The organism is Staphylococcus sp. FSL K6-0223 (assembly GCF_038008285.1).
In genome coordinates this window covers 865072-922742 of record NZ_JBBOYX010000002.1, presented here as the reverse complement: position 1 = coordinate 922742, position 57671 = coordinate 865072, and the positions used below count along the sequence as shown (strand labels likewise).

Here is a 57671-nt window from a genome sequence, read left to right as displayed (position 1 = left end):
TTCAGTAACATGTTCTAAATAATATTGATCCCAAGCATAATTATGATAGCCGTTTGACATTAATTCTTTATAAGATTCTAAATCATCAGTATTTAATACACGGATATTTTTCATGTTGACCTCCAGGTTCAAAGAAAATAAAAACATATTTAATATCTTTAGACTAAGATACTTATCAAATACATAATAAAAGAATTATTAAAAATACGCAATAATCGTTTTATATTAACAAAAAGCATTTGTGATAATTTAATTATGTGGAAATTCAAATTATAAAAATATTATTTTGAAATTTCATCTATATCCATATCTTAAAAGGGTTTAACTACATACTATTTTATCAGATATTGTAATCATACAATTATGTTTACTAAATCTTAATAAAAAATTTTAATAAACTTAAGTTTGAAAATTTCTGTTAGAAATGTACTGTTTAGAAAGAAAAAAGCTACCAACACTTCTTTTACAAAGGTTGGTAGCTATAAGTAACACTTAGATATTTAATTGAAATGACTAAAATGATTAATCAATAACTTCTACGTTTAGATTTACATCAATGTTACCGCGAGTTGCTTTTGAATATGGACAGAACTCATGTGCATCTTGTAAATATTTTTCAGCATCTTCTTGAGATAAAACATTTTTAACTTTTGCATCAATATCTACACTCAATTTAGGACTCTCAGCGTTTGGATCGTCCTCTAAACGTACTGTTAGAGTAACTTCTGGTTCAGCATCACGTACTTTGTTTTGTTTTAAAATAAGATCAAAAGCACCATTAAAGCATGAAGCGTAACCTGCTGCAAATAATTGTTCAGGATTTGTAGCATTTCCATCAGCTTGTTGTGGTGGTAATACATCAACATTTATTGCGTTATCGTCAGTGTGTACATGTCCTTTACGTCCACCAACGTTTGTAGCTTTAGTTTCATATTGAACTGCCATTATTATTACCTCCTAAATCTTTATATATTTTTACCATACCCAGTGCTAGATTTTTTAAATCATGATTAAATTCTTGAAATAAAAATCAATCTCCCAATCATCATTTGTAAGTTATGAATAAATTAATATAAAATAATCTTATTATTATTCTTATGAATAGAGGGATATCATGACGCAAGTAGATGTTGCAGTAACCATTTCGCCAGAAGAAACAATAACGCAATTGTGCTTAGATGAATTAATAAAATATAAAGACTATATAGATATCGTAGAACTACGAATAGATCAGTGGGAGAACTTTGTTATTAAAAATGTTGATACTGTGATTCAACAATTAAAAGGATTGAATTTAGATTTTAAGATTTTAGTGACTTATCGTACCTCTAGTCAAGGCGGTAAAGGAAATGTTGAAGAAACAACTTATATAGATATTCTTAAGCTATTGATTGAATATGCCCAATTTGAATTACTTGATATTGAATGGAGTGGAGCTATTAATACAGACCAATATGCTCGATTAATCACTGATGCTCAAGAAAAGAATTTAAACGTAGTGTTATCGCATCATAATTTTGAAGAAACACCATCATTAGAAGAGATTAAATTTATATATTACAAAATGCAAAAATTAGCACCACAATATTTAAAACTTGCAGTAATGCCAAACAATAAAGAAGATGTACTACATTTATTAGAGGCGATGAGTGTGACTTCTGATAATACACCTTATAAAGTTATCGGAATATCTATGTCTCATCTTGGATTAGTAAGTCGTGTTGCACAAGGGGTGTTTGGGGGATCAATTTCATACGGTTGCTTGGGTGAGCCACAAGCTCCTGGTCAAATTCATGTTAAAGCTCTGAAACAACAGCTTGAATTTTATCAATGATAAACGAATAAGTTGAATTTAACGGTTTTGTGACTTATAATTGATAATTGTTATCAACGAACGTAGAAGGAGCGAATTAAAGTGGAATTACAAGAAGCTATATCTAATAGAAGAAGTATTAAAAAATTTAAACATGATATGGTGATTGACGATAAGGCATTATATGATGCTATCGAAAAAGCTACCGACGCTCCAAATCATGGAATGCGTGAACCTTGGAGTGTCGTTCATGTTTCAAAAGACAAATTAGGTGATTTTAGTCATGACATTACTCGATTTGCATTTCCAGATCATCCCGAAAAAAGAGAAGATCATTATAATGCTGTAACAAATTTAGGTGGTTTATTATTACTCATTTTGAAAAATGATCCTAGACAAAGACAAAACAGAGAAAATTACTTTGCATTTGGAGCATTTGCTCAAAATTTAATGTTGTTACTTTACGAAGCGGGAATTGGCACATGTTGGAAAACACCTCACTATATTTTTGAACCTAAAGTACGTAGAGCTTTAGATATTCAAGATGATGAAATTTTAGCTGGGTTCATGTATCTAACGGATTTAGAAGTTGAACCAACTAAAGCTAAACGTAAAAATAAAAATTTAATCACTAAGTTTGAGTAATTATTTTAATTTTTCAAAGTACCTAAAAAAGAGCTTTCTCTACTTTAAATTTGTAGAGAAAGCTCTAATTTTATTTTTATTGATTCAAGTTTTCATCTAGGAAAGATTCGACTTGTTCTGGTGATTTCGCATTAGCCGAATGTAAATGCGCTAATTTTTCGCCATTTTGGAAAATTAAGATGCTTGGTATACCCATAACATCATTTTCAGTAGTAACATCTTCTAACTCATCACGATCTACTACATACCAATGATAGTTATTATATTTTTCTGTAATAGGGTCAATCCACATATCCATTGCTTTACAATCTGGACACCAATCTGCTTCAAATTTGATAATAACTGGTTCTTTACTATTGATTGTAGAATTAAAGTCTTCTGTTTTATGAATACCTTGCATAGTTATATGCTCCTTTTCACTATTAGTAAATTTATTATAACCAATGATATCTTTTTTATAAAAATATTAGCTTAAAAAGTAGAGCGTTTTCCTAAAGAAAATGATATATTTGTCTTAATAAAGAGAAGGAGGTAACAAACGAATGATTAAATTTTATCAATATTCAAATTGTACGACTTGTAAGAAAGCCGCTAAATATTTAAATGAATATGGTGTGAGCTATGAACCTATTGATATCGTACAACACACACCTACTAAGAAAGAATTTGAAGATATCATTGAAAAAACAGGTGTTGAAGTAAATAAATTATTTAACACTCATGGCGCTAAATATCGTGAACTTAATTTGAAAGATAAACTTAAAGACATGTCAGATGATGAAAAATTAGATTTATTAGCATCTGATGGAATGTTGGTAAAACGTCCATTAGCTATCTCTGGAGAAAAAATCACTTTAGGATTTAAAGAAGATCAGTATAAAGATACTTGGTTATAGTATTTAAATATTTATTTTAAAAGTGAACATTAAAAACTGAAATGATGCGAATATGTTATTTTACATAAATAAACACGAATTTTATCATATTAAATCTTTTAGATATTAGTTGATTGAACAATATCAGTGTGGCATCATTAAAATGTAATTAATAATTAGGAGGGGATTCTCGTGGCAGTACCGAGCGAATTTAAATATTCTAAAGAACATGAATGGGTTAAAGTAGAAGATAATGTAGCTACTATTGGTATCACAGAATATGCTCAAAATGAATTAGGTGATATCGTATTTGTTGAATTACCTGAAACAGATGAAGATTTAAATGAAGGCGATACTTTTGGTAGTGTTGAATCAGTTAAAACTGTATCAGAATTATATGCGCCTATCTCAGGTAAAATCGTCGAAGTTAACGACGAATTAGAAGATAGTCCTGAATTTGTTAACGAATCACCATATGAAAAAGCATGGATGGTAAAAGTAGAGATTAGTGATCAAAGTCAATTAGATCAATTATTATCAGCAGAGCAATATTCTGAGATGATTGGTGAATAGTATGTTTAAACTCCTCGATTAATATAATCAAGGAGTTTTTTTAGATTATCTTAGAAACACTTAGCACTAAAATTCTAAGTGGAAAAGAGGAACGCCTGAGCTAAAGCTCATGCATAAGAAACACTAAGCACTAAAGTGCTAAGTGTTTCTAAAAATGTTTAGTTTTTGAGGATTCTGTGAATGATGTAAGTGACAGTTAACTATCGACTCTTAGAAGGTGGATTGACATGACTATTGTGAATAAAGTTATCATTGTTGAAGGTAAGTCGGATAAAAAACGCGTGCAACAAGTTATTGCAGAACCAGTAAGTATTATTTGTACCCATGGGACCATGAGTATAGATAAAATCGATGATATGATAGAATCACTTTATGGCAAACAAGTTTATGTTCTTGCAGATTCTGATGATGAAGGAGAAAAAATTAGAAAATGGTTTAAGCGATATTTAAGCGAAAGTGAACATATATATGTTGATAAAACATATTGTGAAGTAGCTAAATGTCCTAAAAACTATTTAGCTAATGTTTTAAATAGATACGGATTCGCAGTGCGAAAAGAGAAGAATCTAATGCCTAATTTAAACACTGAAAGGTTAGTTTTAGTTAATGAGTAGTACAATCGATCTCGAAGATATAACAGAAAACTATAATGAAGATAAACATCTTATATTTGGATATACACCTATGTGTGGGACATGTAAAGTCTCAGAAAGAATGTTAGATATTGCTAATGATATATTACAGCTGCCTATTAAGAAGGTAGATTTAAATTTTCATCCGGATTTTAGTAAAGAAAAAGAAATAATGTCAGTTCCTGTTCTATTGGTAATGAATAAGGACAAAGAAGAAAATAGAATCTATGCATTTCAATCAGTTCCTTATTTGTTAGAAAATTTAAAATAATTATTGACGAAACTCTAGTACGATGGTAGGATTAATACAAATTAAATGATGCGACAACTCTTATCGAGAGAGGTGGAGGGATGTGCCCTATGAAGCCCGGCAACCGTCTGATATAGAAATGGTGCCAATTCACATAAAGTTCAACTTTAGAAGATGAGAGAAAGAAGATTTTTAGAATGCTTTCTCAACTCTCTATAAGTTGAGAAAGCATTTTTTAATTTATATATGCAATTTAAGGAGGCTATTAACGTGATTGAGTTAAATCAAATAGTTAAACGATATCATACTAAGAACAAAGATGTTCTTGCAGTTGATCACGTTGATTTAAATATTGAATCAGGCTCAATTTTTGGCGTTATTGGTTTCTCTGGTGCTGGTAAAAGTACACTAATTAAAATGTTCAACAACTTGGAATCTCCAACTTCAGGAGATGTAATAATTGACGGGGACAATATTAGTAAATTATCTAAATCAGAGCTACGAAAAAAACGACAAAAAGTAAGTATGATTTTCCAACATTTCAACTTATTATGGTCAAGAACCGTTTTAAAAAATATCACATTTCCGCTTGAAATCGCAGGAGTCCCAAGTGGTAAAGCGAAGCAAAAAGCACTCGAATTAGTAGAATTGGTAGGTTTGAAAGGACGAGAAAGTGCTTATCCATCAGAGTTATCTGGGGGACAAAAACAAAGAGTAGGTATTGCTAGAGCATTAGCAAATGATCCTGATGTTTTACTTTGTGATGAAGCTACGAGTGCTTTAGACCCTCAAACAACTGACGAAATTTTGGACCTATTACTTAAAGTAAGAGAACAGCAAAATCTTACTATCGTTTTAATTACTCATGAAATGCACGTAATTAGACGTATATGTGATGAAGTTGCTGTAATGGAAAGCGGTAAAGTAATAGAGCAAGGTAAAGTAAGTGAAGTGTTTGAGAATCCTCAACACGCGGTTACAAAACGCTTTGTTAAAGACGATTTAAATGATGATTTTGAAGATTCTTTAGATGAATTAGAACCATTAGCGAGTGATTCTTACATAGTGAGATTGAACTTTACTGGTGATAATGCAACTGAACCTATTGTTTCGTATATCACGAAAACACATAATATTGACGTTAATATTCTAGAAGCTGACATCAAGAATACTAGAAATGGGTCTATAGGATTCTTAGTGATTCATATTCCACACATTAATAATGATAGCTTTGAACATTTTAAAAATGATCTTCATGAGCAACATGTGAATGTGGAGGTGTTGAGACATGGGTAAGTCTTATGGCGAAATTTTTCATGAAATGTTTACAATGCCTAATGTTCAATGGCCAGATGTATGGCAAGCTATTTTAGAAACGCTGTATATGACAATTGTTTCTACTATTTTCGCCTTTATATTTGGTTTGATTTTAGGTGTGTTACTTTTCCTATCTGCGAAGAGTCATTCACCAGCAGCTCGAATATTCTATACAATTGTCTCATTTATAGTGAACTTATTTAGAGCCATTCCGTTCATTATTTTAATTTTATTACTCATACCATTTACGAGTGTCATCTTAGGTACTATTAGTGGACCGACAGGAGCATTACCTGCACTTATAATTGGTGCAGCTCCATTCTATGCTCGTTTAGTAGAAATTGCATTTAAAGAAATTGATAAAGGTGTAATTGAAGCGGCTTGGTCAATGGGAGCTAACACATGGACTGTTGTACGCAAAGTACTACTTCCTGAAGCGATGCCAGCTTTAGTCTCAGGTATTACTGTAACCGCTATTGCTTTAGTTGGTTCAACTGCCATAGCAGGTGTAATCGGGGCAGGTGGTTTAGGTAACTTAGCATACTTAACAGGATTTACTAGGAATCAAAATGATGTCATATTAGTTTCAACTGTATTCATTTTAATTATTGTATTTATAATTCAATTCCTTGGGGATTGGCTTACAAATAAAATTGATAAACGCTAAAGAAAAGGGGAAAACGTTCAATGAAAAAAATTTTAGGTATTATTTTAGTTTTGGCATTAACAGTTGCTTTAGCTGCTTGTGGTGGCGGTGGTGACAAAGAGAAAACAATCACAGTAGGTGCTTCTCCAGCCCCTCACGCTGAAATTTTAGAAAAAGCTAAACCATTACTTGAGAAAAAAGGTTATGACTTAAAGATTAAAACAATTAACGATTACACTACACCTAATAAATTATTAGATAAAGGTGAAATCGACGCAAACTTCTTCCAACATACACCATATTTGAAAACTGAAAGTAAAGAAAAAGGATACAAAATTGAATCTGCTGGAGATGTAGAATTAGAACCTATGGCAGTTTACTCTAAAAAATATAAAAGTTTGAAAGATTTACCTAAAGGTGCAACGGTCTACGTTTCAAATAATCCTGCTGAACAAGGACGTTTCTTAAAATTTTTCGTGGATGAAGGCTTAATTAAACTTAAAAAAGGCGTTAAGATTGAAGACGCTAAATTTAGTGATATCGAAGAGAATAAAAAAGATATCAAATTTAATAACAAACAATCAGCCGAATACTTACCAAAAATTTACCAAAATCAAAAAGCTGATGCAGTTATCATCAATTCTAACTACGCAATTGACCAAAAATTAAGTCCTAAAAAAGACTCAATCGCCTTAGAAAAAGCCAAAGATAATCCTTATGCTAACTTAATTGCAGTTAAAAAAGGACATAAAGATGATAAGAAAATTAAAGCTTTAATGGAAGTTCTTCAATCTAAAGAAATCAGAGATTATATCGATAAAAAATATGATGGTGCAGTCGTACCAGCTAAGTAAAACAAAAGATCACTTTCTTAACGCATATGTTAAGAGAGTGATCTTTTTATTTAAATTTTATACTACTCTATAAAGAATACCTACACCGAGACCACCGTATCCCATTTGATAATCAAATTTTAAGACTTCTATATTTGGATTTTGTTCTAAAAAACGATTAACTTTCTTATTAAGTCCACCTTCAGTCATAGATGTAATATTGACGAATTTCATAACTACACTCCTTAAAAAGCTTTTGGTAATTTTAGTATATGAAAATCACTGTATAAAGCAATCTTTTAAAATAAAAAATTAAGCGATTATCATTATATTGATGTTTATTCTAGATTTTAGAGGGTATAAATTATAAAGATAAAGTCATAAGGAGGAAATTACAATGGCTGAAGATAATAAATTTGAACAAGCTAAAGGTAATATTAAAGAAACAGTAGGTAACGCTACAGATAATAAAAATTTAGAACAAGAAGGCAAAGAAGATAAAACTTCAGGTAAAGCTAAAGAAGTTGTTGATAACGCTAAAGAAAAAGCTAACGATGTAATTGATAAATTTAAAGGCGACAAATAAATTTGTCTCGTTACTTTTAAAAAGCCCTCAGGTACAGAATCGTACGTGCGGGCTTTATTGTGTTAAAAATATTAAAATTTATTGATTATCTGATTTTGCTGTAATTAGTCCTAAGGTAAAACTAACAATAAAGCCTATAATTATTGTTAAAAATGAGATTATCCAAACTAGGCCATTTTCAGGAAAGCCTGGGAAAACTGCATAAATTGAACCAATTACAAATCCAATAATCAATGCGAACGTCATCGTTGTGTGATGGTGTAGGAAGTACTGAATCATACGACTAGACAGCATGAATCCTGTCAAAATACCTAATCCAATGATGATTAAAATAGGTAATGCTGTGAAATTTAAGTTCACTAGCTCAGAGATTGAAAACATTACCGTCCCATAGGCACCAAATACTAATAACATAAAAGATCCAGAGATTCCGGGTAATAACATTGCACTTGAGGCGAACATACCAGCTATAAAATATTTAATAATAAGACCGAAAGATAAAGTTAATGTTTCGCCAGAATGTTTATCACCATTATTAAGAAGTGTAATGATGACCAAAATAATAATTCCAATTAAAATCATTAGATAGTGTTTGGTTTTAAACATTTGCTTAAAGTTAGAAGTTTTTAGTAAATATGGAATGATTCCAATAATCAATCCTGTGAAAAAGAACATAGTTGGAATTTCGTGATAGCTTAATAAATAGTTGAATAAGTTGCTTAATAAAGCGATGGCTAAACCCATTCCTAATAAAATAGGAAGTAAAAATTTAAAACTCGGCCAAAAACGTTTCGAGAACAGTCCGCTTACAGAACTAATAAAATCATCATAGATACCTAGCAGTAAAGCTATTGTTCCACCACTTACACCAGGAATTAAATCACTTGTACCCATGCCAAAACCTTTAAGAATATTCGTCCATTTAAAGTTGTTCATGAATGGCTCCTTTCATTTAAGATTTAAAGGTTAAACTGCATAATATCACAAAATTCAAATTTTAGGGAAACAAACCTTTTATTTTGTCTAAAAATTGGCTATTGAGAAATTGAGCTTATCTTTATCATTTAATGAAATTTTACGAGTTAAATAAAAATAATTTTATTTAAAGAATTAATCTAAATAAACGGTTTAAAAAGTTTATATTAGTGCTTAAGTGCGTTATAATAAAGAGAATTGAAATTCACTAAGTCTTTTTGACTACAGATTAAAATTATTATAAACTAGTTAAGAAAACTTTATATTTTACGGAGGGAATATAAATGTCATCAACATTAGAAATCAAAGACCTACATGTGTCTATTGAGGATAAAGAAATTTTAAAAGGTGTAAACTTAACTGTAAATACAGGAGAAATACACGCAATTATGGGTCCTAACGGCACTGGTAAATCAACATTATCATCTGCAATCATGGGACACCCAAGTTATGAAGTGACACAAGGGGAAGTATTATTAGACGGCGTTAATATTTTAGAATTAGAAGTTGATGAAAGAGCTAAAGCAGGTTTATTCCTAGCAATGCAATATCCTTCAGAAATCACTGGTGTTACAAATGCTGATTTCATGCGTTCTGCTATTAATGCTAAACGTGAAGAAGGACAAGAAATTAATTTAATGCAATTTATCAAGAAATTGGATAAAGAGATGGATTTCTTAGATATTGATCAAGATATGGCTCAACGTTACTTAAACGAAGGTTTCTCTGGTGGGGAGAAAAAACGTAACGAAATTCTACAATTAATGATGTTAGAACCGAAATTCGCTATTCTAGATGAAATTGATTCTGGTTTAGATATCGATGCTTTAAAAGTTGTATCTAAAGGAATTAATCAAATGCGTGGTGAAGACTTTGGTGCATTAATGATTACGCACTATCAACGTTTATTAAACTACATCACACCTGATAAAGTGCATGTTATGTATGGTGGTAAAGTAGTAAAATCTGGTGGCCCAGAGCTAGCTAAACGCCTTGAAGAAGAAGGTTATGAATGGGTTAAAGAAGAATTTGGTGCAGCTGAATAGTCGTCAATAGGACTTTTTACAATGAGATGTTCACTTTTAAAGATGAAAATGAACATACTAAGCAAATTATATTTCATCAAGTAGGAGGCAAAGAAAGTTATGACAACTGAAACTTTGAACATTTCTGAAGAACAACTTGTTGATTATTCAAAAGCGCACAATGAACCTTCTTGGATGACAGAATTACGTAAAAAAGCGTTGAAATTAACAGAAACTTTAGAAATGCCAAAACCTGATAAAACAAAATTACGAAAATGGAATTTTGATACATTTAAACAACATGAAACAAAAGGCAGTGCATATGAAAACCTCAGCGAATTACCAGAATCAGTAAAACAAATTATCGATGTTGAAAACTCTGAAAATTTAGTAATTCAACACAATAACGATTTAGCTTATAGTCAAGTGTCAGACCAAGCTAAAAAAGATGGTGTCATTATTGAAGGTTTATCAGAAGCATTGGTGAATCACAGTGAATTAGTTCAAAAATACTTCATGACTAAAGCTGTAGATATTGATGAACATCGTTTAACAGCGCTACACACTGCATTAATGAATGGTGGTATATTTGTATATGTACCTAAGAATGTTGTAGTTGAACATCCAATTCAATACGTTGTACTTCATGACGACGATAATGCAAGTTTCTATAATCACGTTATTCTTGTTACTGAAGAAAGTGCAGAAGTAACTTATGTAGAGAATTATTTATCTAATGCAAATGGTGAAGATAATCAAATTAATATTGTTTCAGAAGTGATTGCAGGAGCTAATTCTAATGTCACTTATGGCTCTGTAGATTACTTGGATAAAGGTTTTACCGGTCACATTATTCGTCGCGGTACAACTGAAGCAGATGCCTCTATTAATTGGGCATTAGGTTTAATGAATGAAGGTAGTCAAATTATTGATAATACTACTAACTTAATTGGTGATCGTTCAACTAGTGAATTGAAATCAGTTGTAGTTGGTACAGGTGACCAAAAAATTAATTTAACATCTAAAATTGTTCAGTATGGTAAAGAAACTGACGGTTATATCTTAAAACATGGCGTAATGACAGAAAATGCATCTTCAGTATTTAATGGTATTGGTTATATTAAACACGGCGGTACTAAATCTATCGCTAATCAAGAATCTCGTGTACTAATGCTATCTGAAAATGCACGTGGTGACGCTAACCCTATCTTATTAATTGATGAAGACGATGTTGAAGCAGGTCACGCTGCGTCAGTAGGTCGAGTTGATCCTGAGCAACTTTATTACTTAATGAGCCGCGGTATTTCAAGAACTGAAGCTGAACGTTTAGTTATACATGGTTTCTTAGACCCAGTAGTTCGTGAATTACCAATTGAAGACGTTAAACGTCAATTAAGAGAAGTTATTGAACGTAAAGTTTCTAAATAAATCTTTAATTTAAATTTTCAAAAATTATTAACCCAATAAAACGAGATTTTTAATTATAGAAAGGTCGTGAATATAGTGGCCGAAAAAGCTTTTAATGTAAACAATGTCATTAAAGATTTCCCGATTCTTGAACAACAAGTTAACGGAAAGCGCTTAGCGTATCTTGATTCAACTGCTACAAGTCAAACGCCTGTTCAAGTGTTAAATGTATTAGATGATTATTATAGACGTTATAACTCTAACGTCCACCGTGGTGTTCACACTTTAGGATCACTAGCAACAGATGGCTATGAAAGTGCTCGTGAAACTGTTCGTCGATTTATTAATGCTAAATATTTTGAAGAAATTATTTTCACTAGAGGGACAACTGCATCAATCAATATTGTTGCACGTAGTTATGGTGACGCTAACGTCGAAGAAGGCGATGAAATAGTTGTGACTGAGATGGAACATCACGCGAATATTGTTCCATGGCAACAATTAGCCAAGCGTAAAAATGCATCACTAAAATTTATCCCAATGACTGATGAAGGCGAACTTAGAGTAGATGACATTAAAGAAACAATAAATGAAAAAACTAAGATTGTAGCTATTGCACATGTATCAAACGTCTTAGGTACAATTAATGATGTTAAAACGATTGCAGAGATCGCACATGAACATGGTGCTATTATTAGTGTTGATGGCGCTCAAGCTGCACCACATATGGCCTTGGATATGCAAGATATTGATGCTGATTTTTATAGTTTTAGTGGACATAAGATGTTAGGACCTACAGGTATTGGTGTTTTATATGGTAAACGTCAATTACTTAAAGATATGGAACCTGTAGAATTCGGTGGAGATATGATTGATTTTGTTAGTAAATACGATGCTACTTGGGCTGATTTACCAACGAAATTTGAAGCTGGAACACCTCTTATTGCACAAGCTATTGGTTTAGGTGAAGCGATTCGTTACATTGAAGATCTTGGCTTTGATGCTATACACAAGCATGAGAAAGAGCTGACTGAGTATGCATACGAGCAAATGTCTGCAATTGAAGGTTTAGAAATTTATGGACCACCTAAAGATCGTCGAGCAGGTGTGATTACTTTCAATCTTTCGGATATTCACCCTCATGATGTTGCGACAGCAGTTGATACTGAAGGTGTGGCTGTTCGAGCTGGACATCACTGTGCACAACCACTAATGAAATGGCTTAATGTATCCTCAACTGCACGAGCAAGTTTCTATGTTTACAACACTAAAGAGGATATTGATCAATTAGTTCAAGCATTGAAACAAACGAAGGAGTTTTTCTCTTATGAATTTTAATAATTTAGATCAACTATATCGATCTGTAATTATGGATCATTATAAGAACCCTAGAAATAAAGGTGTTTTAGATAACGGCTCAATGACAGTGGATATGAATAACCCTACATGTGGTGACCGTATTCGTCTAACATTTGATATTCAAGACGGTATAATTAATGATGCAAAGTTCGAAGGAGAAGGTTGCTCAATTTCTATGTCAAGTGCATCAATGATGACAGAAGCGGTAAAAGGTCATTCTCTTGCTGAAGCTATGCAAATGAGCCAAGAATTCACTAAGATGATGCTCGGTGAAGATTATGAAATTACGGAAGAGATGGGTGACATTGAAGCATTACAAGGTGTATCTCAATTCCCAGCACGTATCAAATGTGCAACTCTTGCTTGGAAAGCTTTAGAGAAAGGTACAGTTGAAAAAGAAGGTAAAGCAGAAGGCACAACTGAAGAAGAATAATTAATTATTAATATCTTCTTCAGTGTGTTTTAAAATGAATCGGGTAAACTTAAATTATAGCAACTATGTAGTCTTTAGATGACTACAGTATGTTGTTATAATATATATTACAACTTTAAAGAATAGTCATTTTTAAGTATTACACTTTTAACTATATAAATTAAAAATCTCATGCGCACGTTGTTTATTAATTATCAATTCAAGGAGTGATTAAAATGGCTAAAAAAGCACCTGATGTTGGAGATTATAAATATGGTTTCCACGATGAGGATGTGTCCATTTTTAGATCAGAGCGAGGTTTAACAGAAAATATCGTTACTGAAATTTCTAAGATGAAAGAAGAACCGCAATGGATGTTAGATTTCCGTCTTAAAGCATTGAAATTATTCTATAAAATGCCTATGCCACAATGGGGCGGAGACTTATCAGAATTAGACTTTGATGATATTACTTATTATGTTAAACCATCAGAGCATACAGAACGTTCTTGGGATGAAGTCCCTGAAGAAATTAAACGTACGTTTGACAAATTAGGTATTCCTGAAGCTGAACAAAAATATTTAGCTGGTGTATCTGCACAATATGAATCAGAAGTTGTTTATCACAACATGGAGAAAGAATTAGAAGAAAAAGGAATTATCTTCAAAGATACTGATAGTGCATTACGCGAAAATGAAGATTTATTCAGAGAATACTTTGCATCTGTTGTACCTGCTGCAGATAATAAATTCGCGGCATTAAATTCAGCAGTATGGTCAGGTGGATCATTTATCTATGTACCGAAAAACGTTAAATTAGATACACCTTTACAAGCATACTTCCGTATTAACTCAGAAAATATGGGTCAATTTGAGCGTACTTTAATTATTGCGGATGAAGGTGCATCAGTAAACTATGTTGAAGGTTGTACTGCACCAGTTTATTCAACAAGCTCATTACATTCGGCTGTTGTTGAGATTATAGTGCATAAAGATGCGCATGTTCGTTACACAACTATTCAAAACTGGGCAAACAATGTCTATAACTTAGTTACTAAACGTACTTTTGTTCATGAAAATGGTAACATGGAATGGGTAGACGGTAACTTAGGTTCTAAGTTAACAATGAAATACCCTAACTGTGTATTACTAGGTGAAGGTGCTAAAGGTAGTACATTATCAATTGCTTTCGCTGGTAAAGGTCAAGTTCAAGATGCCGGTGCTAAAATGATTCATAAAGCTCCTAATACATCTTCAACTATCGTTTCTAAATCCATCTCTAAAAATGGTGGTAAAGTTATTTATCGTGGTATCGTTCACTTCGGACGCAAAGCTAAAGGTGCACGTTCAAATATTGAATGTGATACGTTAATCTTAGATAATGAATCTACGTCTGATACAATTCCATATAATGAAGTATTTAATGACAATATTTCATTAGAACACGAAGCTAAAGTGTCTAAAGTGTCAGAAGAACAATTATTCTATCTTATGAGTCGTGGTATTTCTGAAGAAGAAGCCACTGAAATGATTGTTATGGGCTTCATTGAACCATTCACTAAAGAATTACCAATGGAATATGCAGTAGAAATGAACAGATTAATCAAATTCGAAATGGAAGGTTCAATCGGCTAATTATACACTAAAGTTACGAATTTAATAATTTAGAATATTAAACCTGTCATCAACCTTATATCAGAGTTGTTGGCAGGTTATTTATTTGATTCATTTATTGTCATAGTGGTTTATCGTTTCGAATGTTTATTTCTTGGGAAATAGTGTATAAAAGTTCACAATGATTATTTTATAAGGAGAATACATCATGATTGTCTCGATTATCATTTTATTTTTAGTTTCGTTTTTCTTCTCTGGAAGTGAAACGGCATTAACTGCTGCTAATCGTACTAAGTTTCAAACTGCTGCGAAGAATGGTGACAGAAAAGCTAAAGGACTTTCAAAATTATTAGATAAACCCAATGAATTTATTACGACTATTCTTATAGTAAATAACGTAGCAAATATTATTTTACCTATTCTAGTAGCTATTTTAGCTATTCGAAAGGGAGTCAATATTGTCGTTGCTTCTGTAATTATAATTATATTAATTATTTTAATTTCAGAGGTTATTCCGAAATCAATTGCTGCGACATTTCCAGATCAAATTTCACGTTTGGTTTATCCAATTATCAATATTTTAGTTATTATTTTAAAGCCTATCACATTCGTATTGAATAAAATGACAGAAGGTATTAATCATTTGTTTTCTCGAGGAAAACCTGTGGAAAAGCGTTTTTCAAAAGAAGAAATACGTACATTATTAAATATTGCAGGACGAGAAGGTGCATTTAATGAAGTTGAAAATGCACGTTTACAAAATGTGATGGACTTTGAAAAATTAAAGATAACTGATGTAGATACAACACCACGCGTGAAGGTAGTGGCATTTTCAAAAGAAGTCACTTATGATGAAGCATATGAAACAGTTATGAATGAACCTTATACAAGGTATCCGGTGTATGATGAAGATATTGATGATATTATCGGTGTATTTCATTCAAAATATTTATTAGCATGGAGTAAGCATAAAGACGATAAAATTACGAATTATGCATCGAGCCCACTATTTGTAAACGAGCACAATCGAGCGGAATGGGTGCTTCGTAAAATGACTGTGACGCGTAAGCATTTAGCGATTGTGTTGGATGAATATGGTGGTACCGATGCGATCGTGTCACATGAAGACTTAATTGAAGAATTACTGGGCATGGAAATTGAGGATGAAATGGATCAAGAAGAAGAAGAAAAATTAAAAAATCAAAGACTTCCTCAAAGTATGAAAGGCCGATAACTTTATTAAGAAGGGTGAAACATAATGTGGAATGAAAATGGAATGACGAAAGTATTGGGCATACAATATCCTATCATTCAAGCAGGAATGGCTGGTAGTACGACGCCTCACCTAGTCTCAACTATTAGTGAACGTGGTGGTTTAGGCACAATTGGTGCAGGTTATTTTAATGCTGAAAAGTTGGAAAATGAAATTTTAGAAGTGCAACGATTGACTGATAAACCTTTTGGCGTGAATCTCTTTGTTCCTAGTAAAAATCGTTATCTACCAGACCAAATTAATCATATGAATGCTTGGTTGAAACCATATAGACGTGCATTTAATTTAGAGGAACCTGTTGTCAACGTCACAGAGGATATACAGTTTAAACAAGCGATTGATTTAATTATTAAGTATCGTGTGCCTGTATGTTGTTTCACATTCGGTATTCCTGATGAAGAAACAATTCAAAAACTTAAAGAAGCAAATGTCACTTTAGTCGGTACAGCTACAAGTGTTGATGAAGCAATTGAAAATGAGCGTTCAGGAATGGATATCATTGTCGCACAAGGCAGTGAAGCAGGTGGACACAGGGGTTCATTTTTAAATCATGGCGATGATGAGCCTATGATAGGAACAATGTCGCTTGTACCTCAAGTGGTAGATAATGTGACGGTACCGGTTGTAGCTGCAGGCGGAATTATGGACGGTAGAGGATTGCTTGCGAGCATGATGCTTGGCGCACAAGGTGTGCAAATGGGTACAGCATTCCTGATTTCTGATGAAAGTGCTGCGAGTGATTTATTAAAAAATGCTATTCTAGGAAGCAAGGAAACAGACACTGTAGTTACTAAAGTATTTAGTGGTAAGTATGCACGAGGGATTCATAATGAGTTTATTGATGAAATGAAACAGTTTGATGGCGAAATTCCTGATTATCCAATTCAAAATCAACTGACTAATAGTATCAGAAAAGCTGCAGCTCAAGATGGTAATAGAGAACTTACACATATGTGGAGTGGACAATCTCCACGTCTTGCTGAGAAAATGCATGCTGCAATGATAATGGATAGAGTCATATCGCAAGTGAATAAGAAATTACAACTTATATAGATATAGTTCAATTAAGAGAGGGAAAGCATCCGTTGATAATAACGGAGTATCCTTCTCTTTTTATTTGGAAATCATCGATTTTTATAATAATAAAGAATATGTAAATTTTAGCTTGTTCGAGTGAACCACTCTATTATAGTGTGGTATCATGTTGATAGTGATAAAAATGATAGAAATAGGTCTTACTGGTTGGGGAGACCATGATACATTATATGAGGATTTAGACCGCAAAAGTGACAAGTTAAAGACTTACGCTAGTCATTTTCCCATAGTGGAATTAGATGCCTCATATTATGCAATTCAACCAGAACGAAACATAATGAAATGGATAAATGAAACGCCTAAACGTTTTCAATTTATTGTAAAAATACATCAAGCATTAACCCTTCATGCAGATTATAAAGAATATGCGGAAACACGTAGTGAATTATTTGAACAATTTAAAGAGATGCTTGAGCCTCTTAAAGAGCATAATAAACTTGCGATGGTCCTAGTTCAATTTCCACCATGGTTTGATTGCAACGCTCAAAATATTAACTACATTTTATATGTAAGAAAGCAATTAGAGGAAGTTCCTATGTGCGTGGAGTTCCGACATCAATCTTGGTTCGATGATCGTTTTAAAGAGCAAACTTTATCATTTTTAACAGATCATCAAATTATACATTCTGTTGTTGATGAACCTCAAGTAAAAGAAGGTAGTATTCCTCTCGTTAACAGAATTACAAACCAAGTAGCTTTTGTACGTTATCATGGCCGTAATCGTCATGGATGGACGAAAAAAGATATGACAGATCAAGAATGGCGAGATGTTAGATATTTGTATGATTATAATGAAGAAGAACTTGAAGATTTAGCACAAAAGGTTAAAATACTAAATCAAAAAGCTAAAAAAGTTTATGTAATTTTTAATAATAATTCAGGTGGACATGCAGCTCAAAATGCTAAAACATATCAAGGTATACTAGGCATTGATTATGAAGGTTTAGCTCCACAACAATTAAAATTATTTTAAGAGGCGAATATCATGTTATTAACTATTATTTTACTTGTTTTAATAGGTGGACTCTCAGCAATCTTAGGGTCAATTGTAGGTATAGGAGGCGGCATAATTATTGTGCCGACGCTTGTATATTTAGGAGTGAATCATCATATACTTCATGGCATCACTCCACAGATTGCTATTGGTACATCTTCAGTTATCCTTATCGTTACAGGATTATCATCTTCATTAGGTTATTTAAAAACGAAACAAGTTGATATAAAAAACGGTTCTATTTTTCTTTTTGGCTTATTACCAGGATCGCTCATAGGTTCATTTTTAAGTCAATTTTTAACTTTAGATTCATTTAACTTATACTTTGGTATTTTTATGATTTGTGTAGCAATATTGCTTATGGTGCGTCATAAAATTAAACCTTTCAAAATATTTGATAAACCACAATATGAACGTACATATGTTGATGCAGAGGGTAAAACCTATCATTACAGTGTGCCACCATTCTTTGCATTTGTCGCAACTTTATTTATAGGTATACTTACCGGTTTATTTGGTATAGGTGGAGGAGCTCTAATGACTCCATTAATGCTCATTGTATTTAGATTTCCACCACATGTTGCTGTAGGAACAAGTATGATGATGATTTTCTTTTCAAGTGTAATGAGTTCTATTGGACACATTGTACAAGGTCATGTCGCTTGGGGTTATTCAGTGGCATTGATTATTTCTAGTATTATTGGAGCGCAAATAGGAGTTAAAGTGAATCGTTCACTTAAATCAGATACAGTAGTCATGCTACTAAGAACGGTCATGTTATTATTAGGCGCTTATTTAATAATTAAATCTCTCTTGTAATACTCTAAGCACTTCTACTTTCAGATAGAGATGTTAAATGCTAAAGTAACTAATAAGTATAATTGATTGATTAATTTGAGAGGGGGACGTGTCATGGAATTAACAATTTATCATACAAACGATATTCACAGTCACTTAAATGAATATGCCCGTATTCAATCTTATATGGCTAGCCATCGACCACAACTTCAACATCCCTCCCTTTATTTAGATATTGGTGATCATGTCGATTTATCAGCCCCTGTCACAGAAGCAACGATTGGTAAAAAGAATATTGAATTACTTAATCAAGCACATTGTGATATTGCGACGATTGGTAATAACGAAGGTATGACGATTTCTCATGAAGCACTACAAAATTTATACACTGACGCGAATTTTAAAGTCATATGTGCAAATGTGTTTGATGAGAAAGGATATTTACCTAATCATATAACGTCTTCATATATTAAAGAAATTGAAGGTAGTCGTATATTATTTGTGGCTGCAACAGCACCATTCACGCCTTTTTACAGAGCACTGGATTGGGTTGTGACTGATCCATTAGCGGCAATTAAAGATGAAATTGAAGCTCATAAGGGTCAATTTGATATTTTAATTGTTATGAGCCATGTGGGCGTTTTCTTTGATGAGAAATTATGCCAAGAAATTCCTGAAATTGATGTCATTTTCGGGAGTCATACACACCATTACTTTGAAAATGGTGAATTTAACAATGGCGTACTTATGGCCGCAGCTGGGAAATATGGTCATTTCTTAGGAGAAGTCAACCTAACCATCGAACATGGTAAAGTCTCTGATAAAAAAGCGAAATTACATCCTCTCGATGCGTTACCACAAGTTGAAACGCACTTTGAAGAGGAAGGTAAAGCTTTATTAAGTGAGCCTGTCATTGACCATCATGTTAAATTACTGAAAAAAACGGATGTCATTACCGAAACTTCTTACTTATTAGCAGAGAGTGTTTATGAATTTACGCATGCAGATTGTGCATTAGTGAATGCTGGGTTAATTGTGAATAGTATAGAGGCTGATAAAGTCACGGAATATGATATTCATCGTATGTTACCGCATCCGATTAACTTAGTGAGGGTTCGTTTAACCGGTGACGAATTAATTAAAGTCATTCAAAAGAGCCAAAAACAGGAATACATGCATGAACATGCTCAAGGCTTAGGTTTTAGAGGTGACATTTTCGGTGGTTATATTCTTTATAATCTAGGATTCATAGAATCTGAAAATAGATACTTCATAAATGGGGAAGAAATTCAAACAGATCATCAATACACGTTAGGTACTGTCGATATGTATACATTTGGTAGATATTTCCCGATTTTAAAAGGCTTGCCAACAGATTATATCATGCCAGAATTTTTAAGAGACATTTTCAAGGAAAAGTTGCTTAGATTTTAAATTTAACGTATATTAGATTTTAATTTATTGTTAATTTCGTTATAATAAACGAAGAGATATTAAACAGGAGGGTATGCGTTGTTATGGCGACTAAAAATGAAGAAATTTTGCGTAAACCAGATTGGTTGAAGATTAAGCTTAACACGAACGAAAACTATACTGGTCTCAAAAAGATGATGCGTGAGAAAAATTTACACACAGTTTGTGAAGAAGCAAAGTGTCCAAACATACACGAATGTTGGGGAGCTAGACGTACAGCTACGTTTATGATTCTAGGGGCTGTTTGTACAAGAGCTTGTCGATTCTGTGCGGTTAAAACTGGTTTGCCGAACGAGTTAGATTTAAATGAACCAGAACGTGTCGCTGAATCAGTAGAGTTAATGAACTTAAAACATGTGGTTATTACTGCAGTTGCTCGTGACGATTTAAGAGACCAAGGCTCAAATGTCTACGCTGAAACAGTGCGTAAAGTTAGAGAAAGAAACCCATTTACAACGATTGAGATTTTACCATCGGATATGGGTGGAGATTATGAAGCGCTTGAAACCTTAATGGCTTCAAGACCAGACATTTTAAATCATAATATTGAAACAGTTCGTCGCTTAACGCCTAGAGTACGTGCCCGTGCTACGTACGATCGTACGTTAGAATTTCTCCGTCGTTCTAAAGAACTACAACCTGATATTCCAACGAAATCTAGTCTTATGGTCGGCTTAGGGGAAACAATGGAAGAAATTTATGAAACAATGGATGATTTACGTGCAAATGATGTAGACATCCTTACAATAGGACAATACTTACAACCTTCTCGTAAACATCTTAAAGTTGAGAAATATTATACACCTTTAGAATTTGGTAAAATGAGAAAAGTTGCTATGGATAAAGGCTTCAAACATTGCCAAGCAGGTCCACTTGTACGTAGTTCATATCACGCAGATGAACAAGTTAACGAAGCAGCTAAAGAAAGACAACGCCAAGGTGAAGAACAATTAAGTAAATAAGATGTAATATATATTCTGAAACTTAGGTTGGTTCGTCATCAACCTAAGTTTTTATATTAATTAGATTAGGTGAAACGATGATTAAAGTAGAAGAACAATACTTTGAATTAATTGAAGAATATAGAGATTGTTTCAATGAGGAAACATTTGCAGCGAGATACTCAGATATTTTAAATAAGTATGATTATGTAGTTGGTGATTTTGGTTATGATCAATTACGTTTAAAAGGTTTTTATAAAGATAGCAATAAGAAAGCTGAGATAAGTAAACGGTTTTCAAGTATTCAAGATTACATACTAGAATACTGTAATTTTGGTTGCCCATATTTTGTAGTACGACATATACCCGAAAATGAACTAGTAGACGAAGTAGAGGATGAAGCGGATCTTATAGATAAACTTCATGATGTTAAAATACAACCTACAATTCAAGATACTGAGAAGACACATGATACTGAAGATAGATAAAGGCCCATTAAGTCGAGCACTATATCTCGATTTAATGGGCCTTTATGATTTATAAGTAGATATATATCATTTTTGCTCATTGTTGTAGTGGTATGATTACGTTCTTGTTAACAGATATATTTAATGAATCACTTCGTTCAAGTATTCAATAATTTCATCGCCTTCTTCTTCTGTGACACCAAGTATATGTGCAATATAGCCTTCTTCTTCAATATCATCTGTTCCTATAATTCCGAATTTATTTGTTTGCATATTTAATACGAGTGTTTTCCCATAGTGTCTGTCAGTTTGAACGAGCATTAAATCATAACGACTGTGTTCTCCAACAAACCCTACGAACTGAACTTGGCTTTGTTCTTCGTCATCATATAAGTACATATCAATCATGCGTTATGCGCTCCTTTATTTTCCAAAAAGTGTTACGTCTAAGTATAACGACAAATGAAGACGACTGCAAAATTATGATATGATATGCATGATAGATGTATGAAGAGGTGACGAACGAATGTATTTCGTAGATAAAGAAAAATTGACACAGAAATTGACCTATTTACAAGGTTTGACAGAGGATTATGATAAAAATAAAGAAAATCATTATTCGTATGAACGTATTGCTCAAATGTTAATCGAATCATCAGTAGATATTGGAAATATGATTATAGATGGGTTTATTTTAAGAGATCCAGGTAACTATAAAGACGTGATTGATATTCTAGAATTAGAAAATGTAATTTCTAAGGAAACTCAAACCCATATTAATGACACTGTAGATGTCAGAAAACAATTTGCACACAATTATACAGAATTAAAAGTAAAAGAAATCATGCCTTTATTTGATAAAGCATTGCCATATTATAAGGAATTTATCAAAGAGGTTATACAATTTCTTGAAAGTGAGAACGTTCCAATTACTGCATTTGGAAAAGGGGAGAACCAATAGTGAAGAATTATAAAGCCTATTTAATCGATTTAGATGGTACGATGTACAAAGGTACAGATGAAATCGATGGAGCGGCACAATTTATAGATTATTTGAATCGCAATGAAATACCACATTTATATGTTACAAATAACTCAACGAAGACACCGGACCAAGTTGTAGATAAACTTCGTGAAATGAAAATTGATGCGAAACCTGAGGAAATTGTGACTTCAGCACTTGCTACTGCTGACTTTATTTCAGAAGAACATACAAATGCATCAGTTTACATGCTTGGTGGTAATGGCTTGAAAACAGCTTTAACTGAAGCAGGATTATCTGTAAAAGCTGATGAACATGTAGATTATGTGGTGATTGGTTTAGATGAAGAAGTTACATATGAAAAACTTGCAGTAGCCACATTAGGAGTTAGGAATGGTGCTAAATTCCTCTCTACTAATCCTGACGTCTCCATTCCTAAGGAAAGAGGGTTCTTACCTGGAAATGGCGCTATTACAAGTGTTGTTAGTGTTTCTACTGGGGTACAACCACAATTTATTGGTAAACCTGAAACGATAATTATGGATAAAGCTCTAGAAATACTAGGTTTAAATAAAGAGGATGTAGCCATGGTAGGAGACTTGTATGATACAGATATTATGTCAGGTATTAATGTAGGCATTGATACGATTCACGTTCAAACAGGCGTAACTACTTACGAAGAAATTCAAACTAAAGAAGTACCACCCACACATTCTTTCGCAGATTTAAATGTTGCTATCACTGAACTTGAAAAGTAACCCATAGTACTGTGTAATAATTTTCTAAGGTAAGCATTAAATAATAGATGTAAAATAAACTGGGGTGAATGGATGAACAAAATACTAATTACTCGAAAGATTCCTCAAAAATTTATTGAACAATTAGAACAAATCGGCGATGTTGTCATGTGGGATAAAGAATTAACACCAATGCCTAGAGAAACATTTTTAAGTGAAGTTAAAGACGCTACTGCCTGTTTTATTACTTTAAGTGAAAGCGTAGACGACGAAGTATTGACAGAAGCGTCTGACCTTAAAATTATTGCAAATATGGCTGTAGGTTATGACAACATAGATGTCGTCAGAGCGAATGATCATGACATTACTGTAACTAACACACCTGATGTATTAACTGAAACGACTGCTGAATTAGGTTTTACACTTATGTTAACCGTTGCTAGACGCATTATTGAAGCGGAAAGATATGTGCAAGAGGGTCAATGGCAAAGCTGGGGGCCTTATTTACTTTCCGGAAAAGATGTTCACGGTTCGACAGTAGGTATATATGGTATGGGTGATATTGGTAGAGCGTTTGCGCGTCGTTTAAAAGGTTTTAATACTCGTATTTTATATCACAATCGTACTCAGAATCCAGAAGCTGAAAAAGAATTAGATGCGACGTACGTTTCATTTGAATCTTTATTAAAAGAAAGTGACTTTGTCATTTGTACAGCACCGTTAACACCACAAACTGAGAATCAATTTGATTCAAAAGCATTCAATTTGATGAAGAATGATGCCATTTTCATTAATATTGGACGAGGTGCCATTGTTGATGAAACTGCATTGGTTGAAGCGCTACGAAATCATACTATTTTAGGTTGTGGAATTGATGTATTGCGTCAAGAACCTATTGATGTGAATCATCCTCTATTGAAACTTGATAACGCGGTGATAGTACCTCATATTGGAAGCGCATCACGTCTCACAAGAGATCGAATGGTACAACTTTGTGTTAATAATATTTTAGCTGTTTTAAATCATCAACTACCTATCACTCCGGTAAAAGTTAATAACTAAAAAGGTTTTTTAAACTCACGCAATCTAGGGATAATTATCCTTTTGAGGTTGCGTGAGTTTTTAGTGATTTAATCTAACAATTTTGTTAGTCGGTATGTAATTGTTTATTAGATGTTTTAGTCTTAAAATAATGATGTTCTAATAAAAAGAGGAACTTAAGTCTTTCCCAATGCGTGACGAAAAAATGTTTTACAAAGTCTTGATATCAAAGTGAAACATGCAATAATTATAAAAAATAGAATTGAATTATAATTCAATTGTGACTATAATGAATTGTAAAACAAAAATATAGAAGTAGCATTGTATTTTTATGTTAACGATTCGAGAAAGCTTTAAATTTTGACGAATATATTTTTATATGTAAGATGATTGTTTATATACGTATCAAACAATCTAAGTTTAAGAGGTGCTATATGAAAACTAAAAGTAAAGAACCTAATAAGTATTTTGAAAAAATGAAGCCTTACTTACTTACATTATTATATTTAGCTATATTTATAGCTTTATACTTAATATATGGTAGTGGCGATACACATAATAACTTCATTTATAATGAATTTTAATGAGGGAGAGTAATGATGGCAGAAATTATTAATACGTTAAACCATTTCGCTAAAGAACAGCCAGAAAAGATAGCTGTTAGACATATAGAAGATGTCTTAACTTATAAAGAATTAGATGAAGCTTCAAGTAAGTTAGCACATCAATTACAAGATGGTAAAAAACCAATGGTATTATATGGACACATGTCTCCGTATATGATTGTCGGGATGTTAGGAGCAATTAAAGCGGGTTGTGGTTATGTACCTATCGATACGTCAGTACCAGAAGAACGTGTAAAAATGATTATCGAAAAAGTTCAACCAGAATTTATTTTTAACACTTCAGATGAAACTTTAGAGCAATCTATCGGAAAAGAAATTTCTATTAAAGATATTCAAGACTCACAAGATCCTGTTATTTTTGATGGTCAAATGAAATATAACGATGTTGTGTATACTATCTTTACATCTGGTTCGACAGGAGAACCTAAAGGGGTTCAAATCGAATATGCAAGTCTCGTTGAATTTGCCGAGTGGATGGTATCGCTGAATGGGGCTGGACAAGGTCAAGAATGGCTAAACCAAGCACCATTCTCATTTGATTTATCCGTCATGGCGATATATCCATGCTTAACGTCCGGTGGTACTCTTAATTTAGTGGATAAAGATATGATTAAAAAACCTAAACTGTTAAATGAGATGTTAATGAACACATCAATTAATGTTTGGGTATCTACTCCTTCATTTATCGAAATGTGTTTATTATTACCAAATCTTAATGAGAAGCAATATAATAGTTTAAATCATTTCTTCTTCTGCGGGGAAATTCTACCTCATAGAACAGCTAAAGCTTTAGTAAGTAGATATCCAAGTGCCACAATTTATAACACGTATGGACCTACAGAAGCTACAGTGGCTGTAACAAGTATTCAAATCACTCAAGAGGTATTAGAGCAATATAATCCTCTACCAGTAGGCGTATCACGACCAGGTACAACATTATCAACTACTGATGAAGGTGAGCTTGTTATTGAAGGACAAAGTGTGAGTTTAGGTTATCTTAAGAATGAGGAGAAGACTACAGCGGTTTTCAACTTTGAAGATGGTACTAGAACTTATCACACTGGAGATAAGGCTAAAGAAGAAGATGGATTATGGTTTATTCAAGGACGTATCGATTTCCAAATTAAGTTAAACGGTTATCGAATGGAATTAGAAGAAATTGAAACGCAATTACGTCAATCACAATATGTAAGAGAAGCAATTGTCGTACCAGTCTATAAAAATGGTAAAGTTGTACATCTTATCGGTGCTGTTGTACCTTATGATAAAGTTGAAGACAACTTAGAAATGACAACGAATATCAAACACGAACTTAAATCACGCTTACCAGAGTATATGATTCCGAGAAAGTTCGAATGGATGGAACAATTACCACTTACTTCAAATGGTAAATTAGATCGTAAGAAGATTGCAGAGGTAGTTAACGGATGATTCCATATGGAACGTTTACCTTCTTCTTAATTGCTTTTATTGTGCTTATACCAGTTATAATACTCGGATTTTTAGGTAAGCGTAGTTATATTTATAACGGCATAAGTACCGCCATTATGATTGTACTTATCTTTTCTTCAGATAAACACAATCTTCTTGGTCAGAAGTATTTAAGTGTACAATTGTTGAGTTTTATTATTTATGTAATTTGGCAAGTCGCATTAATCATGTTCTATTATAAGTCTCGTCAAAAGAATAATACATTTGCTAAATTTACTACTGTCATGGTGTTATCTATCCTACCATTAGCGATTGTGAAGATTCTTCAAAGTTCATGGTTAGGCGGACATCAGATTCATTTTCATGAAAGTAAATTAATCGAATTTGTCGGATTCTTAGGTATATCCTACGTAACATTTAAAAGTGTTCAACTTATTATGGAAATTAGAGATGGTTCAATTAAAGAGATCAAAGTTTGGAAGTTAATTCAATTTATTTCATTCTTCCCAACAATTTCTTCTGGACCAATTGATCGTTATAAACGTTTTGTTAAAGACGATAAGAAGGTGCCTACAGGTGGAGAGTATAGAGAGCTTGTTCTTAAAGCCATCCACATGATTATGTTAGGCTTCTTGTATAAATATATTATTGCGTACTTTATTCAAGTGTATGCAGTTAATCCATTGCAAATGAACTTACACGGTTTCACACATATGTGGCTTTATATGTATGCATACAGCTTATACTTATTCTTTGACTTTGCAGGATATAGCTTGTTTGCGATTGCAGTAAGTTATTTATATGGAATTAAAACACCACCGAACTTTAATCAACCATTTAAAGCTAAAAATATTAAAGATTTCTGGAACAGATGGCATATGACTTTATCGTTCTGGTTTAGAGATTGCATTTACATGAGATCATTATTCTATATGTCTCGTAAGAAGTTATTAAAAAGTCAATTTGCAATGTCTAATATGGCATTCTTCTTAAACTTCTTTATTATGGGCATATGGCATGGTCTTGAAGTATATTACATTGTTTATGGTTTATACCATGCGGCATTGTTCATAGGATATGGTTATTATGAACGCTGGCGTAAAAAACATCCACCACGTTGGCAAAATGGATTTACTACAGCATTGAGTATTATCATTACTTTCCATTTTGTAACATTTGGATTCTTAATTTTCTCAGGTAAATTTATTTAATAAAGGAGTAATTAATTATGGAATTTAGAGATCAAGTTTTAGACTTATTAGCAGAAGTAGCTGAAAATGATATTGTAAAAGAAAACCCAGATGTAGAAATTTTTGAAGAAGGTATTATTGATTCTTTCCAAACTGTAGGTTTACTTTTAGAAATTCAAAATAAATTAGATATTGAAGTATCTATTATGGATTTTGATAGAGATGAGTGGGCAACTCCTAATAAAATTGTAGAAGCTTTAGAAGAGTTACGATGAAATTTAAACCTTTCTTACCTATCTTAATTAGTGGTGTGATATTCGTTATCTTCGTCCTATTGCCAGCAAGCTGGTTTACGGGCTTAGTAACGGATAAAACGCTAGCTGATAATAGAATTTCTTTAACAGATCAAGTATTAAAAGGCACGCTCATTCAAAATAAACTATTTGAGTCAGATAAGTATTATCCAATATATGGTTCAAGTGAACTTGGTAAAGATGATCCTTTTAATCCAGGTATTGCATTGAATAAACACAATTCAAGCAAACAAACGTTTTTACTCGGGACTGGAGGATCAACGGATTTGATTAATGCTGTTGAATTGGCATCACAATACGATAATCTTAAAGGGAAGAAATTAACATTTATTATTTCTCCTCAATGGTTTACTAATCACGGTTTAACAAATCAAAACTTTGATGCTCGTATGTCACAAACTCAAATCAACCAGATGTTCAATCAAAAAAATATGCCTGCTGACTTAAAGAAACGTTATGCTCAACGATTATTACAATTCCCGCATGCTCACAATAAATCATATTTAAGAGAGCAAGCGAAACATCCAGGGGAAGTTTCAGGTAACTATATTTCTGCATTTAAAGAAAACCAACTTATAAAAATTGAAGCAATTAAATCTCTATTCTCATTTAAAAAGCCTCCACTAGCAAATGTTAAACCTGCTACTGAAGAAGATGCATCTTGGAATGAGATGAAAGATAAGGCTATAGATATTGGGAAAGCTAATACTAAAACTAACAAATTTGATATTAGAGACCCATACTGGAAGTTAATTAAAGAGAATAAACGTAAAATAAAACGTGATTATGAATTTAATATTGATTCTCCAGAATTCCAAGACTTACAATTATTAGTGCAAACACTGCATGAAGCAGGTGCAGATGTACAGTACGTAAGTATTCCTTCAAATGGTAGATGGTATGATCATATCGGTATAGATAAAGATAGACGTGAGTCTATTTATAAAAAAATCCATTCTACTGTAGTAGATAATGGTGGTAAAATTTATGATATGACAAATAAAGATTATGAGAAATATGTAATTAGTGATGCTGTTCATATTGGATGGAAAGGTTGGGTTTATGTAGACCAACAAATTGCTAAACATATGGATGGTAAAGATCCTAAAAATCATAAAGTTGATTACTCCAAGAATCAGCCACCAAAAAAAGACCACAAAGCCCATGATCATCACGAAAAGAAGCATCATGATGAATAATTTATAATAATCAAGCCAGAGACTACAAATAAGTAGTTTCTGGCTTTTTAAATATAAATGTTGTCAAATTTTTAAAAGTAAATCAAAACTATATGTTAATGAAGAGTATAAAATATAAAAGAAGCAGTAAGATAATTTTTATTAGAAATTATCTTACTGCTGTTAATTTGAGAATAACATCCCAGACTCAATCTATACTCATATATTCGATTAGAATACTTGTTCTACCTCGATAACACCAGGAACTTCTTCATGTAGTGCACGTTCAATTCCGGCCTTTAAAGTGATTGTAGAACTTGGGCATGTACCACAAGCACCGTGTAATTGTAATTTAACAATACCATCTTCGACGTCAACAAGTGTACAGTCACCGCCGTCGCGTAGTAAAAATGGACGTAAGCGTTCAATGACTTCAGCTACTTGATCGAACATCGTTGCGTTCTCAGTAGGCATGTGACATGTCTCCTTTCAAGTCATTTATTTCATAATCATTATTAATTCATTATAATAGATTCAGTAGTAAAAATCTATAAAACAAGATGGGGGATTTTTAATGACTAAAATAAGTGTTGTGGTTTATGGAGCTGATGTAATTTGTGCAAGTTGTGTTAACGCACCAACATCGACAGATACATATGAATGGCTTCAACCTTTGCTAAAACGGAAGTTTCCAGAGCATCATTTTGAATTCACATATATTGATATTAATCGAGATACAGAGAATTTAACAGATCATGACGAACAGTTTATTGAAAGAATTCAAGAAGACGAATTGTTTTATCCATTAGTGACGATGAACGATGAGTATGTTGCTGACGGTTACATTCAAATGAAACCAGTTGTACGCTTTATAGAAAAGCATTTTGAAGCGTAGTTTAATACAGAAATAAAGGCAAGTTCTTAAATGAGTAGAACTTGCCTTTAATAAGTGATTTAACCATTATGATATTTATAAAGCCAAAGCACACCAGATTTTAAAATTGAAGCTAAACGACCAGTGACTGTACGATCCATTATATATGCGAAACCTTGTTTATCTCCAAGAGAACCTAAGAAGCCTTGGATTTTAATTTCAGGCATCTTATCTGGTAGTGATTCATTATTCCATTGTTTTTTGAGTACATCGGCAATTTGATCACCTTGTAGCTCGGCTAATTGTGCACTAGGTGCATGAGGAAGATCAGCACAATCTCCTACTACATACACATTTTTATAAGTTGGAACTTGATGATATTGATTAAGAATGACACGACCTGTATTGCTTAAATCGATTGGTAAGTTACGTACAACTTCAACAGGTTGTATTCCTGCTGTCCAAACTACTAAATCAATATCTTCAGGTTGACCGTTATTATATATCTTACCGGGTTCAACACGATCAATAACTGAATTTGGTACTACAGTAACGTCGTGTTTAGAAAACCACTTTGATATGTATTTACTTAGCTTTTCAGGGAAATTTCTTAAAATACGAGGGCCTCTATCGTATAGAAGAATCTCTAAATCTGAACGACTTTCACGTAATTCACTTGCTAATTCGATACCACTAAGTCCAGCTCCTACAATTCCTACACGCGCACCGGTAGGTAATTCACTGATACTATGAAAGGTTTCACGTGATTTAGATAATGTTTGAATGCTATGTGTATATTCTTCAGCGCCAGGAACATTATGGTATTTATCTTCACAACCAAGCCCTATAATGAGTTCGTCGTAGTCGATTTTAGAATTGCCTACAGAAATGATTTGTTCCTCTAAATCAATATCATTGATTTCACCATATACTGTATTAATTTGTTTATTATCTGGAAATTGCATACGTACGTCTTTGTCTGATTTTGTACCTGCTGCTAGTGCATAGAATTCAGGTTTTAATCCATGGAAAGGCATTCGATCGACTAACGTCACTTGATACCCCTCGGGAATTGAATTTGGTAAGATACGTGACATAATTCGCATATTACCATAACCCCCGCCTAGTAAAACTAAGTTTTTCATTTTTTATACCCCTTTATTCAATTTGTTTAATTTTTGAAAAATTATTGAGATCCTTTGAGACTATCTTTTAAAATGTGCCCGTTTACACTATAGATAGTTAACGATTTACTTTCTTAACCCCTGAATTGAAAGTAAATATGTATATGTCATCATTATATCGGTTTTTCAAAATGACTACAAACAAATGTAGAATACAATTTAATTTTTAGAAATAAGGGTATACCATACATGATGGAAATCATCAAGCTGACCGATAGGCATATGATTAGTATCTTTGTTATAATGTTAAGACTAATAAAATAGTAAGAAGGTGTCTTATGTTTCCGTTAGTAGAATTTTGTGTGTCGAACATGGCAAAGGGCGGAGATATCGTCTATGAAAAATTGGAAAATGATCCAGACGTAGATGTATTAGAATACGGATGCTTGCAAAATTGTGGCATGTGCTCTAGTGGGTTGTATGTACTTGTCGATGGTGATATTGTTGAAGGTGATTCGCCAGACGATTTATTAAACAATATTTATAAACACATTGAAGAAAACGATATTACAAATATGTTTTAATATATAACATAAATTAGCAATAAAATGATGTAGAAATTATAAAATTTCTTTGAGAAATTGGGAGGTAAATTGTATGCCAACAGTAATCTTAACTGAAGCAGCTGCATATGAAGTAAAAGATATGTTAGAAAGTAATGATATGGCAGATGGCTATTTAAAAATTAAAGTGAATGGTGGCGGTTGTACAGGGCTCACATATGGAATGTCTGCCGAAGAAGCCCCTGGTGAGAACGATGAAGTATTAGAATATTTTGGACTTAAAGTACTTGTTGATAAATATGATGCACCAGTTTTAAATGGTACAACAATTGATTTCAAACAATCACTTATGGGCGGTGGCTTCCAAATAGATAACCCAAATGCAATAGCATCCTGTGGTTGTGGAAGCTCATTCAAAACGGCTAAAGTATCAGGTAACCCTGAACAATGCTAAATAAGTCAAACCAAAGAATAGTATTAAATGATGTTAAAAGATTTTAGGCAATCCTGGAAACAGGGTGCCTATTTTTATTATATTATTTGGAGGTTTTACAACGTTTCTATGGCATTTGTGAGAACGACGTTAGTTAAATTAAAATCTTCACAATCTAACTCTGTTGTAGCTTGAAAATGTAGCGTAAAAGCTATAAAATTAGAATTGGATTAAAAATTGTCTTTTGTGTGAACAACTAAAGATTTAACCTTGATAAAAGACGTAATAATTTAAGATGTCGACGAAGTCTATAACGATAGGGCAATTTACCTTGTCATAAGTTTATAGCCTTTATCTTCATTTTGGTTAAAATATTATGAAAGCTTAGGTGAATTAGAGATGGCTCAAGATCGTAAGAAAGTGCTAGTTTTAGGTGCCGGTTATGCTGGTTTACAAACAGTTACTAAATTACAAAAAGAAATTTCTGCAGACGAAGCAGAAATTACTTTAATTAATAAGAATGAATATCACTATGAATCAACTTGGTTACATGAAGCTTCTGCTGGTACAATCAATTATGAAGATTTATTATATCCAGTTGAAAGTGCTGTAAAACAAGATAAAGTTAACTTCGTAGTTGCTGAAGTAACAAAAATTGACCGCAATGCTAAACGCGTCGAAACTGACAAGGGAGTATATGACTACGATATCTTAGTAGTAGCTTTAGGTTTCGTAAGTGAAACATTTGGCATTGAAGGTATGAAAGACTATGCTTTCCAAATCGAGAACGTATTAACTTCTCGTAAATTATCTCGTCACATTGAAGATAAATTTGCTAATTACGCAGCTTCTAAAGAAAAAGATGATAAAGATTTATCAATCTTAGTAGGTGGGGCTGGCTTCACTGGAATTGAATTCTTAGGTGAATTAACAGATAGAATTCCAGAATTATGCAGTAAATATGGTATCGATCAAAGTAAAGTTAAATTAACTTGCGTTGAAGCGGCACCAAAAATGTTACCAATGTTCTCTGATGAACTTGTAAACTACGCGGTTAATTACTTAGAAGACCGTGGTGTAGAATTCAAAATTGCTACTCCAATTGTTGCTTGTAACGAAAAAGGTTTCGTTGTAGAAGTAGATGGAGAAAAACAACAATTAGAAGCTGGTACTTCAGTATGGACTGCTGGTGTACGCGGTAGTAAGTTAATGGAAGAATCATTTGAAGGTGTTAAACGTGGTCGTATCATTAATAAGCAAGATTTAACTATCGAAGGTCACGATGATATTTTTGTTATTGGTGATTGTTCAGCATTCATTCCAGCTGGTGAAGAACGTCCATTACCAACAACTGCACAAATTGCTATGCAACAAGGTGAACATGTTGCCAAAAATATCAAACATATCTTAAATGGTGAATCTAAAGAAGACTTCCAATACGTAAATCGTGGTACAGTATGCTCATTAGGTGCTCATGATGGTGTAGGTATCGTTTACGGTAGAGATATTACTGGTAAAAAAGCTGCATTAATGAAAAAAGTTATTGATACACGTGCCGTATTCAAACTCGGTGGTATCGGCTTAGCATTCAAAAAAGGTAAATTCTAAACTAAGCTAATTATATATAAATGTATTTCATCCTTCTGTTTATTAAGCAGGAGGGTTTTTTAATAGGAAACCTATAATACGATATACATAAATGGAGGTATTTTATGAACATTTACATCAATGAAAAATCTAACACATATATTGAAACGCTCATCGTGGGATTACCAGAACACATTAATCAATTAAGAGACATTAAATATAAGAATCAATCAATTATTGAACAACTTGAGACGTTGAAGCAACATCATATTATTGGAAGCTCGGTTGGAAAGATATCTTCCACTTTGCTTTACATAAATGATCAGCCAAAACGCTTGTTAACAGTGGGATTAGGTAATCTTAAAGAGCTTTCTTATCAGCGATTATTAAAAGTTTGGGGATATACGTTTCAGTATTTAAAACAAGAACATATTAATGAAGCTGAAGTTCTTATAGATACATTTATGTCTAAACATAATGACGTAGTAGAGGTGGCTAAAACTCTCGGATTGCAGAGTGAACAATCCATTTATCAATTTGATAATTATAAATCAGATAAAAAAGCGCCTTATCAACCATCTATTTATTTACAAACTGAACATGATGAGATTGCTTCTGATATTAATGAAGGTCAACAACTAGGAATGTCTATTAATTTAGCACGTGAGCTAAGTCAAATGCCTCCTAACATATTAACACCACAATATTTTGCTGAAGAAATTGAGGGTCATTTTAAAGATAAAAAGATATCAGTAGATATTAAAGATGCGGAAACAATTGTATCAGAGGGCTTTGGGCTTTTACATGCAGTCGGAAAAGGTTCGGTGAATGGTCCTCGTTTAATAACAATAACTTACAATGGCGGAAAGTCGAATGATGCACCCATTGCTTTAGTAGGTAAAGGTATTACATATGACTCAGGTGGATATAGCATTAAATCTAAAATCGGTATGCAGACGATGAAATTCGATATGTGTGGGGCCGCAAACGTTGTTGGAATGATAGATATTATCGAGAGATTAAAATTGCCAGTTAATGTAGTGGGAGTTATTGCTTCAGCTGAGAATATGATTAATGAAAAGTCTATGAAACCAGATGATGTTTTTACCTCACTCAGCGGCGAAACTGTTGAAATGTTAAATAGTGATGCTGAAGGACGTATGGTGCTAGGTGATGCCGTTACATATGCTACGCAATTTCAACCACAACTTATTATGGATTTCGCCACTTTAACTGGTGCAGCAATTGTGGCACTTGGAGAGGATAAAGCAGCTGCTTTTCAATCTCACGCTAAAAATGAAATCAACAGTCTGTTAGATATAGCTAAATCAGTAGATGAAAAAGTGTTTGAATTACCTATCACAGATACTGAAAAGCAGTTAATTAGAAATTCAGACATAGCAGACTTAGTCAATCATACGAATGGACAAGGTAAAGCATTATTTGCAGCAGCATTTATTACGCATTTTAGTGGTCAGACACCCCATATCCATTTTGATATTGCAGGACCAGCTACGATTAATAAATCAACTTTTAAAGGTCCAAAAGGGCCAACAGGCTATATGATTCCTACAGTAGTAGAATGGTTGAAACAACAATACCAGTAACACCCTTATAATTGTAAAGATGATGTTCATTATGTGTGAAAGCATAATAGTATGTAATTAGTAGTTCTGAGGTTTTCCACAATTGACTTTAATTAAAGAATGTTTTTAACAAATATTTCATCACTTATCATCTCTTGACATAAATGACTTGGGTTAAAAGAAGCTTGAATCTAGCACACTTTTAATCCAGTCATTGATTACGAGTAGGATAATTAAGACTACAACAATAAAATATTTTGCATCATATTTTATATTGACATTAAATTTGTGTCTTGGTACTATTTAAAACATAAATACTTTAGTTCGATAGAGTGGTAAAGGATGGGGAGCGACATGATCAATGCAGTTGTTATAGCAGTTATATTAATGATCGTCTTATGTTTATGTAGACTCAATGTAGTCATTAGTTTATTTATAAGTGCACTTATAGGTGGTTTAATTTCTGGTATGAGTGTAGAGAAAGTCATCAGTGTTTTTGGGAAGAATATTACCGATGGAGCAGAGGTTGCTTTAAGCTACGCTTTACTAGGTGGTTTTGCAGCACTCATTTCTTATAGCGGGATTACTGATTATCTCGTTGGAAAAATTATTGAAGGCATCCATTCTGAAAATAGCAGACTTTCACGTATAAAAGTAAAAGTTATTATTATTCTTGCATTATTAGCAATGAGTATAATGAGCCAAAACCTTATTCCAGTACATATAGCTTTTATTCCAATAGTTATTCCTCCATTAATTAGTTTATTCAATGATTTAAAAATTGATAGACGACTCATTGGTTTAGTAATCGGATTTGGTTTATGTTGGCCGTACGTTTTACTTCCATATGGCTTTGGTCAAATCTTCCATCAAATCATTCAAAGTGGTTTCCAAAAAGCGCATCACCCAATTGAATTCAGTATGATTTGGAAGGCGATGTTAATTCCTTCAATGGGATATATTGTAGGACTTATATTAGGGTTTATCGTGTATCGTAAACCAAGAAACTACGTACAACGTAATGTTGATGAACGTGAAACAGTCACTGAATTAAAGCCTTATGTTTTAATCGTGACAATCATTGCGATTTTAGCGACATTTATTGTCCAAACTTTTACAGATTCAATGATTTTTGGTGCGCTTGCAGGTGTGCTCGTCTTCTTTATTTCTAGAGTTTATAAGTGGTACGAACTAGATGAACAGTTTGTTGATGGTATTAAAATCATGGCGTATATTGGCGTAGTAATACTGACAGCTAACGGCTTTGCAGGGGTTATGAATGCAACGGGTGATATTGATACATTGGTTAAAGATTTAACAAGTATCACTGGTGATCATAAATTAATTAGTATTATTGTCATGTATATTATTGGTCTTATTGTTACTTTGGGTATCGGTTCATCATTTGCAACGATACCAATTATCGCATCATTATTTATACCATTCGGCGCATCTATTGGTCTTGATACTATGGCGCTTATCGCCTTAATTGGTACGGCAAGTGCTCTTGGTGATTCAGGTTCACCAGCGAGTGATTCTACTTTAGGCCCAACGGCAGGACTCAATATCGATGGACAGCACGATCATATACGAGATACGTGTATTCCGAACTTCTTGTTTTATAATATACCTCTAATTATTTTTGGTACGATTGCAGCTATGGTACTATAAAACTTGAAATGAGGTGTGTAAAGCGTGACCAATCTTTTGGAGACATTTGAAATGCATGTTGAAGAAGAGGATGAAGGTGTTGTAATAATTTCAATGCCTGTTACAGACAAGGTTAAACAACCATTCGGATATTTACACGGGGGTGCAAGTCTCGCCTTAGGTGAAACAGCATGTTCTTTGGGTGCTGCTAATTTAATAGATACAACTCAATATATTCCTCTTGGCTTAGAAATGAATGCTAACCACATACATTCAACAAAAGAGGGACGTGTCACAGCAATTGCTAAGATCATACATCAAGGTCGTACAACACAAGTATGGAATGTTGAAATCAAAAATGACTCGAATCAATTAATTAGTATTATGCGTGGCACTATTGCTATCAAATCAATCAAATAAAAAAATGCTCCTTTTAATGGTTCAAAGACGATTTAGTCTACATTAGAGGGAGCATTTTTTTTAGTTTATGATATCTTTTTATTTAAACGATGTAATGCTTTACTAATTCTCTCAGCACCTTCTTTTCCACCCATGATATTTCTCGCAAAGGGTCCCAATTCTAAATCAGCAAGTCCCCCCACAACAAACAATTGAGGTAGCCATTCAAGTTCATCACTTAATGAAGGATAGCCACACGAATTTAATGGGGCTTGTTCATCATAGATAAGATGTTGAATCAAAGGTTGATTACAGATTTTATTAACAAAGCCAGTGGCAAGTAAAATATGATGATATTTATAATGACAACCATTGGAAGTGATAGTCTTATTATTTATTTCATCTATAGGTGAATGGTGAATCATTAACCGATCCGCTTGTTCTTGTTTCTTCAATCGTAAAAATAACTCCATGGGCATTGAGCCCTTATGACGTTCTTCATTAATGACGTTTAAACGCGCTTCTGGTGAAGATATTGCTAGCAAGTGATTCATGCGTTTTGGGCCCAACCACCCAGGATCTGCATCAAAATCGTGTATTTCAATGTTTTTATTAAGCCATAAATGTAATTTATTATTATTATCTTGATGATTAAGTAATTTTAACGTTAAATGTGCTGCTGAAATCCCTGAACCAACTATATGATTAGCCTTTTCTTCAATTGTTTGATCATAATTCTTATCAAATATATGAGTTACTTTAGGTTTATTAATAAATTGCGAAGGTATAAATGGTTGATGATTACATCCATTTGCTATAACTACGCAATCGGTAAGGATTGACTCCCCGTTATGTAATTCAATTTGCCATTTACCTTGTTGATTACTCATAATTTTAGAAGCAATGCTTTGAATATGACTTTTATTTAAATCGTATTGATGTACTAAATCATGAATATGATGCATAAACATATCTCTTTGAGGACGCTTATATGGGCCGTAATATGCCGAAGTATATTGATTTAATTTAGCATATTGTTTTAAATGAAAAGGTTGGGGATGTATATGATGCACAAATGGCGATCTTAAGAAAGGCATACTAATACGTTTGGTATACTCGTTGAATTGTTCACATAGGGAAGGATAAGGATCAATAATAGTTAGTTGATTGCTACTTATTCCTTCATTTCTTAGTTTAATTGCTACAGTTGTACCTTGAATTCCGCCACCAATAATAGTCCAATGCATGTAAAGCACTCCCTTAACTTTCTTAATTTTAAATCGAAATAATTACGATTTAAATCATATCACATTTTATGCATATAGACAAAAGACTATTGATGTATTATGTCGTATAAAAAAACTCTAAGGAAATATGTTTTATTATTTCCTTAGAGTTTTAGAACTATAATTTTGTATCATTCATATCTTCTTTAATTTCATCAACTTTTGTATCTTTACTGTAAGGTGTTTGAATATTGTAGGCTGCTTTCATAATCATGTGACTAGAAAGTGGACCAGTTATGAAAACGAAGATAATGCCGATGATTAATTGCATATTGACGTAGCCTTCAGTGCCGATGAAATACAGGAAGGCACCAAAGAGTAGAAACATCGCCCCAAGTGTTGCTGCTTTACCAGCAGCATGGGCACGTGAGTAAACATCTTTTAGTCTGATTAAGCCTATCGCTGCAAAGGCACTAATCAAAGCACCTAACATGACAAAGATTACGGCAATACTAATGATGATCGTTGTTATCATGTTTAATCACCTTACCTTCATCCATAAATTTAGAAAAAACTGCAGTACCTAAGAAAGCTAGTATACCTACCATTAAAATAACTACAAGCATGTATTTAATATTTAATAAAATACTAAATAGGGCAATCACAGCCATCAACTGTAGTCCAATAGCATCAAGTGCAACAACACGATCGGCTAAAGAAGGGCCCAGAATGACACGTACTAACATGGCTAACATTGAAGCTACAACAATAATTAATGCAATAATAATGAAAATATTATGTGTCATTCATTTTCACCAACCTTTCTTACTACCTTTTCTAATGAAGTTTTTATACTTTCAACTTCTTCCTCTTTAGTACTAAAGTCAATCGCATGAATGTATATTTTCCTACGATCATCACTAATGCCTAATACCACAGTTCCTGGGGTTAACGTAATAAGATTTGAAAGTAAGACAATTTGCCAGTCTGTCTTAAGATCTGTTTCATACACGAAAAAACCTGGTTTATTCGTGATATTTGGTTTGAGGATGATTTTCAGAACATCGAAATTCGCTTTAATCAGTTCACTTAAAAATGTAAAAATTAATACAATAATGCGATAAATCCTTACTAAATAAAAGCGACCTGGCATTACCCGATGTAGGAGGTAAACAAGTATAAGACCAAATAGAAATCCTAAAACAAAGTTATTTAACGTGTAACTATCCGTTACAAATAACCAAATGATAGCTACTAATAAATTGACGATAAATTGTGCGGCCATATTACTTACCTCCTAAAACGCTGTGAATATAGATATTTGGATCAGTGAAAGTTTCAGAACCTTCTTTAACTATAGGGAACAGTAAGTCAGCGGACAAGCCGAATAATACTGTAATAATAGTTGAAATAACGGCGATAGTTGTTAAGTAATTGACGTTCACTTTGCGTGTCATATCATAACCTTTTGCTTCACCGAAGAAACCTTTGAGAAAGATACGTATGACTGAATATAGAACGATTAAGCTTGATAATAAGACAATGATACCGCTTAGGTAGAATCCCTTTTCAAAAGTGGCCTGTACAATATAAAACTTCCCATAGAAACCACTCAATGGTGGTATGCCTGCTAGACTAAGTGCAGCAATAAAGAATGTCCATCCTAATACAGGATAGCTCTTGATTAGACCACCGAAATGTCGCAAGTCTGTTGACTTAGTTATCTTATACATAACGCCTATAAGTAAGAATAGTGAAGCTTTCACTAGCATATCGTGAATAGTGTAGTAAATAGCACCCATCATGCCACTTTCATTCATCATAGATACACCGACTAAGATGACACCAACTGCAATCATAATGTTATATAGAATGATTTTTTTAGTATCATAATAAGCTACGGCACCTACACATCCGAAGATAATTGTAAGTAAAGCTAAGAATAGAATGACGTAGTGTGAAAAGCTAACCGTACTATTAAAGAATAAGCTGAGCGTTCTAGCTATAGCGTAGACGCCCACTTTAGTAAGCAGGGCTCCAAAGAATGTGATAATGGCTACAGGTGGTGCGTAATACGCGCCTGGCAACCATACGTACATAGGGAAGACGCCAGCTTTAGTTGCAAAGACAAAGATAAATAAGATGAATACGATATTGACTAAGCCACTATCATGAACTGATAAACTAGATAATCTTTCACTAATATGCGCCAAGTTAAGTGTTCCAACTACTGAATAAAGTATCGCTACACCCATAACAAAGAATGAAGAAGAAACAACATTAACTAAAACGTATTTAATCGTTTCTTGAAGTTGAATTTTTGTCGTTCCAACGACTAGTAAACAATAAGAAGACATTAGGAAGACTTCAAAGAACACAAACATATTAAAGATATCACCAGTAGTGAAAGCGCCGATAATACCGATTAACATAAACATAATTGAAAAGTAGTAATAATATCGTTCTCTTTCAATGCCTATAGAACGATAGGAATATAAAATTACTATAATCGTTATAATAATACTTGTGATAATAAGTAAAGCACTAAAAACATCTAATACAAAGACAATGCTATATGGCGCTTTCCACGAACCTAATTCTACTTTTAAAGGTCCTGAATGTAATACATTTTTTAAATTAAAAAGAGCTACAATCAATGTCAATATTGATCCAGCAAGTGCCACGTAACGTTTAATTAGCGGACGCTTTCCGATAAAGATAAGCAAGATTGCAGTCAAAATAGGTATCACAAGTGTTAAAACGAGCAGGTTACTCTCTGTCATCTTCAGGTGCTCCTTTCATACGCTCAACATTATCTGTTCCAAGTTCCTTATAAGTTCTAAATGCAAGTACTAGGAAGAATGCTGTTGTAGCAAATGCGATAACTATTGCAGTAAGGATTAGTGCTTGAGGTATAGGATCAACATAGCTGGATGTTCCTTTTTCATAGATAGGAACAGTACCATGTTTCAATCCACCCATAGTAATTAAAAATAAATTTGCTGCGTGTGTTAGTAAAGTAGTCCCCATAATAATTCGTATCAAACTTTTAGACAAAACGAGATAGACACTTATTGCTGTGAGAATACCACTAACAAATATCATGATAATTTCCACTATTCGTTCTCTCCAATCGAAATAATAATAGTCATTACAGTTCCTACTACTGCACAAAGTACCCCAAAATCAAAGAACATTGCCGTTGTCATATGCATGGGTTCTAGTAGGGGGAGCGGTATATCAAAAGTGACATGTGTGAAAAAGTTTTTAGACATAAACCAGCTTGCAATGGGTGTACCTACGCAAAACAGTAGGCCTATGCCAATTAAAACTTTGAAGTCCAGAGGAAAAATTTTACGCATTGTTTTTACATCGAATGCGATTGTAATGACTAATAGCGCACTCGCAAACAATAAACCTCCGACGAAACCGCCCCCGGGCGTATAGTGACCTGCTAGGAATAATGAGAAACCGAAGACGATGACCATGAAGAAAATGACGACAGCAGCGTATTGAAACATTAAGTTATTTTTTTGTCTATTCATGGTCATTCACCTCGCTTGATTTATTTCTTTGTTTAAGTCGAAGTTTAATCATCGTATAAACACCTAAACCAGCTATACCTAGTACGGATGACTCAAATAAAGTATCCATGCCACGGAAGTCGACAAGTATAACGTTTACCATATTTTTACCATGAGCTAAATCATATACATGGTCTTGGTAGTATTTTGTAATTGAAGAAAAATGTCTGTTTCCATATCCGATTAAACCTAGAATAATGACTACTAAACCAACACCAGCAGAAATCATTGCATTGTTAATTTTGAACGCTGGCGACTCATTATAACGATTTAAATTTGGCAAATGATAGAAACATAATAAGAATAAAGCTGTAGAAATAGATTCAACAACAAACTGAGTTAAAGCTAGGTCAGGTGCTTTAAAGAATATAAATAATACTGAAATTGCATAACCTACAGCACTTAGCATAATAATGCTAAAGAGTCGTGATTTAGCAAATATAATTAAAAGTGAGGCAACGAGTAAGAATAGTACAATGCCACCTTCAAAAATTCTGAATTGACTTACATTTTTAAAATTAATACTAAATGGAACGCTGATTAAAGTCACTACTGTAAGTAGTATTAAAATACCGAATATAATGACTAAGTTATTTCTAGAGAAACTAGTAACATAGCTATTGGTCATATTTTCAGAATAACCTGGAATCCTGCGTCCCATAGTATCGTACCAATGATTAAATTTAAGTTGATTAGGTTGAGCTTCTAATAATCGCACCCAATAGCTAAATGTAATGATAAGTAATATACCTATAATATATATAGCTATTGTTGAAATAAATGCTGGTGTAATTCCATGGAAAAGATGGAACTCGGCAGTTATTCCTGTAGATTGACTCACTGATTGAGTTGCAGGCTCGATAATAGATTGCGTTAAAATGCTTGGGAAAAGTCCAAATACAATAACTAAAAGAGTTAAAATAATTGGAGATAAAAGCATTAAAATTGATGATTCATGTGCAGATTGTGGTAAACTTTCACGCTTATATTTACCAAAGAATATATGCATAATAAATTTAATTGAATACACGAAAGTGAAAATACTACCTACAATCGCTATGATTGGGAATATAAAGCCTAAAGTACTGAGGCTCATTAAATGCGCATGTGTCACATCAATCATTGCTTCTAAAAATTTTTCTTTTGATAAGAAGCCGTTAAATGGTGGAACTCCAGCCATACTTAATGCAGTAATAACTGTGATAGTAAATGATATAGGCATGATTGTAAGTAATCCACCTAATTTTCTTACATCTCGAGTACCTGTAGAGTGATCAACACCACCAGTAATCATGAATAATGCCCCTTTAAATGTTGCATGGTTGATTAAATGGAAAATAGCAGCAATGAAACCTGCAACATAAACTTGGCTATCAGCACCATTGTAGTGATAGCTCACTGCACCTATACCTAGCATGGACATAATCATTCCAAGTTGAGATACAGTTGAAAATGCCAAAATGCCTTTTAAATCTTGTTGTTTTGTGGCATTTAACGAAGCCCAAAAAAGTGTGACTAATCCTACTAAAGTGATTGTCCATACCCAACCTTCAGATATAGCAAAGATGGGCGTCATTCTTGCTATTAAATACAGTCCAGCTTTAACCATTGTGGCTGAATGAAGGTAAGCACTTACTGGTGTAGGTGCTTCCATTGCATCAGGTAGCCAAATGTAAAATGGTACTTGAGCAGATTTAGTAAACGCGCCAATCATGACTAATACCATTGCCAAGATAAAGAAAGGACTATTTTGTATGTCACTTGCTTTTTCAATCATCGTTTGAATGCTGGATGTATGGGCGGCTAACGATAATAGGATAATTCCTCCTAACAAGCTTAATCCGCCTAGAACTGTAATAATTAGTGATTTTTGCGCACCATAAATTGATGCTTTTTTCTCTCTCCAAAATGAGATAAGTAAAAAACTTGAAAATGAAGTTAACTCCCAAAATAAATATAAAATAATTAAATTATCTGAAAGTACAACTCCTAGCATTGCACCCATAAATAGTAATAAATAACAATAAAAATTCCCAAGTTGCTCAGATTTACTTAAGTAGCCAATGGAATATAAAACAACCAAGCTACCTATGCCTGTTATAAGGAGGCTAAAGAGTAATCCAAGGCCATCCACAAATAGATTAAAATTCATTCCAAAATGTGGCATCCAATTTAAGGTTTTCATTACTGTATTACCTGACTTCGTAATAGAAATCATAGATAAGAAATAGATAAATAAGACTATTGGAACAGGTAATACAAACCATCCTAAGTGTATACGTTTAACGAACCGATACAGGATAGGAATAATGAGTGCGAATATTAACGGTAATAGTACCGCAATATGTAACAAACTCATTATGTTGTCCTCCTTTAAAAAAATATTTATGACTTACATTATACATGAATGCTCTTAGTCTGAAAAACCTCTTAATCGCTTGAAGGCATTGTTTTTGAGGGACTGTTAAATAAGAAGAAACACGTTAAATTTCACAGAAAAAATTTAAGTTTTGTAAACGTTCACGACATTTTTAAAAGAATTTTAGACAAATTCTCTTTTATATTGAATTGAATAATCCTCTTTAAGTTCATTTAAATTTTTAAGTGAGAGACGTGCATGTTCAGAATCATCATCCTTTAATTGATGTTCTAAATCTGTAATAGCTTGTTGAAGTGAATCCTCGTAATTCATTTCTTCTACATTGAATTCTCGTAGCTGTGAACGTTTTGCATATCGTTTTTCAAAGTGGCTTAAAGCCTTACGCTCATGAAAGAAGACACCTTTAGTTTCGTTAGGATTATGTAAATCACCTTGTTTAGGGTGTTTAATGACTTGTTCAACTTGTACTAAAACCTGATCGTCATTCTCTTCTCTAATAGTTACACCATAACTACCAGTCTTGTGAGAAAATCGATATAACATGCTATATTCCTTCCTTTCAAATGTGTTAAGATATGCTTATATCATAACATGAATGGAGAATTTAAATGGCGAACTATCCTCAGTTAAATACAGAGATTCAAGATAATGAAATTAAAGTCGTTATGCATACAAATAAGGGAGATATGACTTTTAAACTTTTCCCAAACATTGCCCCTAAAACAGTTGAAAATTTTGTGACACATTCTAAGAACGGATATTATGATGGCGTGACATTCCATAGAGTAATCAATGATTTTATGGTTCAAGGTGGCGACCCAACTGCTACTGGTATGGGCGGTGAAAGTATCTATGGTGGAGCATTTGAAGATGAATTCTCTTTAGAAGCTTTCAATTTATACGGTGCACTTTCAATGGCAAACGCTGGACCAAATACTAATGGTTCTCAATTCTTTGTAGTCCAAATGAAAGAAGTTCCTGAAAATATGCTAAATCAATTACTTGATGGTGGCTGGCCTCAACCTATAGTTGAAGCTTATGGTGAAAAGGGTGGTACACCTTGGTTAGACCAAAAACACACAGTATTTGGTCAATTGATTGATGGGGAATCTACTTTAGAAGATATCGCTAATATTAAAGTAGGCGCTCAAGATAAACCAGTTTATGACGTGGTTATCGAATCTATCGACGTTGAAGAATAAAATTAAACGTTGAAATTTGTAAAATGAATTAAAGCTTTAAGTCATTATATGTCTGGTTGATGTATATGACTTAAAGCTTTTTTTGTAGCTTTAAAATAGATTAAAAAGGTACGCGTTACACAACAATTTTTAGAATAATTGAAATTTATTATCGTTTTAGTTAGTCCATAAAAATGATTTATGCTATGATATGTGTGTTAAGAAAAATCGAAATAAGGGGTTATCACGTTGAATAATCACTATAAAGTAGGTCAACATATCAAGGTACGTGTGACTGGTATTCAACCGTATGGCGCATTTGTTGAGACCCCTGACCATACTGAAGGACTAATCCATATCTCTGAAATCATGGATGACTATGTCCATAACTTGAAGAAATTTCTATCTGAGGGACAAATTGTAAAAGCTAAAATTTTATCCATCGATGATGAAGGAAAATTAAACTTGTCTTTAAAAGATAATGATTACTTTAAAAATTATGAACGTAAAAAAGAAAAACAGTCAGTCTTAGATGAAATAAGAGAGACGGAAAAGTATGGGTTTCAAACACTTGAAGAACGCTTACCGGTCTGGATCAAACAGTCTAAACGTGCCATTCGTAACGACTGAATGACTGTACATTCGTGCCAATATGTGATGAACTCACTAAGAGTAATTCATCGCATCATAACGATAATCTTTACGATATATAGTCGTAGGATTATCGTTTTCTTTTTGTCTTAAAAGCAATTTTTAATTTATAAATTTAAATACGTTCTATCTTTGAAAAAATAAAAAGTGATACTAAGGAAAACAGATTTAAGAAATCTGCGTAATCTCAACTAATTACCTTTCTAAAGGTAAAGTTTCGATAAAAATGCACGTGCAAGCAAAAAATTAGAGATATTTAAAACTTGCATGATATAGTCGTGACAACATAAAAACAAGGAGAGTATTAACACATGAATAATAAATATAAATCTTTATTCGAACCACTCGTGTTACCTAATGGTGTAGAATTGAGAAATCGTTTTGTTTTAGCTCCATTAACTCATATTTCATCCAATGATGATGGAACGATTTCTGATGTGGAAATTCCATATATTGAAAAACGTTCTAAAGATGTAGGACTTGCTATTAATGCAGCAAGTAATGTTAATGATGTTGGGAAAGCTTTCCCAGGACAGCCCTCAGTAGCTCATGATTCTGACATTGAAGGCCTAAAAGAACTTGCAAAAGCAATGAAGAAAAATGGTGCGAAAGCAATAGTACAAATTCACCATGGTGGTGCTCAAGCTTTACCTAATCTAACACCACAAGGTGATGTTGTCGCACCTAGTCCTATTACACTCAAGAGTTTTGGTCAGCAAGAACCTCACGAAGCGCGTGAGATGACTTCTGACGAAATAGAACAAACGATTAAAGATTTTGGAGAAGCAACAAGAAGAGTGATTGAGGCAGGTTTTGATGGTGTAGAAATCCATGGCGCGAATCATTACCTTATCCACCAATTTGTGTCACCTTATTATAATAGAAGAAACGATGTTTGGGCAGATAATCTTAAATTCCCAATGTCAGTTATAGAAGAAGTTGTTAAAGCTAAAAAAGAATATGCTAATGATGACTTCATAGTGGGTTATAGATTGTCACCTGAAGAAGCAGAATCTCCAGGTATATCAATGGAAATTACTGAACAACTTATTAATCAAATTGCGAATCAACCGTTAGATTATATTCATATTTCTCTCATGGACGTTAATTCTGAAACACGAGATGGTAAATACAAAGGTGAAAATCGTCTTAAACTGATTCATCATTGGATTAATGGTCGTATGCCTCTTATTGGTATTGGCTCAATATTTACACCTGAAGATGCGTTAAATGCCATTGACAATGTCGGTGTAGAACTTGTTGCGTTAGGTCGTGAAATTCTTCTTGATTATGACTTTGTCGGCAAAATTAAAAATGGACAAGAAGATGAAATTATTAGTGAATATGATCCGAATAGAGAAGATCGTCATGAGTTACCACCAAATTTATGGAAACAATTTGATGAAGGATTCTATCCATTGCCTCGTAAAGATAAATAAACATTTCAATACTAAACCAAGTTCCAACTTAATAGAGGGACTTGGTTTATTTTTTTTTATTCTAAAAGGTTGTAAGTTATAAATTAAAAGTTGTGGAAATATTGTAAATTTTGCTTGTAAATTGTAGCAATATTGTGTCATTATATTTGTAAGGGATTTCAAAGATGTTGGTGTTCACTTTTCATGTGTTTAATTATTGATATGAAATAGCCGACGCAAAAGTTTTTAGAGGGTTTTTCATTTTCAATAAAATAAAGCTTGAGAGCCGTTAGAAATCAGTTATGATATTGTTAATAAGTTTCATAATTTTGATAACAAAGGGGAGATATTATGACTAAATCTGAACAAATTATTGAATTGACTAACCACTATGGTGCACATAACTATGTACCACTTCCAATCGTTATTTCGGAAGCGGAAGGTGTATGGGTTAAAGATCCAGAAGGAAATCAATATATGGACATGCTTTCAGCTTATTCTGCGGTAAATCAGGGACACCGTCATCCTAAAATTATTCAAGCGTTGAAAGAACAAGCAGATAAAGTGACTTTAGTTTCTCGCGCATTTCATAGTGATAACTTAGGGGAATGGTATGAGAAAATTTGCAAATTGGCTGGTAAAGATAAAGCATTACCTATGAATACTGGTGCTGAAGCAGTCGAAACTGCATTAAAAGCAGCTCGACGTTGGGCTTATGATGTTAAAGGGATTGAACCTAACCAAGCCGAAATCATAGCGTTTAATGGTAACTTCCATGGTCGTACAATGGCTCCAGTATCACTTTCATCAGAAGCTGAATATCAACGCGGTTATGGTCCTTTACTAGATGGTTTCCATAAAGTTGATTTTGGTGATGTTGATAAGTTGAAAGAGGCAATTAATGAGAACACTGCAGCGATTTTAGTTGAGCCTATTCAAGGGGAAGCTGGTATTAATGTACCACCAGAAGGTTATCTTAGAGAGATTAGAGAATTATGTGATGAACACAATATTTTATTTATTGCAGATGAAATCCAAGCAGGTCTAGGTCGTTCTGGTAAACTATTTGCTACAGATTGGGATAATGTTAAACCAGATGTCTACATTTTAGGAAAGGCTTTAGGCGGAGGCGTATTACCAATTTCTGTAGTTTTGGCAGATAATGAGGTGCTAGATGTATTTACACCAGGTTCACACGGTTCAACATTTGGAGGTAATCCGCTTGCTTGTGCAGTTTCTATTGCAGCATTAGATGTAATTATAGATGAAGACTTGCCGGGCCGTTCATTAGAACTAGGTGAATACTTCAAGGGTGAGCTTCAAAAAATTGAACATCCTTCAATTAAGGAAGTTCGTGGAAGAGGTTTATTCATTGGTATAGAGCTTAATGAAAGTGCTAGACCATATTGTGAAGCCTTAAAAGAAAAAGGTTTATTATGTAAAGAAACGCATGATACAGTAATTAGATTTGCACCACCATTAGTTATCACTAAAGAGGAATTAGACCTAGCATTAGATAAAATTAGAAGTGTATTTGAGTAAGTTCAAAAACTTGTAACATTCGCTTTGTAAACCCTTTAAAAAGCGTATACTTGTGTTACAATAAAATTTGAAAGCGAAATCATTAGTTAAAAAGAGGCGAATAGGATCATGACTGAGAATAATAATTTAGTGACTTCCACTCAAGGGATTATTAAAGAAGCATTACACAAATTGGGATTTGACGATGGAATGTACGATCTTATTAAAGAACCATTAAGATTTTTACAAGTTCGCATTCCAGTTCGCATGGATGATGGTACTGTTAAAACTTTTACTGGATATCGTGCACAGCATAATGACGCCGTTGGACCTACTAAAGGTGGGGTACGTTTCCACCCAGAAGTTGATGAAGAAGAAGTTAAAGCGTTATCAATGTGGATGACGTTAAAATGCGGTATCGTTAACTTACCGTATGGTGGTGGTAAAGGTGGTATCGTTTGTGACCCACGTCAAATGAGTATTCATGAGGTTGAACGATTATCTCGTGGGTATGTAAGAGCTATTTCTCAATTCGTTGGACCAAATAAGGATATTCCAGCACCAGACGTATTTACTAACTCACAGATCATGGCATGGATGATGGATGAGTATAGTGCACTAGATAAATTTAACTCACCAGGTTTCATCACTGGTAAACCTATCGTTTTAGGTGGTTCAGAAGGTCGAGACCGTTCAACAGCTTTAGGTGTAGTTATTGCAATTGAACAAGCAGCCAAACGTAGAGGTATGAATGTTAAAGACGCAAGAGTAGTTATTCAAGGTTTTGGTAATGCTGGTAGTTTCTTAGCTAAATTTTTATATGACTTAGGTGCCAAAGTAGTTGGTATTAGTGATGCTTATGGTGCATTACATGACCCTAATGGTTTAGATATAGATTATCTATTAGATCGTCGTGATAGTTTCGGTACAGTCACTAACTTATTTGAAGAAACAATCTCTAACCAAGAATTATTTGAATTAGATTGTGATATTTTAGTACCTGCTGCAATCTCTAATCAAATTACAGAAGATAATGCGCATGATATTAAAGCTGACATTGTTGTTGAGGCGGCTAATGGTCCAACAACTCCAGAAGCTACACGTATTTTAACTGAAAGAGGTATTTTACTTGTTCCAGACGTATTAGCAAGTGCTGGGGGAGTGACAGTATCTTATTTCGAGTGGGTTCAAAATAACCAAGGTTACTACTGGACAGAAGAAGAAGTTAATGAAAAATTACGTGAAAAATTAGTCACTGCATTTGATACAATTTATGAATTAGCTCAAAACAGAAAAATTGATATGAGACTTGCCGCGTATATTGTAGGTATTAAACGTACAGCAGAAGCTGCTCGTTATCGTGGTTGGGCTTAATATTTACAACTATATAAAGAAAGTGATAGGCAAACCTGCAACTTGTAATGAGTTGTAGGTTTTTTAAAGTTAAGAACCAGTTGAGAACTTCCGAAAAATATAAATAAATCTATATATTTCAGTTTAAACAAGAAGCACTGATAAAACTGATGATAAATCTTAGTGAGGGTTTTAACGACATATTAAAAGACCTTGTGACATAGTTTAACTATCTCACAAAGTCTTTTTTAATAAGAGATTATTATTGTTGTTTTGAAACTGCTTTATATAAATCAGTATAGTTAGTGAAGACGCCATCTACACCATACTGATTTAAACGTCTCATATCATTAACTTTATTTACTGTATACGGGTGTACTAGGAAACCTAAATCTTTTAAGTGTCTAGTATTTTTTATATTCAAGTCCGTGTATTCTGGACCGACACCCACTGCATATGATTTAATCGCTTTTAAATCTTGTTCTGAAGCGTTTGTTAATTCGAATTTATTCATTAGTTTAATTAAAGGTACATTCGGATTCATTTGATGTAATTTTTGTAAGCTATCTCCGGAAAATGATTGCAACATCACATGTCCATTTTTTAATGAACTATTTGTTAACATACCATGTTGATTTAGAGTATTAAGTAATTGTTTTTCCATTCCTGGATAAACATTCGGTGATTTTGTTTCAATATAATAGTTGGCATTTTTGCCATATCTATCTAAAATTTCATCTAACGTAGGTACTTTTGCATTTTTATAATTCTTGTTGGCATATTTAGGATTTGCTTTGTTAAACCAACTTCCAGCATCAAGCTGTTTTAATTGTTTTAAAGTATAATGATCTACGCGTCCATGGCCATTTGTAGTACGATTTACCGTTTCATCATGCATGGCAACTAAATGACCATCTTTCGTACGTTGTAAATCAATTTCTATGTAAGAGGCGCCTAATTCATTATGACTTTTATCATAAGATTGAAAAGTATGTTCAGGTGCATAACCACTTGCACCTCTATGAGCTATAGTTGTATATTTTTCTCCTGTAGGATTAGTAGCCCAGTGAGGATGTGAATCGTTTGTCTTTCCACTTACTGAATCAGATTCAGGTTGACGTTTAAAATGATTATCTTGAGTTGTATTAGTTGTTTGTTGTGTTTGACTTTGATTGGCTTTAACTCCTCTAGTATTAAGGAAGTTAGATGTAGTAATACAAATGATACCTATAAATAGCACGACCAAACTCGTCAAAACTATTCTTTTAGATTTGAACATAAAAACATCCTTTCAAATTGATGTGATAAATATAAATTACACCATTTTAAAAGGATGAAAAAGAGAATGTGAGAAATTTTATATAAAATTTACTAACTTCAAATATTATTAAAAAACTTAATTAATATTTAACAAATTTCGAAGGTATCATAACAACATTCAATCATATTTCAAAGATATTAAGCTAATAATGATTTTGCTACATTCAATTGATGTTTAACGGAATCTTGTCCTGTTGAGCCGTAACTTTTACGACGTTTTAAACAATTTTCAGGATTTAAATAGTCATAAATATCTTCATTAATGCTAGAATGTTGTGCTTGATACTCTGATAGTGGTACATCAAGAAGATAAATACCTTTGTGAATACAATTTAGCACGATTTTACCAACAATTTCATGTGCAGTTCTAAAAGGAACCCCTTTACTTACTAAATAATCTGCAAGCTCAGTGGCATTTGAAAAATCTTTTTTTACAGTTTCACTTAATCGATCAGTATTAACAGTCATTGAAGCTATCATACCTTCAAAGATACGTAGAGAACCTTTGACCGTATGAATTGCATCGAATAAACCTTCTTTATCTTCTTGTAAATCTTTGTTGTAAGCTAGAGGCAAACCTTTAAGCGTAACTAGCATACTCATTAAGTGACCTGTCGTTCGTCCAACTTTCCCTCTAATTAATTCTGCCATGTCTGGGTTCTTCTTTTGAGGCATAATAGATGATCCAGTTGAAAAAGCATCTGATAGTGTTATAAATTTAGCTTCATCCGTAGACCAGAAAATAATTTCTTCAGCAAAACGAGATAGATGAACCATAGTTAATGAAATATTATGCAACGTTTCGATAATGTAATCACGGTCGCTCACTGCATCGAGACTATTTTCATAAATATTAGCAAAATCTAAAAGGGCTTGTGTTTCATGTCTATCTATTGGGTGAGTTGTACCACTTAAAGCAGCAGCGCCTAGTGGTGATATATCGATACGTTTCAGACTATCATTGAAGCGTCCTTTATCACGCTCTAACATCCAGAAGTAAGTCATTACATGATGTGCAAAAGAAATAGGTTGTGCACGTTGGAGATGCGTATATCCTGGCATTATCGTATCTACATGTTCTTCAGCAAGTTTAATTATTTCATGTTGAAATGATTTGATTAATTCGATAATATTTTGAACTTCTTCTTTTGTATATAAATGCATATCTGTAGCAACCTGATCATTTCTACTACGTCCTGTATGCAATTTACCACCAGTTTCCCCAATACGTTGAATCAACTCATGCTCAATATTTAGATGTATATCTTCTAATGATGCTTTGAATTCAATATTGCCTTCATTAAAATCCTTTTGAATATTTTTTAGTCCTTGAATGATAGACTGAGCTTCATCCTGTGTAATGATATGTTGATTCGCAAGCATTGTGGCATGTGCAATACTACCTTGAATATCTTGATTAATTAAATTTTTATCAAATTCGATTGAAGCATTAAAGTCATCAACCCAATCTTCTGGTTGAGCTTCAAATCTACCTCCCCAAGCTTTACTGCTCATCACTATAACCTCCATGTAACATTGCATTTACTTGTGTTGGTAATCCATAGATGTCAATAAATCCTACTGCCGCTTCTTGATTGAATGCATCTTCTTTAGTGTAAGTAGCAAGTTTCTCATCATATAAAGTAAATGGTGATTTTCTACCGTTCACTATTGAGTTGCCTTTAAATAATTTAACTCTTACGTCACCTTCTACATATTGTTGCGTACTATCAATAAAGAGTTTCAAACTATCTGTAAGAGGTGAGAACCATTGTCCATTATAGATTTGTTCTGAAAATTGCTTTTCAATAACTGGTTTAAAGTGAGCAACATCTTTTGTTAAAGTAATTGTTTCTAGCGCCTTGTGAGCTTTGAGTAATACTTCAGCACCAGGAGTCTCATAAATCTCTCTAGATTTAATACCCACCATTCTATTTTCAACGTGGTCAATTCTTCCAATACCATGTTTACCAGCTAACTCATTTAAGTAAAGAATAAGGTCATCGAGTTGATAATCTTTACCGTCAATTTGAACTGGAAGTCCTTTTTTAAATGAAATAATAATCTCATCTGCTTTATCAGGTGTCTGTTCTAGAGGTGTAGTTAAGTCAAATGCATCCTCAGGTGGAGCAGCATAAGGATCTTCTAAAATACCACATTCATTAGCTCTTCCCCATAGATTTTGGTCGATAGAGTAGGGAGAAACGTGATTGATTGAAACTGGAATGTTATGTTTGATTGCGTAATCAATTTCTTCTTCTCTACTCCAAGCCCACTCACGTACAGGTGCAAACGCTTTTAAATTAGGGTTTAATGCTTTAATAGCCACTTCAAAACGTACTTGATCATTTCCTTTACCAGTACATCCATGTGCAATTCCAATAGAATTAGTTTTCTCAGCGATTTCCACTAGCTTTTTAGCAATTAATGGACGAGAAAGTGCAGAAACTAGGGGATATGCATTTTCATACATTAAATTTCCTTTAATTGCATAACTTACATAATCTTCACTAAATTCTTTTGTTGCATCTATAATGTGACATTCAATAGCTCCCATATCTAATGCTTTTTGATATACAACATCAAGATCTTTACCTTCTCCTACGTCTAAGCAACATGCTACGACGTCGTATCCTTTATCAATTAACCATTGCACTGCAACGCTTGTATCTAAACCGCCAGAATAGGCTAAAACAATTTTTTCTTTCATAAGTTTACACCTCTAATAAATTTTCAGAATTTTAATATGGATACATCATAGCAGATTGCAGATGAAAATAAAACCATTTTATTACATAAATATTCAAAATGTGATGGTGATGTAATGGGTATATCAATTATTAAACTTTGTGATAATGGTATTTTTAATATATTTAAAAATTCTGTAAAATGAATATAAGATTAATAAAGAAATTACTGATAAAAACTATAAATAACTTGTAATTTAACTTAAAAATTCACAGAACAATCATTTTTCAGTCATTGAGATAGTCTTTGGAATTGAATAGCTCATTTAAACTTAGTAGAATTAAAATAGTACACATCATAGGAGGCAATAAGATGACTCATATTCAATTAGATTATGGTAAAACCTTAGAATTTTTCGACAAACATGAATTAGAACAACAAAAAGAAATCGTTAAAACGATACATCATACAATTCATAAAGGTACTGGTGCAGGTAATGACTTTTTAGGTTGGTTAGACTTACCAGTAGATTATGACAAAGAAGAATTTTCAAGAATAGTGGAAGCATCAAAACGTATTAAGTCTAATTCTGATGTACTTGTTGTAATTGGAATCGGTGGTTCATATCTAGGTGCGAGAGCAGCTATTGAAATGCTAACTTCATCATTCAGAACAAGTAATGAATATCCAGAGATTGTATTTGTAGGTAATCATTTATCATCAAGTTATACTCAAGAATTAGTAAATTATTTAGCTGATAAAGACTTTTCAGTAAATGTAATCTCTAAATCAGGAACAACTACTGAACCAGCAGTTGCATTTAGATTATTTAAACAATTAGTCGAAAATAAATATGGAAAAGATGAAGCGAAAAAACGAATTTTTGCGACTACAGATAAATCAAAAGGTGCTTTAAAACAATTAGCAGATAATGAAGGATACGAAACTTTTGTAGTACCTGACGATGTAGGTGGAAGATATTCAGTTTTAACTGCAGTAGGTTTATTACCAATCGCAACAGCTGGTATTAATATCGAATCAATTATGATTGGTGCAGCTAAAGCACGTGAAGAATTATCATCTGAAGATTTAGAACAAAATATTGCATATCAATACGCAACTATTCGCAATATTTTATATAGCAAAGGTTACACAACAGAAATGTTGATAAACTATGAGCCTTCTATGCAATATTTTAATGAATGGTGGAAACAATTATATGGTGAATCTGAAGGTAAAGATTTCAAAGGTATCTATCCTTCAAGTGCCAATTACACAACAGACTTGCACTCTTTAGGACAATACGTACAAGAGGGTCGTCGTTTCTTATTTGAAACAGTTGTGAAAGTTAATCATCCTAAACATGATATTACTATTGAACAAGATAGTGAAGATTTAGATGGATTAAATTATTTAGCTGGTAAAACAATTGATGAAGTTAATACGAAAGCTTTTGAAGGAACACTATTAGCGCACACTGATGGTGGTGTTCCTAATATCGTAGTTAACATACCTCAACTAGACGAAGAAACATTCGGCTATGTCGTGTATTTCTTTGAACTTGCATGTGCAATGAGTGGTTATCAATTAGGAGTTAATCCATTCAACCAACCTGGTGTAGAAGCTTATAAACAAAATATGTTTGCATTACTAGGTAAACCAGGATATGAAGATAAGAAAAAAGAATTAGAAGATCGCTTATAATTTTTCGATTGTAAGTTATCATTTGAATATAGTAATTTTATAGCCAAGGCTTGAGAATATTTCTTAAGTTCTTGGCTTTTTTCATACTCTGTTTGAGATTTTATAATTAATTTTCATATAAATACCAAAAAGAGTATTTATCACTAAAATTTGATTTATGTTGTGAACAAAATTTAGTTGTTTCAAAAAGCGTAAAATACCACTATAATAATAAAGTAATATTAACCCTAGAAAGGATTTGATGTTTTGTCGTTTCATCAATTAGAAGAATGGTTTGACATATTTCGGCAATTCGGATACATTCCTGGGTTCATTATGCTCTATTTAAGAGCAATTGTACCTGTGTTACCTTTGACACTCTATGTTGTGTTATTAATGCACGCTTATGGGTCAATTCCGGGAATTATCATCAGTTGGTTAGGCATCGTAACTGGTACATTTACTGTATTTTTAGTGTGTAAGAAATTAATTAATACTGAAAAAATGAAAAAGGTGAAGAAAAGAAAATCTGTACAAAGACTTATAAGTTTTATAGATAGACAAGGTTTAATACCTTTATTTATTTTACTATGTTTTCCATTTACACCTAATACATTGATTAATTTAGTAGCAAGTTTATCTCATATTAAGGTAAAGTATTATTTTATTGTTTTAACTATTTCAAAACTTATTTCAATTACTATTTTAGGAGTAATGGGAAGAGAAGTAACTACTATTTTTACTAATCCTATTCGCGCATTAATAATGTTATTATTACTCGTTGCACTTTGGTTTATTAGTAAAAAAGTGGAAAAATATTTTATGGGTTCTACTAAGGAGTGACAATGTGCAACGCACGATTAAATATTTGATTTCCTTAATTTTTGCAATTATTATTGTACTATTCATTCAAACATTTATTGTTGTTGGGGCGGTTATACCAAATCAT

At 33.1% G+C, this 57671-nt stretch carries 65 protein-coding genes and 1 riboswitch (2 of these 66 only partly in view); of the genes, 45 read left to right on the top strand and 20 right to left on the bottom strand.

Annotated features, from left to right (window positions below; genetic code table 11):
* A protein-coding gene (locus MHI13_RS15345) for a GNAT family N-acetyltransferase (protein ID WP_002433370.1) crosses the window boundary here: on the bottom strand, positions 1-114 show its beginning. Its footprint begins 393 nt before the window's first position; only the first 114 of its 507 coding nucleotides appear in the window; the start codon lies at positions 112-114; its stop codon lies beyond the left edge, outside the window.
* Positions 115-522: 408 nt separating this feature from the next.
* Positions 523-945 carry an organic hydroperoxide resistance protein gene (locus tag MHI13_RS15340; RefSeq protein ID WP_023350631.1) on the bottom strand — a complete coding sequence of 141 codons (423 nt, stop codon included), beginning with the start codon at positions 943-945 and terminating at the stop codon, positions 523-525.
* 169 nt (positions 946-1114) lie between these two features.
* Here MHI13_RS15340 and aroD point away from each other — a divergent pair, with 169 nt between their 5' ends.
* Complete coding sequence (gene aroD, locus MHI13_RS15335; RefSeq protein WP_064210378.1) at positions 1115-1834, top strand: type I 3-dehydroquinate dehydratase; 720 nt, start codon at positions 1115-1117, stop codon at positions 1832-1834.
* An 81-nt stretch (positions 1835-1915) separates the two neighbouring features.
* Positions 1916-2458, top strand: coding sequence for a nitroreductase family protein (locus MHI13_RS15330; protein WP_064210377.1), 543 nt, complete (start codon positions 1916-1918; stop codon positions 2456-2458).
* Between the two features lie 76 nt (positions 2459-2534).
* Here the strand turns inward: MHI13_RS15330 and MHI13_RS15325 are convergent, their stop codons facing one another.
* A complete protein-coding gene (locus MHI13_RS15325; protein ID WP_002433224.1) occupies positions 2535-2858 on the bottom strand; it encodes a thioredoxin family protein in 324 nt (107 codons plus the stop codon).
* Between the two features lie 142 nt (positions 2859-3000).
* Between MHI13_RS15325 and MHI13_RS15320 the strand changes: the two genes are divergently transcribed.
* The 7 genes from MHI13_RS15320 to MHI13_RS15290 all read left to right on the top strand — a co-directional run bounded on the left by MHI13_RS15320 (position 3001) and on the right by MHI13_RS15290 (position 7605).
* The gene (locus tag MHI13_RS15320) at positions 3001-3354 is read left to right on the top strand and encodes an arsenate reductase family protein (protein ID WP_064210376.1); all 354 of its coding nucleotides are present in this window, start codon (positions 3001-3003) and stop codon (positions 3352-3354) included.
* Positions 3355-3525: 171 nt separating this feature from the next.
* A complete protein-coding gene (gene gcvH / locus MHI13_RS15315; protein ID WP_002433083.1) occupies positions 3526-3906 on the top strand; it encodes a glycine cleavage system protein GcvH in 381 nt (126 codons plus the stop codon).
* A gap of 227 nt (positions 3907-4133) precedes the next feature.
* On the top strand, positions 4134-4520 hold the full coding sequence (locus MHI13_RS15310; protein ID WP_002452796.1) for a toprim domain-containing protein: 387 nt from the start codon (positions 4134-4136) through the stop codon (positions 4518-4520).
* Positions 4513-4809, top strand: coding sequence for a thioredoxin family protein (locus MHI13_RS15305; RefSeq protein ID WP_002433313.1), 297 nt, complete (start codon positions 4513-4515; stop codon positions 4807-4809). Before MHI13_RS15310 ends, MHI13_RS15305 begins: the two co-directional genes overlap by 8 nt.
* A 57-nt stretch (positions 4810-4866) precedes the next feature.
* A riboswitch (SAM riboswitch) is annotated at positions 4867-4969 on the top strand.
* Between the two features lie 89 nt (positions 4970-5058).
* Positions 5059-6084 (top strand): methionine ABC transporter ATP-binding protein, encoded by a 1026-nt coding sequence (locus MHI13_RS15300; protein WP_064210375.1) that lies wholly within the window; start codon positions 5059-5061, stop codon positions 6082-6084.
* The gene (locus tag MHI13_RS15295) at positions 6077-6772 is read left to right on the top strand and encodes a methionine ABC transporter permease (RefSeq protein ID WP_002433122.1); all 696 of its coding nucleotides are present in this window, start codon (positions 6077-6079) and stop codon (positions 6770-6772) included. The genes MHI13_RS15300 and MHI13_RS15295 overlap by 8 nt, the downstream gene beginning before the upstream one ends.
* Before the next feature lie 20 nt (positions 6773-6792).
* A complete protein-coding gene (locus MHI13_RS15290; RefSeq protein WP_002452800.1) occupies positions 6793-7605 on the top strand; it encodes a MetQ/NlpA family ABC transporter substrate-binding protein in 813 nt (270 codons plus the stop codon).
* Between the two features lie 57 nt (positions 7606-7662).
* Here the strand turns inward: MHI13_RS15290 and MHI13_RS15285 are convergent, their stop codons facing one another.
* Positions 7663-7818 carry a hypothetical protein gene (locus MHI13_RS15285; protein WP_002433227.1) on the bottom strand — a complete coding sequence of 52 codons (156 nt, stop codon included), beginning with the start codon at positions 7816-7818 and terminating at the stop codon, positions 7663-7665.
* Positions 7819-7981: 163 nt separating this feature from the next.
* Here MHI13_RS15285 and MHI13_RS15280 point away from each other — a divergent pair, with 163 nt between their 5' ends.
* Positions 7982-8170, top strand: a complete 189-nt coding sequence (locus tag MHI13_RS15280; RefSeq protein WP_002433364.1) for a CsbD family protein — start codon at positions 7982-7984, stop codon at positions 8168-8170.
* A gap of 78 nt (positions 8171-8248) precedes the next feature.
* On the opposite strand, the gene MHI13_RS15275 is transcribed toward MHI13_RS15280, so the two are convergent.
* Positions 8249-9106 carry a DUF368 domain-containing protein gene (locus MHI13_RS15275; protein ID WP_064210374.1) on the bottom strand — a complete coding sequence of 286 codons (858 nt, stop codon included), beginning with the start codon at positions 9104-9106 and terminating at the stop codon, positions 8249-8251.
* Between the two features lie 323 nt (positions 9107-9429).
* Here MHI13_RS15275 and sufC point away from each other — a divergent pair, with 323 nt between their 5' ends.
* The 12 genes from sufC (at position 9430) to MHI13_RS15215 (ending at position 22023) form a co-directional block, all read left to right on the top strand.
* Positions 9430-10191 (top strand): Fe-S cluster assembly ATPase SufC, encoded by a 762-nt coding sequence (gene sufC, locus MHI13_RS15270; RefSeq protein ID WP_002433436.1) that lies wholly within the window; start codon positions 9430-9432, stop codon positions 10189-10191.
* A 99-nt stretch (positions 10192-10290) separates the two neighbouring features.
* The gene (sufD, locus tag MHI13_RS15265) at positions 10291-11598 is read left to right on the top strand and encodes a Fe-S cluster assembly protein SufD (RefSeq protein ID WP_023350627.1); all 1308 of its coding nucleotides are present in this window, start codon (positions 10291-10293) and stop codon (positions 11596-11598) included.
* 66 nt (positions 11599-11664) lie between these two features.
* Positions 11665-12915 (top strand): cysteine desulfurase, encoded by a 1251-nt coding sequence (locus MHI13_RS15260; protein WP_193750979.1) that lies wholly within the window; start codon positions 11665-11667, stop codon positions 12913-12915.
* Complete coding sequence (gene sufU, locus MHI13_RS15255) at positions 12905-13369, top strand: Fe-S cluster assembly sulfur transfer protein SufU (RefSeq protein ID WP_002433278.1); 465 nt, start codon at positions 12905-12907, stop codon at positions 13367-13369. Before MHI13_RS15260 ends, sufU begins: the two co-directional genes overlap by 11 nt.
* Positions 13370-13584: 215 nt before the next feature.
* Positions 13585-14982 (top strand): Fe-S cluster assembly protein SufB, encoded by a 1398-nt coding sequence (gene sufB, locus MHI13_RS15250; protein ID WP_002433495.1) that lies wholly within the window; start codon positions 13585-13587, stop codon positions 14980-14982.
* Positions 14983-15169: 187 nt separating this feature from the next.
* Positions 15170-16195: a hemolysin family protein gene (locus MHI13_RS15245; RefSeq protein ID WP_064210372.1), complete on the top strand. Its 1026-nt coding sequence runs from the start codon at positions 15170-15172 to the stop codon at positions 16193-16195.
* Positions 16196-16219: 24 nt separating this feature from the next.
* Positions 16220-17287, top strand: a complete 1068-nt coding sequence (locus MHI13_RS15240) for an NAD(P)H-dependent flavin oxidoreductase (protein ID WP_064210371.1) — start codon at positions 16220-16222, stop codon at positions 17285-17287.
* Positions 17288-17453: 166 nt separating this feature from the next.
* Positions 17454-18302 (top strand): DUF72 domain-containing protein, encoded by an 849-nt coding sequence (locus tag MHI13_RS15235; RefSeq protein ID WP_002433507.1) that lies wholly within the window; start codon positions 17454-17456, stop codon positions 18300-18302.
* 12 nt (positions 18303-18314) lie between these two features.
* Positions 18315-19142 (top strand): sulfite exporter TauE/SafE family protein, encoded by an 828-nt coding sequence (locus MHI13_RS15230; protein ID WP_002433256.1) that lies wholly within the window; start codon positions 18315-18317, stop codon positions 19140-19142.
* Between the two features lie 93 nt (positions 19143-19235).
* Positions 19236-20555, top strand: coding sequence for a bifunctional metallophosphatase/5'-nucleotidase (locus MHI13_RS15225; RefSeq protein ID WP_030065007.1), 1320 nt, complete (start codon positions 19236-19238; stop codon positions 20553-20555).
* 83 nt (positions 20556-20638) lie between these two features.
* Positions 20639-21556, top strand: a complete 918-nt coding sequence (gene lipA, locus MHI13_RS15220; protein WP_002433269.1) for a lipoyl synthase — start codon at positions 20639-20641, stop codon at positions 21554-21556.
* Between the two features lie 77 nt (positions 21557-21633).
* Positions 21634-22023: a YutD family protein gene (locus MHI13_RS15215; RefSeq protein WP_023350622.1), complete on the top strand. Its 390-nt coding sequence runs from the start codon at positions 21634-21636 to the stop codon at positions 22021-22023.
* Positions 22024-22143: 120 nt separating this feature from the next.
* On the opposite strand, the gene MHI13_RS15210 is transcribed toward MHI13_RS15215, so the two are convergent.
* Complete coding sequence (locus MHI13_RS15210) at positions 22144-22410, bottom strand: DUF3055 domain-containing protein (protein ID WP_002433513.1); 267 nt, start codon at positions 22408-22410, stop codon at positions 22144-22146.
* Between the two features lie 118 nt (positions 22411-22528).
* Here MHI13_RS15210 and MHI13_RS15205 point away from each other — a divergent pair, with 118 nt between their 5' ends.
* From MHI13_RS15205 to dltD, 8 genes are all read left to right on the top strand, one after another.
* On the top strand, positions 22529-22963 hold the full coding sequence (locus MHI13_RS15205) for a DUF86 domain-containing protein (RefSeq protein ID WP_340761450.1): 435 nt from the start codon (positions 22529-22531) through the stop codon (positions 22961-22963).
* Positions 22963-23742 (top strand): TIGR01457 family HAD-type hydrolase, encoded by a 780-nt coding sequence (locus MHI13_RS15200; protein WP_064210368.1) that lies wholly within the window; start codon positions 22963-22965, stop codon positions 23740-23742. The genes MHI13_RS15205 and MHI13_RS15200 overlap by 1 nt, the downstream gene beginning before the upstream one ends.
* 72 nt (positions 23743-23814) lie before the next feature.
* Positions 23815-24783 carry a 2-hydroxyacid dehydrogenase gene (locus tag MHI13_RS15195; RefSeq protein WP_064210367.1) on the top strand — a complete coding sequence of 323 codons (969 nt, stop codon included), beginning with the start codon at positions 23815-23817 and terminating at the stop codon, positions 24781-24783.
* A 413-nt stretch (positions 24784-25196) separates the two neighbouring features.
* Positions 25197-25346, top strand: a complete 150-nt coding sequence (locus tag MHI13_RS15190) for a teichoic acid D-Ala incorporation-associated protein DltX (RefSeq protein WP_049388671.1) — start codon at positions 25197-25199, stop codon at positions 25344-25346.
* A gap of 15 nt (positions 25347-25361) precedes the next feature.
* Complete coding sequence (dltA, locus tag MHI13_RS15185) at positions 25362-26819, top strand: D-alanine--poly(phosphoribitol) ligase subunit DltA (protein WP_064210366.1); 1458 nt, start codon at positions 25362-25364, stop codon at positions 26817-26819.
* A complete protein-coding gene (gene dltB, locus MHI13_RS15180) occupies positions 26816-28030 on the top strand; it encodes a D-alanyl-lipoteichoic acid biosynthesis protein DltB (RefSeq protein WP_030065014.1) in 1215 nt (404 codons plus the stop codon). The genes dltA and dltB overlap by 4 nt, the downstream gene beginning before the upstream one ends.
* A gap of 17 nt (positions 28031-28047) precedes the next feature.
* On the top strand, positions 28048-28284 hold the full coding sequence (dltC, locus tag MHI13_RS15175) for a D-alanine--poly(phosphoribitol) ligase subunit 2 (protein ID WP_002433359.1): 237 nt from the start codon (positions 28048-28050) through the stop codon (positions 28282-28284).
* Positions 28281-29522, top strand: coding sequence for a D-alanyl-lipoteichoic acid biosynthesis protein DltD (gene dltD, locus MHI13_RS15170; protein WP_064210365.1), 1242 nt, complete (start codon positions 28281-28283; stop codon positions 29520-29522). Before dltC ends, dltD begins: the two co-directional genes overlap by 4 nt.
* A gap of 210 nt (positions 29523-29732) precedes the next feature.
* On the opposite strand, the gene MHI13_RS15165 is transcribed toward dltD, so the two are convergent.
* Positions 29733-29975 carry a NifU family protein gene (locus MHI13_RS15165; RefSeq protein WP_002433501.1) on the bottom strand — a complete coding sequence of 81 codons (243 nt, stop codon included), beginning with the start codon at positions 29973-29975 and terminating at the stop codon, positions 29733-29735.
* A 100-nt stretch (positions 29976-30075) separates the two neighbouring features.
* On the opposite strand from MHI13_RS15165, the gene MHI13_RS15160 reads away from it, so the two are divergent.
* Positions 30076-30396 carry a YuzD family protein gene (locus MHI13_RS15160; RefSeq protein WP_064210364.1) on the top strand — a complete coding sequence of 107 codons (321 nt, stop codon included), beginning with the start codon at positions 30076-30078 and terminating at the stop codon, positions 30394-30396.
* Between the two features lie 59 nt (positions 30397-30455).
* Here the strand turns inward: MHI13_RS15160 and MHI13_RS15155 are convergent, their stop codons facing one another.
* On the bottom strand, positions 30456-31520 hold the full coding sequence (locus tag MHI13_RS15155) for an NAD(P)/FAD-dependent oxidoreductase (protein WP_002433076.1): 1065 nt from the start codon (positions 31518-31520) through the stop codon (positions 30456-30458).
* A 317-nt stretch (positions 31521-31837) separates the two neighbouring features.
* On the opposite strand from MHI13_RS15155, the gene MHI13_RS15150 reads away from it, so the two are divergent.
* The 6 genes from MHI13_RS15150 to MHI13_RS15125 all read left to right on the top strand — a co-directional run bounded on the left by MHI13_RS15150 (position 31838) and on the right by MHI13_RS15125 (position 37738).
* On the top strand, positions 31838-32083 hold the full coding sequence (locus MHI13_RS15150; RefSeq protein ID WP_002469913.1) for a YuzB family protein: 246 nt from the start codon (positions 31838-31840) through the stop codon (positions 32081-32083).
* Between the two features lie 73 nt (positions 32084-32156).
* The gene (locus MHI13_RS15145) at positions 32157-32516 is read left to right on the top strand and encodes a HesB/IscA family protein (protein WP_002433168.1); all 360 of its coding nucleotides are present in this window, start codon (positions 32157-32159) and stop codon (positions 32514-32516) included.
* Between the two features lie 378 nt (positions 32517-32894).
* A complete protein-coding gene (locus tag MHI13_RS15140; RefSeq protein WP_002469921.1) occupies positions 32895-34103 on the top strand; it encodes an NAD(P)/FAD-dependent oxidoreductase in 1209 nt (402 codons plus the stop codon).
* Between the two features lie 104 nt (positions 34104-34207).
* On the top strand, positions 34208-35689 hold the full coding sequence (locus MHI13_RS15135) for a M17 family metallopeptidase (protein WP_064210363.1): 1482 nt from the start codon (positions 34208-34210) through the stop codon (positions 35687-35689).
* Positions 35690-36022: 333 nt separating this feature from the next.
* On the top strand, positions 36023-37339 hold the full coding sequence (locus MHI13_RS15130; RefSeq protein WP_037548539.1) for a Na+/H+ antiporter family protein: 1317 nt from the start codon (positions 36023-36025) through the stop codon (positions 37337-37339).
* A gap of 24 nt (positions 37340-37363) precedes the next feature.
* Entirely contained in the window at positions 37364-37738 is a 375-nt protein-coding gene (locus MHI13_RS15125) for a PaaI family thioesterase (protein WP_002433169.1), read from the top strand.
* A 65-nt stretch (positions 37739-37803) separates the two neighbouring features.
* Here MHI13_RS15125 and MHI13_RS15120 read toward each other — a convergent pair whose 3' ends face one another.
* The 9 genes from MHI13_RS15120 to kapB all read right to left on the bottom strand — a co-directional run bounded on the left by MHI13_RS15120 (position 37804) and on the right by kapB (position 45450).
* Positions 37804-38964 (bottom strand): FAD/NAD(P)-binding protein, encoded by a 1161-nt coding sequence (locus MHI13_RS15120; RefSeq protein WP_064210362.1) that lies wholly within the window; start codon positions 38962-38964, stop codon positions 37804-37806.
* 157 nt (positions 38965-39121) lie between these two features.
* Entirely contained in the window at positions 39122-39478 is a 357-nt protein-coding gene (gene mnhG1, locus MHI13_RS15115) for a Na+/H+ antiporter Mnh1 subunit G (RefSeq protein ID WP_030065040.1), read from the bottom strand.
* Complete coding sequence (gene mnhF1, locus MHI13_RS15110; RefSeq protein ID WP_002433123.1) at positions 39456-39749, bottom strand: Na+/H+ antiporter Mnh1 subunit F; 294 nt, start codon at positions 39747-39749, stop codon at positions 39456-39458. Before mnhF1 ends, mnhG1 begins: the two co-directional genes overlap by 23 nt.
* Complete coding sequence (mnhE1, locus tag MHI13_RS15105) at positions 39746-40228, bottom strand: Na+/H+ antiporter Mnh1 subunit E (protein WP_064210361.1); 483 nt, start codon at positions 40226-40228, stop codon at positions 39746-39748. Before mnhE1 ends, mnhF1 begins: the two co-directional genes overlap by 4 nt.
* 1 nt (position 40229) lies before the next feature.
* Positions 40230-41726 (bottom strand): Na+/H+ antiporter Mnh1 subunit D, encoded by a 1497-nt coding sequence (gene mnhD1 / locus MHI13_RS15100; protein ID WP_064210360.1) that lies wholly within the window; start codon positions 41724-41726, stop codon positions 40230-40232.
* Complete coding sequence (gene mnhC1, locus MHI13_RS15095; RefSeq protein WP_064210359.1) at positions 41713-42060, bottom strand: Na+/H+ antiporter Mnh1 subunit C; 348 nt, start codon at positions 42058-42060, stop codon at positions 41713-41715. Before mnhC1 ends, mnhD1 begins: the two co-directional genes overlap by 14 nt.
* A complete protein-coding gene (gene mnhB1 / locus MHI13_RS15090; protein ID WP_037548550.1) occupies positions 42060-42488 on the bottom strand; it encodes a Na+/H+ antiporter Mnh1 subunit B in 429 nt (142 codons plus the stop codon). The genes mnhC1 and mnhB1 overlap by 1 nt, the downstream gene beginning before the upstream one ends.
* The gene (locus MHI13_RS15085) at positions 42481-44886 is read right to left on the bottom strand and encodes a Na+/H+ antiporter subunit A (protein WP_340761439.1); all 2406 of its coding nucleotides are present in this window, start codon (positions 44884-44886) and stop codon (positions 42481-42483) included. The genes mnhB1 and MHI13_RS15085 overlap by 8 nt, the downstream gene beginning before the upstream one ends.
* Before the next feature lie 183 nt (positions 44887-45069).
* A complete protein-coding gene (gene kapB, locus MHI13_RS15080) occupies positions 45070-45450 on the bottom strand; it encodes a sporulation phosphorelay system protein KapB (protein WP_002433108.1) in 381 nt (126 codons plus the stop codon).
* A 65-nt stretch (positions 45451-45515) separates the two neighbouring features.
* On the opposite strand from kapB, the gene MHI13_RS15075 reads away from it, so the two are divergent.
* From MHI13_RS15075 to MHI13_RS15055, 5 genes are all read left to right on the top strand, one after another.
* Positions 45516-46109: a peptidylprolyl isomerase gene (locus MHI13_RS15075; protein ID WP_064210357.1), complete on the top strand. Its 594-nt coding sequence runs from the start codon at positions 45516-45518 to the stop codon at positions 46107-46109.
* Positions 46110-46337: 228 nt separating this feature from the next.
* Positions 46338-46718: a S1 domain-containing post-transcriptional regulator Ygs gene (ygs, locus tag MHI13_RS15070; RefSeq protein ID WP_002433374.1), complete on the top strand. Its 381-nt coding sequence runs from the start codon at positions 46338-46340 to the stop codon at positions 46716-46718.
* Positions 46719-47050: 332 nt separating this feature from the next.
* Entirely contained in the window at positions 47051-48178 is a 1128-nt protein-coding gene (locus tag MHI13_RS15065) for an NADH-dependent flavin oxidoreductase (RefSeq protein ID WP_030065046.1), read from the top strand.
* Positions 48179-48508: 330 nt separating this feature from the next.
* Complete coding sequence (locus tag MHI13_RS15060) at positions 48509-49699, top strand: ornithine--oxo-acid transaminase (RefSeq protein WP_023350605.1); 1191 nt, start codon at positions 48509-48511, stop codon at positions 49697-49699.
* Positions 49700-49807: 108 nt separating this feature from the next.
* A complete protein-coding gene (locus MHI13_RS15055; RefSeq protein WP_023350604.1) occupies positions 49808-51052 on the top strand; it encodes a Glu/Leu/Phe/Val family dehydrogenase in 1245 nt (414 codons plus the stop codon).
* A 241-nt stretch (positions 51053-51293) separates the two neighbouring features.
* Here MHI13_RS15055 and MHI13_RS15050 read toward each other — a convergent pair whose 3' ends face one another.
* The 3 genes from MHI13_RS15050 to MHI13_RS15040 form a co-directional block, all read right to left on the bottom strand.
* Complete coding sequence (locus MHI13_RS15050) at positions 51294-52271, bottom strand: glycerophosphodiester phosphodiesterase (RefSeq protein WP_422785081.1); 978 nt, start codon at positions 52269-52271, stop codon at positions 51294-51296.
* 218 nt (positions 52272-52489) lie between these two features.
* Positions 52490-53866 carry an argininosuccinate lyase gene (argH, locus tag MHI13_RS15045; RefSeq protein ID WP_030065050.1) on the bottom strand — a complete coding sequence of 459 codons (1377 nt, stop codon included), beginning with the start codon at positions 53864-53866 and terminating at the stop codon, positions 52490-52492.
* Entirely contained in the window at positions 53856-55061 is a 1206-nt protein-coding gene (locus tag MHI13_RS15040; protein ID WP_064210355.1) for an argininosuccinate synthase, read from the bottom strand. The genes argH and MHI13_RS15040 overlap by 11 nt, the downstream gene beginning before the upstream one ends.
* Positions 55062-55411: 350 nt before the next feature.
* Here MHI13_RS15040 and MHI13_RS15035 point away from each other — a divergent pair, with 350 nt between their 5' ends.
* From MHI13_RS15035 to lepB, 3 genes are all read left to right on the top strand, one after another.
* Positions 55412-56743 carry a glucose-6-phosphate isomerase gene (locus MHI13_RS15035; protein WP_064210354.1) on the top strand — a complete coding sequence of 444 codons (1332 nt, stop codon included), beginning with the start codon at positions 55412-55414 and terminating at the stop codon, positions 56741-56743.
* A gap of 246 nt (positions 56744-56989) precedes the next feature.
* Positions 56990-57565: a TVP38/TMEM64 family protein gene (locus tag MHI13_RS15030; RefSeq protein WP_064210353.1), complete on the top strand. Its 576-nt coding sequence runs from the start codon at positions 56990-56992 to the stop codon at positions 57563-57565.
* Positions 57566-57569: 4 nt separating this feature from the next.
* Positions 57570-57671, top strand: partial view of a signal peptidase I gene (gene lepB, locus MHI13_RS15025; RefSeq protein WP_064210352.1) — the 5' end (the start) only. Its footprint extends 417 nt past the window's final position; the window shows 102 of its 519 coding nt (coding positions 1-102); its start codon is at positions 57570-57572; the stop codon falls past the right edge of the window.

Bases quoted from the DNA above. Each gene is read 5' to 3' on its own strand.
- MHI13_RS15340 (WP_023350631.1), bottom strand. From the start codon at position 945: ATGGCAGTTCAATATGAAACTAAAGCTACAAACGTTGGTGGACGTAAA.
- aroD (WP_064210378.1), top strand. From the start codon at position 1,115: ATGACGCAAGTAGATGTTGCAGTAACCATTTCGCCAGAAGAAACAATA.
- MHI13_RS15325 (WP_002433224.1), bottom strand. From the start codon at position 2,858: ATGCAAGGTATTCATAAAACAGAAGACTTTAATTCTACAATCAATAGT.
- MHI13_RS15320 (WP_064210376.1), top strand. From the start codon at position 3,001: ATGATTAAATTTTATCAATATTCAAATTGTACGACTTGTAAGAAAGCC.
- MHI13_RS15310 (WP_002452796.1), top strand. From the start codon at position 4,134: ATGACTATTGTGAATAAAGTTATCATTGTTGAAGGTAAGTCGGATAAA.
- MHI13_RS15305 (WP_002433313.1), top strand. From the start codon at position 4,513: ATGAGTAGTACAATCGATCTCGAAGATATAACAGAAAACTATAATGAA.
- MHI13_RS15295 (WP_002433122.1), top strand. From the start codon at position 6,077: ATGGGTAAGTCTTATGGCGAAATTTTTCATGAAATGTTTACAATGCCT.
- MHI13_RS15290 (WP_002452800.1), top strand. From the start codon at position 6,793: ATGAAAAAAATTTTAGGTATTATTTTAGTTTTGGCATTAACAGTTGCT.
- MHI13_RS15285 (WP_002433227.1), bottom strand. From the start codon at position 7,818: ATGAAATTCGTCAATATTACATCTATGACTGAAGGTGGACTTAATAAG.
- MHI13_RS15280 (WP_002433364.1), top strand. From the start codon at position 7,982: ATGGCTGAAGATAATAAATTTGAACAAGCTAAAGGTAATATTAAAGAA.
- MHI13_RS15275 (WP_064210374.1), bottom strand. From the start codon at position 9,106: ATGAACAACTTTAAATGGACGAATATTCTTAAAGGTTTTGGCATGGGT.
- sufC (WP_002433436.1), top strand. From the start codon at position 9,430: ATGTCATCAACATTAGAAATCAAAGACCTACATGTGTCTATTGAGGAT.
- sufD (WP_023350627.1), top strand. From the start codon at position 10,291: ATGACAACTGAAACTTTGAACATTTCTGAAGAACAACTTGTTGATTAT.
- sufU (WP_002433278.1), top strand. From the start codon at position 12,905: ATGAATTTTAATAATTTAGATCAACTATATCGATCTGTAATTATGGAT.
- sufB (WP_002433495.1), top strand. From the start codon at position 13,585: ATGGCTAAAAAAGCACCTGATGTTGGAGATTATAAATATGGTTTCCAC.
- MHI13_RS15245 (WP_064210372.1), top strand. From the start codon at position 15,170: ATGATTGTCTCGATTATCATTTTATTTTTAGTTTCGTTTTTCTTCTCT.
- MHI13_RS15240 (WP_064210371.1), top strand. From the start codon at position 16,220: ATGTGGAATGAAAATGGAATGACGAAAGTATTGGGCATACAATATCCT.
- MHI13_RS15235 (WP_002433507.1), top strand. From the start codon at position 17,454: ATGATAGAAATAGGTCTTACTGGTTGGGGAGACCATGATACATTATAT.
- MHI13_RS15230 (WP_002433256.1), top strand. From the start codon at position 18,315: ATGTTATTAACTATTATTTTACTTGTTTTAATAGGTGGACTCTCAGCA.
- MHI13_RS15225 (WP_030065007.1), top strand. From the start codon at position 19,236: ATGGAATTAACAATTTATCATACAAACGATATTCACAGTCACTTAAAT.
- lipA (WP_002433269.1), top strand. From the start codon at position 20,639: ATGGCGACTAAAAATGAAGAAATTTTGCGTAAACCAGATTGGTTGAAG.
- MHI13_RS15215 (WP_023350622.1), top strand. From the start codon at position 21,634: ATGATTAAAGTAGAAGAACAATACTTTGAATTAATTGAAGAATATAGA.
- MHI13_RS15210 (WP_002433513.1), bottom strand. From the start codon at position 22,410: ATGATTGATATGTACTTATATGATGACGAAGAACAAAGCCAAGTTCAG.
- MHI13_RS15205 (WP_340761450.1), top strand. From the start codon at position 22,529: ATGTATTTCGTAGATAAAGAAAAATTGACACAGAAATTGACCTATTTA.
- MHI13_RS15195 (WP_064210367.1), top strand. From the start codon at position 23,815: ATGAACAAAATACTAATTACTCGAAAGATTCCTCAAAAATTTATTGAA.
- MHI13_RS15190 (WP_049388671.1), top strand. From the start codon at position 25,197: ATGAAAACTAAAAGTAAAGAACCTAATAAGTATTTTGAAAAAATGAAG.
- dltA (WP_064210366.1), top strand. From the start codon at position 25,362: ATGGCAGAAATTATTAATACGTTAAACCATTTCGCTAAAGAACAGCCA.
- dltB (WP_030065014.1), top strand. From the start codon at position 26,816: ATGATTCCATATGGAACGTTTACCTTCTTCTTAATTGCTTTTATTGTG.
- dltC (WP_002433359.1), top strand. From the start codon at position 28,048: ATGGAATTTAGAGATCAAGTTTTAGACTTATTAGCAGAAGTAGCTGAA.
- dltD (WP_064210365.1), top strand. From the start codon at position 28,281: ATGAAATTTAAACCTTTCTTACCTATCTTAATTAGTGGTGTGATATTC.
- MHI13_RS15165 (WP_002433501.1), bottom strand. From the start codon at position 29,975: ATGCCTACTGAGAACGCAACGATGTTCGATCAAGTAGCTGAAGTCATT.
- MHI13_RS15160 (WP_064210364.1), top strand. From the start codon at position 30,076: ATGACTAAAATAAGTGTTGTGGTTTATGGAGCTGATGTAATTTGTGCA.
- MHI13_RS15155 (WP_002433076.1), bottom strand. From the start codon at position 31,520: ATGAAAAACTTAGTTTTACTAGGCGGGGGTTATGGTAATATGCGAATT.
- MHI13_RS15150 (WP_002469913.1), top strand. From the start codon at position 31,838: ATGTTTCCGTTAGTAGAATTTTGTGTGTCGAACATGGCAAAGGGCGGA.
- MHI13_RS15145 (WP_002433168.1), top strand. From the start codon at position 32,157: ATGCCAACAGTAATCTTAACTGAAGCAGCTGCATATGAAGTAAAAGAT.
- MHI13_RS15140 (WP_002469921.1), top strand. From the start codon at position 32,895: ATGGCTCAAGATCGTAAGAAAGTGCTAGTTTTAGGTGCCGGTTATGCT.
- MHI13_RS15135 (WP_064210363.1), top strand. From the start codon at position 34,208: ATGAACATTTACATCAATGAAAAATCTAACACATATATTGAAACGCTC.
- MHI13_RS15130 (WP_037548539.1), top strand. From the start codon at position 36,023: ATGATCAATGCAGTTGTTATAGCAGTTATATTAATGATCGTCTTATGT.
- MHI13_RS15120 (WP_064210362.1), bottom strand. From the start codon at position 38,964: ATGCATTGGACTATTATTGGTGGCGGAATTCAAGGTACAACTGTAGCA.
- mnhG1 (WP_030065040.1), bottom strand. From the start codon at position 39,478: ATGATAACAACGATCATCATTAGTATTGCCGTAATCTTTGTCATGTTA.
- mnhF1 (WP_002433123.1), bottom strand. From the start codon at position 39,749: ATGACACATAATATTTTCATTATTATTGCATTAATTATTGTTGTAGCT.
- mnhE1 (WP_064210361.1), bottom strand. From the start codon at position 40,228: ATGGCCGCACAATTTATCGTCAATTTATTAGTAGCTATCATTTGGTTA.
- mnhD1 (WP_064210360.1), bottom strand. From the start codon at position 41,726: ATGACAGAGAGTAACCTGCTCGTTTTAACACTTGTGATACCTATTTTG.
- mnhB1 (WP_037548550.1), bottom strand. From the start codon at position 42,488: ATGAATAGACAAAAAAATAACTTAATGTTTCAATACGCTGCTGTCGTC.
- MHI13_RS15085 (WP_340761439.1), bottom strand. From the start codon at position 44,886: ATGAGTTTGTTACATATTGCGGTACTATTACCGTTAATATTCGCACTC.
- kapB (WP_002433108.1), bottom strand. From the start codon at position 45,450: ATGTTATATCGATTTTCTCACAAGACTGGTAGTTATGGTGTAACTATT.
- MHI13_RS15075 (WP_064210357.1), top strand. From the start codon at position 45,516: ATGGCGAACTATCCTCAGTTAAATACAGAGATTCAAGATAATGAAATT.
- MHI13_RS15065 (WP_030065046.1), top strand. From the start codon at position 47,051: ATGAATAATAAATATAAATCTTTATTCGAACCACTCGTGTTACCTAAT.
- MHI13_RS15060 (WP_023350605.1), top strand. From the start codon at position 48,509: ATGACTAAATCTGAACAAATTATTGAATTGACTAACCACTATGGTGCA.
- MHI13_RS15055 (WP_023350604.1), top strand. From the start codon at position 49,808: ATGACTGAGAATAATAATTTAGTGACTTCCACTCAAGGGATTATTAAA.
- argH (WP_030065050.1), bottom strand. From the start codon at position 53,866: ATGAGCAGTAAAGCTTGGGGAGGTAGATTTGAAGCTCAACCAGAAGAT.
- MHI13_RS15040 (WP_064210355.1), bottom strand. From the start codon at position 55,061: ATGAAAGAAAAAATTGTTTTAGCCTATTCTGGCGGTTTAGATACAAGC.
- MHI13_RS15035 (WP_064210354.1), top strand. From the start codon at position 55,412: ATGACTCATATTCAATTAGATTATGGTAAAACCTTAGAATTTTTCGAC.